44 protein-coding genes are annotated in these 45961 nt (G+C 53.9%); 32 read left to right on the forward strand and 12 right to left on the reverse strand.

Annotated features, from left to right (window positions below; translation table 11 throughout):
• The 3 genes from ACI9KD_RS07040 to adk all read left to right on the forward strand — a co-directional run.
• Positions 1-1467, forward strand: a 1467-nt coding sequence (locus ACI9KD_RS07040; protein WP_414980450.1) for a RelA/SpoT family protein, incomplete at its 5' end; no start/stop codon positions are given.
• Between the two features lie 50 nt (positions 1468-1517).
• On the forward strand, positions 1518-2339 hold the full coding sequence (gene mazG / locus ACI9KD_RS07045; RefSeq protein ID WP_414980451.1) for a nucleoside triphosphate pyrophosphohydrolase: 822 nt from the start codon (positions 1518-1520) through the stop codon (positions 2337-2339).
• 123 nt (positions 2340-2462) lie between these two features.
• Positions 2463-3110 (forward strand): adenylate kinase, encoded by a 648-nt coding sequence (adk, locus tag ACI9KD_RS07050; RefSeq protein WP_414980452.1) that lies wholly within the window; start codon positions 2463-2465, stop codon positions 3108-3110.
• Here the strand turns inward: adk and ACI9KD_RS07055 are convergent.
• A complete protein-coding gene (locus ACI9KD_RS07055) occupies positions 3107-3811 on the reverse strand; it encodes a molybdenum cofactor guanylyltransferase (protein ID WP_414980453.1) in 705 nt (234 codons plus the stop codon). The genes adk and ACI9KD_RS07055 overlap by 4 nt on opposite strands.
• 17 nt (positions 3812-3828) lie before the next feature.
• Between ACI9KD_RS07055 and tsaB the strand changes: the two genes are divergently transcribed.
• From tsaB to trpS, 5 genes are read left to right on the forward strand one after another with little or no spacing between them, the layout of a single operon-like run.
• On the forward strand, positions 3829-4551 hold the full coding sequence (tsaB, locus tag ACI9KD_RS07060) for a tRNA (adenosine(37)-N6)-threonylcarbamoyltransferase complex dimerization subunit type 1 TsaB (protein ID WP_414980454.1): 723 nt from the start codon (positions 3829-3831) through the stop codon (positions 4549-4551).
• A complete protein-coding gene (locus tag ACI9KD_RS07065; protein ID WP_414980455.1) occupies positions 4548-5348 on the forward strand; it encodes an undecaprenyl-diphosphate phosphatase in 801 nt (266 codons plus the stop codon). Before tsaB ends, ACI9KD_RS07065 begins: the two co-directional genes overlap by 4 nt.
• Positions 5349-5368: 20 nt before the next feature.
• Positions 5369-6271 carry an NAD(P)-dependent oxidoreductase gene (locus ACI9KD_RS07070; RefSeq protein WP_414980456.1) on the forward strand — a complete coding sequence of 301 codons (903 nt, stop codon included), beginning with the start codon at positions 5369-5371 and terminating at the stop codon, positions 6269-6271.
• On the forward strand, positions 6264-7559 hold the full coding sequence (locus ACI9KD_RS07075; protein WP_414980457.1) for a M18 family aminopeptidase: 1296 nt from the start codon (positions 6264-6266) through the stop codon (positions 7557-7559). Before ACI9KD_RS07070 ends, ACI9KD_RS07075 begins: the two co-directional genes overlap by 8 nt.
• 52 nt (positions 7560-7611) lie before the next feature.
• Entirely contained in the window at positions 7612-8619 is a 1008-nt protein-coding gene (trpS, locus tag ACI9KD_RS07080) for a tryptophan--tRNA ligase (RefSeq protein ID WP_414980458.1), read from the forward strand.
• 23 nt (positions 8620-8642) lie between these two features.
• On the opposite strand, the gene ACI9KD_RS07085 is transcribed toward trpS, so the two are convergent.
• A complete protein-coding gene (locus ACI9KD_RS07085; RefSeq protein WP_414980459.1) occupies positions 8643-10727 on the reverse strand; it encodes a TonB-dependent receptor in 2085 nt (694 codons plus the stop codon).
• A 174-nt stretch (positions 10728-10901) separates the two neighbouring features.
• Between ACI9KD_RS07085 and udk the strand changes: the two genes are divergently transcribed.
• From udk to ACI9KD_RS07125, 8 genes are all read left to right on the forward strand, one after another.
• Positions 10902-11543: a uridine kinase gene (udk, locus tag ACI9KD_RS07090; protein ID WP_414980460.1), complete on the forward strand. Its 642-nt coding sequence runs from the start codon at positions 10902-10904 to the stop codon at positions 11541-11543.
• Positions 11540-12772, forward strand: coding sequence for a NupC/NupG family nucleoside CNT transporter (locus tag ACI9KD_RS07095; protein WP_414980461.1), 1233 nt, complete (start codon positions 11540-11542; stop codon positions 12770-12772). Before udk ends, ACI9KD_RS07095 begins: the two co-directional genes overlap by 4 nt.
• Positions 12773-12843: 71 nt before the next feature.
• A complete protein-coding gene (purC, locus tag ACI9KD_RS07100) occupies positions 12844-13941 on the forward strand; it encodes a phosphoribosylaminoimidazolesuccinocarboxamide synthase (RefSeq protein WP_414980462.1) in 1098 nt (365 codons plus the stop codon).
• Between the two features lie 3 nt (positions 13942-13944).
• Positions 13945-14700 (forward strand): sulfite exporter TauE/SafE family protein, encoded by a 756-nt coding sequence (locus tag ACI9KD_RS07105; RefSeq protein ID WP_414980463.1) that lies wholly within the window; start codon positions 13945-13947, stop codon positions 14698-14700.
• A 96-nt stretch (positions 14701-14796) separates the two neighbouring features.
• Entirely contained in the window at positions 14797-15216 is a 420-nt protein-coding gene (locus ACI9KD_RS07110) for a TIGR01244 family sulfur transferase (RefSeq protein ID WP_414980464.1), read from the forward strand.
• A 64-nt stretch (positions 15217-15280) separates the two neighbouring features.
• On the forward strand, positions 15281-16600 hold the full coding sequence (locus ACI9KD_RS07115) for an amidohydrolase (protein ID WP_414980465.1): 1320 nt from the start codon (positions 15281-15283) through the stop codon (positions 16598-16600).
• On the forward strand, positions 16597-17304 hold the full coding sequence (locus tag ACI9KD_RS07120) for an NUDIX hydrolase (protein ID WP_414980466.1): 708 nt from the start codon (positions 16597-16599) through the stop codon (positions 17302-17304). The genes ACI9KD_RS07115 and ACI9KD_RS07120 overlap by 4 nt, the downstream gene beginning before the upstream one ends.
• A 4-nt stretch (positions 17305-17308) precedes the next feature.
• Positions 17309-17989, forward strand: a complete 681-nt coding sequence (locus ACI9KD_RS07125; protein WP_414980467.1) for a cytochrome b/b6 domain-containing protein — start codon at positions 17309-17311, stop codon at positions 17987-17989.
• Between the two features lie 119 nt (positions 17990-18108).
• On the opposite strand, the gene ACI9KD_RS07130 is transcribed toward ACI9KD_RS07125, so the two are convergent.
• Together ACI9KD_RS07130 and ACI9KD_RS07135 are read right to left on the reverse strand one after the other, a co-directional pair.
• Positions 18109-18579 carry a c-type cytochrome gene (locus ACI9KD_RS07130; RefSeq protein WP_414980468.1) on the reverse strand — a complete coding sequence of 157 codons (471 nt, stop codon included), beginning with the start codon at positions 18577-18579 and terminating at the stop codon, positions 18109-18111.
• Between the two features lie 131 nt (positions 18580-18710).
• Complete coding sequence (locus tag ACI9KD_RS07135) at positions 18711-19859, reverse strand: acyl-CoA dehydrogenase family protein (protein WP_414980469.1); 1149 nt, start codon at positions 19857-19859, stop codon at positions 18711-18713.
• Positions 19860-20073: 214 nt separating this feature from the next.
• Here ACI9KD_RS07135 and ACI9KD_RS07140 point away from each other — a divergent pair, with 214 nt between their 5' ends.
• Genes ACI9KD_RS07140 through speB form a run of 3 tightly spaced genes read left to right on the forward strand, consistent with a single transcriptional unit; the run spans position 20074 to position 23985 of the window.
• Positions 20074-21501: an aldehyde dehydrogenase family protein gene (locus ACI9KD_RS07140; RefSeq protein ID WP_414980470.1), complete on the forward strand. Its 1428-nt coding sequence runs from the start codon at positions 20074-20076 to the stop codon at positions 21499-21501.
• Complete coding sequence (glpK, locus tag ACI9KD_RS07145) at positions 21501-22997, forward strand: glycerol kinase GlpK (RefSeq protein ID WP_414980471.1); 1497 nt, start codon at positions 21501-21503, stop codon at positions 22995-22997. The genes ACI9KD_RS07140 and glpK overlap by 1 nt, the downstream gene beginning before the upstream one ends.
• Positions 22998-23031: 34 nt before the next feature.
• Entirely contained in the window at positions 23032-23985 is a 954-nt protein-coding gene (speB, locus tag ACI9KD_RS07150; protein ID WP_414980472.1) for an agmatinase, read from the forward strand.
• Positions 23986-24024: 39 nt separating this feature from the next.
• Here the strand turns inward: speB and ACI9KD_RS07155 are convergent, their stop codons facing one another.
• Both ACI9KD_RS07155 and ACI9KD_RS07160 read right to left on the reverse strand, forming a co-directional pair.
• Positions 24025-25482, reverse strand: a complete 1458-nt coding sequence (locus ACI9KD_RS07155) for an NAD-dependent succinate-semialdehyde dehydrogenase (RefSeq protein ID WP_414980473.1) — start codon at positions 25480-25482, stop codon at positions 24025-24027.
• Positions 25483-26403: 921 nt separating this feature from the next.
• A complete protein-coding gene (locus ACI9KD_RS07160) occupies positions 26404-27339 on the reverse strand; it encodes a sulfotransferase domain-containing protein (protein WP_414980474.1) in 936 nt (311 codons plus the stop codon).
• Positions 27340-27779: 440 nt separating this feature from the next.
• On the opposite strand from ACI9KD_RS07160, the gene ACI9KD_RS07165 reads away from it, so the two are divergent.
• Positions 27780-28169: a hypothetical protein gene (locus tag ACI9KD_RS07165; RefSeq protein WP_414980475.1), complete on the forward strand. Its 390-nt coding sequence runs from the start codon at positions 27780-27782 to the stop codon at positions 28167-28169.
• A 226-nt stretch (positions 28170-28395) separates the two neighbouring features.
• Here the strand turns inward: ACI9KD_RS07165 and ACI9KD_RS07170 are convergent, their stop codons facing one another.
• Positions 28396-28776 (reverse strand): hypothetical protein, encoded by a 381-nt coding sequence (locus ACI9KD_RS07170; protein ID WP_414980476.1) that lies wholly within the window; start codon positions 28774-28776, stop codon positions 28396-28398.
• Positions 28777-29083: 307 nt separating this feature from the next.
• Here ACI9KD_RS07170 and ACI9KD_RS07175 point away from each other — a divergent pair, with 307 nt between their 5' ends.
• Positions 29084-30304: a pectin acetylesterase-family hydrolase gene (locus ACI9KD_RS07175; RefSeq protein ID WP_414980477.1), complete on the forward strand. Its 1221-nt coding sequence runs from the start codon at positions 29084-29086 to the stop codon at positions 30302-30304.
• Positions 30305-30437: 133 nt separating this feature from the next.
• Here the strand turns inward: ACI9KD_RS07175 and ACI9KD_RS07180 are convergent, their stop codons facing one another.
• Positions 30438-30947, reverse strand: a complete 510-nt coding sequence (locus ACI9KD_RS07180) for a hypothetical protein (protein ID WP_414980478.1) — start codon at positions 30945-30947, stop codon at positions 30438-30440.
• A gap of 181 nt (positions 30948-31128) precedes the next feature.
• Between ACI9KD_RS07180 and ACI9KD_RS07185 the strand changes: the two genes are divergently transcribed.
• Complete coding sequence (locus ACI9KD_RS07185) at positions 31129-31323, forward strand: hypothetical protein (RefSeq protein ID WP_414980479.1); 195 nt, start codon at positions 31129-31131, stop codon at positions 31321-31323.
• 56 nt (positions 31324-31379) lie between these two features.
• Here ACI9KD_RS07185 and pspF read toward each other — a convergent pair whose 3' ends face one another.
• Positions 31380-32453 carry a phage shock protein operon transcriptional activator gene (gene pspF / locus ACI9KD_RS07190; RefSeq protein ID WP_414980480.1) on the reverse strand — a complete coding sequence of 358 codons (1074 nt, stop codon included), beginning with the start codon at positions 32451-32453 and terminating at the stop codon, positions 31380-31382.
• A 199-nt stretch (positions 32454-32652) separates the two neighbouring features.
• On the opposite strand from pspF, the gene ACI9KD_RS07195 reads away from it, so the two are divergent.
• The 6 genes from ACI9KD_RS07195 to ACI9KD_RS07220 all read left to right on the forward strand — a co-directional run bounded on the left by ACI9KD_RS07195 (position 32653) and on the right by ACI9KD_RS07220 (position 36794).
• Complete coding sequence (locus ACI9KD_RS07195) at positions 32653-32850, forward strand: hypothetical protein (RefSeq protein ID WP_414980481.1); 198 nt, start codon at positions 32653-32655, stop codon at positions 32848-32850.
• A 2-nt stretch (positions 32851-32852) separates the two neighbouring features.
• Positions 32853-33539, forward strand: coding sequence for a phage shock protein PspA (gene pspA, locus ACI9KD_RS07200; protein WP_414980482.1), 687 nt, complete (start codon positions 32853-32855; stop codon positions 33537-33539).
• A gap of 67 nt (positions 33540-33606) precedes the next feature.
• Entirely contained in the window at positions 33607-33870 is a 264-nt protein-coding gene (gene pspB, locus ACI9KD_RS07205) for an envelope stress response membrane protein PspB (protein ID WP_414980483.1), read from the forward strand.
• On the forward strand, positions 33867-34442 hold the full coding sequence (locus ACI9KD_RS07210) for a PspC domain-containing protein (RefSeq protein WP_414980484.1): 576 nt from the start codon (positions 33867-33869) through the stop codon (positions 34440-34442). Before pspB ends, ACI9KD_RS07210 begins: the two co-directional genes overlap by 4 nt.
• A gap of 108 nt (positions 34443-34550) precedes the next feature.
• Positions 34551-35375 carry a lipase family alpha/beta hydrolase gene (locus ACI9KD_RS07215; RefSeq protein WP_414980485.1) on the forward strand — a complete coding sequence of 275 codons (825 nt, stop codon included), beginning with the start codon at positions 34551-34553 and terminating at the stop codon, positions 35373-35375.
• Between the two features lie 81 nt (positions 35376-35456).
• Positions 35457-36794 carry an alginate export family protein gene (locus tag ACI9KD_RS07220; protein ID WP_414980486.1) on the forward strand — a complete coding sequence of 446 codons (1338 nt, stop codon included), beginning with the start codon at positions 35457-35459 and terminating at the stop codon, positions 36792-36794.
• 50 nt (positions 36795-36844) lie between these two features.
• Here ACI9KD_RS07220 and ACI9KD_RS07225 read toward each other — a convergent pair whose 3' ends face one another.
• A complete protein-coding gene (locus ACI9KD_RS07225; RefSeq protein WP_414980487.1) occupies positions 36845-37585 on the reverse strand; it encodes a hypothetical protein in 741 nt (246 codons plus the stop codon).
• Positions 37586-37672: 87 nt separating this feature from the next.
• Here ACI9KD_RS07225 and ACI9KD_RS07230 point away from each other — a divergent pair, with 87 nt between their 5' ends.
• The 4 genes from ACI9KD_RS07230 (at position 37673) to ACI9KD_RS07245 (ending at position 42591) form a co-directional block, all read left to right on the forward strand.
• Entirely contained in the window at positions 37673-38491 is an 819-nt protein-coding gene (locus ACI9KD_RS07230) for an alpha/beta fold hydrolase (protein ID WP_414980488.1), read from the forward strand.
• A gap of 69 nt (positions 38492-38560) precedes the next feature.
• On the forward strand, positions 38561-39436 hold the full coding sequence (locus ACI9KD_RS07235) for a universal stress protein (RefSeq protein WP_414980489.1): 876 nt from the start codon (positions 38561-38563) through the stop codon (positions 39434-39436).
• 61 nt (positions 39437-39497) lie between these two features.
• A complete protein-coding gene (ppk1, locus tag ACI9KD_RS07240) occupies positions 39498-41642 on the forward strand; it encodes a polyphosphate kinase 1 (protein WP_414980490.1) in 2145 nt (714 codons plus the stop codon).
• 4 nt (positions 41643-41646) lie between these two features.
• Positions 41647-42591: a DUF808 domain-containing protein gene (locus ACI9KD_RS07245; RefSeq protein WP_414980491.1), complete on the forward strand. Its 945-nt coding sequence runs from the start codon at positions 41647-41649 to the stop codon at positions 42589-42591.
• 27 nt (positions 42592-42618) lie between these two features.
• Here ACI9KD_RS07245 and ACI9KD_RS07250 read toward each other — a convergent pair whose 3' ends face one another.
• A complete protein-coding gene (locus ACI9KD_RS07250) occupies positions 42619-44100 on the reverse strand; it encodes a helicase HerA-like domain-containing protein (RefSeq protein WP_414980492.1) in 1482 nt (493 codons plus the stop codon).
• A gap of 10 nt (positions 44101-44110) precedes the next feature.
• Entirely contained in the window at positions 44111-45676 is a 1566-nt protein-coding gene (locus ACI9KD_RS07255; protein WP_414980493.1) for a WS/DGAT/MGAT family O-acyltransferase, read from the reverse strand.
• Between the last annotated feature and the right edge of the window lie 285 nt (positions 45677-45961).

The raw sequence follows: 45961 nt of genomic DNA on the forward strand, positions 1-45961 counted from the left end.
GGCATTGATGTTGAGGTCAGCGGTCGTTCAAAGCATATCTACAGTATCTGGCGAAAAATGCAGCGTAAGGGCATCGGCTTTTCACAAGTCTATGATATCCGCGCGGTGCGAATTGAGGTGTCCGAACTAAAAGACTGCTACGCAACACTTGGGTTGGTGCATGGCTTGTGGCGCAACATACCCAATGAGTTCGATGACTATATCGCGAATCCCAAAGAGAATGGTTACCGCTCTTTGCATACCGCAGTGATCGGTCCCGAAGGCAAAATTCTTGAAGTTCAGATCCGCACGCATGAAATGCACGAGGAGGCAGAGCTCGGTGTCTGTGCTCATTGGCGCTACAAGGGCACGGATACCCGACAGGGTTCTGGCTCTAGCTACGATGAAAAGATTAACTGGCTGCGCCAAGTTCTTGATTGGCATGAAGAGAGCGGCGACGCGGTAAGTGTCGAAGACCAACTGCAGTTCAATGTTGCACAGGATCGTGTGTATGTATTCACCCCCCGGGGCGATGTTGTGAATCTCGCCAGTGGTGGTACACCGCTTGATTTCGCGTACCACGTTCATACCGAAGTCGGTCATCGTTGTCGGGGCGCGAAAGTGAACGGCCACATCGTGCCTCTCACACACAGTCTTCAAACTGGCGATCGCGTTGAAATTCTTACCGGGCGCGAAAACCGGCCCCGCAGAGATTGGTTGCAGTCCAGCCTCGGTTTTATTCAAACGCATCGAGCACGAGCCAAGGTCCAAGCGTGGTTTAAGGGGCAGGCCCGGGAAGAGAATGTCGATGCCGGTCGCCAGCTCCTGGAGCGAGAATTTCGTCGTTTGGCACTCACAAGCGTCGATTACAAGCGCATTGCAGTCCGGCTTAGCGTTCCTACAGTAGATGATATGTATGCAGCGGTAGGTTCAGGTGACCTTTCTGCCTCGCAGGTGGTAAATGCGGCGGAAACACTCATAGGAAGTAAGCCCCAGCCGGAGCTGCGTGTTAGCCGGCCCAGTAGTGCGCGTAAACGCAATACGGCACAAGTTCAAGGGGTTGGCAACCTTATGACCAATCTCGCTGGGTGTTGTAAGCCCGTGCCCGGTGACGAAATCACAGGTTTTATCACCCAGGGCAGGGGAGTCAGTATTCATCGTGAAGACTGTGCACGTGTGCTTAAAATATCCGAACAGAATCCTGAGCGTGTCATCGATGTGGAGTGGGGCAGTACGCCCGATGAACGCTTTGAGGTTGATATTGCTATTGAAGCCTATGACCGCCAGGGCCTACTGAGAGACGTTACCTCCATGTTTGCCAATGCGCGGATTAACGTACTGTCCATTGAGACCCAGACTAATCGTAAAGCCCACGCTGCGGCCATGCGTTTAACGGTTGAGGTGGGTGATTTAGGCTCTTTGGCAAAGCTGCTTGAGCGCCTCAATCGGCTCAAGAATGTCATCTCCGCGCGCCGTGTGAGCAGCTAGAACTACCCCAAAGCTCAGTCTTGAGCTGAGTCGTACTGTGAGGAAACCCCGTGCAGGATACACATTACAGCATCGCCGATTTGTTACGCATCATGCAGCGCTTACGCGACCCGGAACATGGATGTCCCTGGGATGTGCAGCAAGACTTCGCAAGTATTGTGCCCTCCACCCTGGAGGAGTGCTATGAGTTAGCTGCCGCTATTGAGGCAGGAGATTATCCCCATCTTGCCGATGAGTTGGGGGATGTGCTGTTTCAGGTGGTGTTTTATGCACAATTGGGGGCGGAGAGGGATCTGTTCAGTTTTCAATCCGTCGTTCATGGTTTGGCAGATAAGCTTCTTCGCCGGCATCCCCATGTCTTTGCAGGCGGCCAGATAGAAGCTGTGGTTGATGTATCCGCTGACGATTCGAGAAGTACTGCGGCGATAAAGAAACAATGGGAGCAGATCAAAGCCCAAGAACGTGCACAGCGCGCTCAGCACGGTGCGCTGGACGACGTACCGGTCGCGTTGCCCGCTCTACCTCGCGCGCAGAAACTGCAGAAGCGCGCTGCGCGGGTTGGCTTCGACTGGCCCAATGTGGAAGCGGTGCTCCCCAAAATCGATGAAGAGCTAAAGGAGTTGCGAGAAGCGATCGTCGAGCAAAATTCAAGTGATATCGAAGACGAACTGGGTGACCTTCTTTTTACCGTGGTGAATCTATCTCGACACTTGAAAATAGATGCGGAAACAGCACTGCGCCGCGCCAGTAGTAAGTTCGAGCGAAGGTTCCGCAGCATGGAGGCGCAATGCACGAGGCAGGGTACAGTGCTTGAAGCACTGGACGCTGCCGCAATGGAGCTGTTATGGGATCAGGCAAAAGCGTCTGAGTAGCGCACAAACCTACGACCAACGGCTGCTTGTTTCCCCTCGATGCTGCCGGTATGGTGTTCGGCCCGGGTGCAGCGGTAGCCTGTAGACGGTGTGAAAAACAAACCACAGATAACGAGGAAGTCCATGCGATTGATTCTGCTCGGAGCCCCCGGCGCCGGAAAGGGAACTCAGGCTCAGTACATTACCGAAGCCTTTGGCATTCCTCAGATATCCACTGGCGATATGCTCAGAGCTGCGGTGAAAGCAGGCACTGAGATGGGTCAGAAGGCCAAAGCGGTCATGGATTCTGGTGGCTTGGTTTCGGACGATATTATTATCGGTCTGGTTAAAGAACGTATCAGTGAGCCAGATTGTGCGGGCGGCAGCCTCTTCGACGGTTTTCCACGCACTATTCCTCAAGCGCAGGCTATGGTTGATGCGGGGGTGTCCATTGATCACGTTTTAGAGATAGCCGTAGACGATGAAGAAATCGTCAAACGCCTAAGCGGACGACGAGTGCACCCAGGTTCTGGGCGGATTTACCATATCGAACACAATCCGCCGAAAGTGTCGGGCATTGATGACGAGACCGGAGACGCGCTGGTGCAGCGTGACGATGATCTCGAGGAAACTGTGCGCAAGAGACTTGCCGTGTATCAGGAACAAACTCGGCCTTTGGTGAAGTTTTATAGCGGTATGACCGGTGAAAGTGCGCCCGCGTATCACTTCATTGCCGGTGTCGGCAATGTGCAAGAGATTCGTGCCAAGGTGGTAGACGCACTCGCCAGCTAACGTTCGGAGCTGTTCTGTCTGAGGCCCGCTACTAGAGGCCTCAGGTTCCGATCTTCATTTGTATTGATGTTCATAAACCCATCTGCCAGCACGCCGTTAAAAAGCAGCACGGCGCTGGCATGCAGCGCGTACCAGCGGTGTACCGCTCGTTCGCCTTCATCCAGTTGCTTACGAACGCTCTTTAGGATCTCTGCGCGAAGAGCTGCGCAGAGATAGTGAGACTGTCCTTCAGTGCCTGCGTAAACGATATCTAAGTCAGGCCTGGCATCCAGCTCGGCCAATAGCAGTTTTGGAACCTCTCCAGACAGTTGCGGCAAATCGCAGGGTAGTAGTAGTAGGCGCCTGCATTCTGTAGCGGGTGTCAGCGCAGGAATAATCGCTTCTATACCGGCCAAAGGGCCCTGAAGGTCCGCGCGTAAATCACCGACTACGCTACCCATATTGAGGCTGGCGTAGCGATCTTCATTGCGGTTTGCGCTGATAAAGCAGTTGTCGCAGAGGGGTTTGAGTAGTTCGAGGGCCCTTGCTACGGCAGGGCGGCCATCGACATCTATGAGTCCCTTATCCCGGCCGCCCATGCGTCGGCCTGCACCCCCACAAAGCACAAGCCCTACGGTGCCAGAACGGGCTGGAACATCGCGTTCTGAGGTCGCGACCTTCTCTCCAGACAATGATTGTGTGGGATAATCAGCGTCCATCATTACTAGATCTCACTCACTTGAATCGCCTTCTTGCCATTGATAGTGCCACTGATGCTCTGAGCCTCGCGCTCTTGGATGAACGCGGGTGCAAGTCACTACACCGGATTATGCCAAGGCAGCACCAGCAGCTATTGTTCAGCTTACTGGATGAACTGCTAGACGGCCGCAAAGTATCTGAGTTGGAATTACAGGCAATTGTATACGGTCGGGGTCCTGGTTCGTTTACCGGACTGCGTATTGCCGTAAGTGCCGCGCAGGGATTGGCGTTTAGTCTTGGCATACCTGTGATTAGTGTTTCCAGCCTCGAAACTCAGGTGCGAACGCTTCTGCGCACCGAATCAATCATTCAGCCGGTGCGCATATTCAGTTGCATCGATGCGCGTATTGGCCAGGTTTACGGGCAGTGGTTTGATTGCGACGGGAGTAAGCTCACCGCCAGAGGAGACGCCTTTGTTGCCGTGCCAGAGGCCATTGAGCAGCCCGCGAGTCGCTCAGGAGATGATGAGTGCAGATTTTTGGGCGTAGGCAGTGGCCTTGTCTTCCTCAATGCGATGCCTGAGGCGATTCGTGAGCAGGCAACGTGCTGGCCGGATGTGTTGCCCGAGGCTCGGGACATGTTCGCACCCGCTCTACAGGCTCTTGAGTCGGGTCAGGCACAAGATCCCATGTTGGCGGCGCCAGATTATGTGCAAACACGTATTGGTTGGAAAACACTGGCCGAGCAAGGTCGCATCGCATGATTGAGTGGTGGCAGGGACTATTGCTAGCGCTGATTCAAGGCCTTACGGAGTTTCTTCCTATTTCCAGTTCGGCGCATCTGTTGTTGCCGTCCATGCTTTTGGGTTGGCCAGATCAAGGGCTAGCCTTTGATGTGGCAGTGCACTTTGGCACGCTGACTGCGGTGGTTGTGTATTTCCGACAGGACTTATGGGCCTTGACTGAGGGCGGTTGGGCCGCTTTGGTCGAGCGAGAAATGAACGACAGCAGCTGGGAGATCACGTACCTGGCCTTGGCCACCATCCCTGCGGTGATCGTGGGCTTCATTCTGAGTGACGTTATGGATTCGCTGCGTAGTGTGCCGGTGATCGCGACGACGACAATCGTTTTCGCGTTATTGCTGGGCTACGCCGATCGTCGTGTAGAGTCCGTCGCCAAGACGACAGTGGCGAGTTGGCGAGTCGCGCTGATCATCGGCTGCGCCCAAGCGATTGCACCTATTCCGGGTACCTCGAGGTCTGGCATAACGATTACTGCGGGCTTGCTTCTGGGGCTTTCTCGACATGCGGCTGCTCGGTTTTCTTTCTTATTGTCTATTCCAATCATACTGGGCGCAGCACTGTTCAAGGTGTCTGAAATGATGGGTGCAGATACTCTCGTACATTTGCCGGTTGTGCTTATGGGTACCGCCGTCGCAGCGCTCAGTGCCTACGCATGTATCGCGGTGTTTCTGCGCTTGATAGAAGCTGTGGGCATGATGCCGTTTGTTATCTACCGCCTACTGTTGGGTGCTGTTTTATGCGCTTTGTGGTGGGCATGAGTTTCGAGGAAATACGATAGATGAAGGTAGCTTTTCTGGGTTTGGGCGTGATGGGCTTTCCTATGGCGGGACATCTGTCTCGTGCCGGTCATGATGTATGTGTTTACAACCGCAGTCCTGCCAAGGCAGATCTTTGGCTAGAAGAACACGCTGGAGTTGCTGCAAAAACTCCCGCAGAGGCTTCAGCCGGCGCTGATATCGTGGCGCTTTGCGTAGGCAATGACGACGACGTGCGTGAGGTGATCTGTGGCAGCCAAGGAGTACTTGAAGGTATTACCGCTGGCGCTGTGATTGTTGATCACACAACAGCTTCGGCGGAATTGGCAAGAGAACTTGCGGTGATGTGTAAGGCGCGAGATATAGGCTTTGTGGATGCTCCCGTTAGTGGTGGACAAGCGGGCGCCGAGGGAGGGATTCTCACGGTGATGGCAGGCGGAGAGCCTGCGGCATTTGAGAAAGCGCTACCGGTTATGGAGTGCTATGCGCGCTGCGTGCGACTGCTCGGACCCAGCGGTGCAGGTCAGTTGGCCAAAATGGTTAATCAGATATGTATAGCAGGTGTTGTAGAAGGCTTGTCCGAAGCGCTGCTCTTTTCGCAGCGAGCAGGTCTGGATACTGCGGCGGTGGTCGAAGTTATTAGCCAGGGCGCGGCGCAGTCGTGGCAAATGCAGAACCGCTATAAGACCATGCTGGCCGGCGAGTATGAGCACGGTTTTGCGGTGGACTGGATGCGTAAGGATCTGGCGATTGTCCTGGCCGAATCGCGGCGATTGGGTCTCGATTTACCGGTGACTCAAATCGTCGATGGCTTTTACGGGGATGTACAGTCTATGGGAGGAGGACGTTGGGATACCAGTAGCCTGCTCGCGCGTTTGTCGCAGAAGCATTCGGAGTCCACTAATGAGGACGGGGCTGATGGATAAACAGCAGTTTAATGAAGGTTTGCTTGAGTTCTTGTCAGAGTCGACAACGTCTTTTCATGCCGTGCAGGCTATGTCGCACCGGCTGGTTGAGGCCGGCTTTCAGGCTTTTGACGCCGATACTGATCTGAGTCCCGGTAGTGCGGGAGTGTTCTATGCGCAGGCGGGAAGCCTCATCGCGCTGCTTCCCGGAAGCGGACCTTTACTTGATAGCGGTTTGCGCATGGTGGGAGCTCACACCGATAGTCCCTGTCTAATGGTGAAACCGCAGCCGGAACAATTCGACCTCGGCTATCTGCAACTCGGCATCGAGGTGTACGGCGGCGCTTTGTTGAACCCTTGGTTTGATCGTGATCTTTCGCTAGCGGGTCGGGTGAGTTACCAGGATGTTGACGGGGCCGTCGCTACGACGCTGGTCGATTTTCGCGATCCCATTGCAGTGATACCCAGTTTGGCCATCCATCTCGATCGCGAAGCTAATAACAATCGAAGTATTAACGCGCAAACCCAGATGGCACCGCTTTTGTCCATGAACACGGGGGACTTTAGTCTTCGAGATTTTCTGCGTGAACATCTGCGAGGCAAAAATATTCAGATCATTGAGGTGCTGGATTACGAACTGTGTTTTTACGATACGCAGCCACCTGCACAAATTGGTATCCAGGGAGAGTTTATTGCTTCGGCACGCCTCGACAATTTGTTGTCCTGTTATACGGGTCTTCAGGCCCTGCTTGAAGCCGATGGATCGCAATGGGCTCTACTGGTTTGTAACGATCATGAAGAGGTTGGTTCACGGTCCGCAACAGGCGCACAGGGGCCTATGCTTCAGTACTTTTTGCAGGCTGTACTGAACAATCACGGCGCTTTGCCCTTGCTAATGCAGCGATCAATGATGATCTCGGCGGACAATGCCCATGCAGTGCATCCCAGTTATCCAGACAAACACGACGAACGCCATGGTCCAGTGATCAATGGTGGGCCGGTGATTAAGATGAATGTCAGCCAGCGTTATGCAACTACCAGTGACGGAGCCGCTTTGTTTCGATTGCTTGCCAGACAAGAAGATGTGGGCGTGCAGAGCTTTGCTATGCGCGCAGACATGGCTTGTGGCAGTACCATCGGTCCTATTACCGCTGTGGAACTGGGGGTTACTACCTTGGATATAGGCGTCCCGACCTTTGGAATGCATTCTATTCGTGAGCTGGCTGGAAGCGACGATGCCTGGTCGCTTCAGTGTGTGCTGGGCGCGTATTTCCGACATCCCGCGCCGTTATTCGCCAAGGGCCACTAGCTATTAACGTTAGATGATCACCAGTTACAGCAAGTTTTTCAGGGAGAGAACGATGAGCGTGCGTCGCGTGCTGACGGGAATTACAACCACGGGTGCTCCACACCTGGGTAATTATGTGGGGGCGATTCGACCTGCTATCGAGTCTGCGAAGCAGGCGGATAACGATTCCTTTTTCTTTTTGGCGGACTACCACGCCCTGATCAAATGCAGTGACCCGGAGCTCGTACAACGTTCTGCGCTGGAGATTGCGGCAACTTGGCTGGCTTTGGGTCTCGATACGACTCGTGCAGTGTTTTATCGGCAGTCAGACATTCCGGAAATCGCTGAACTCACCTGGATTCTTAATTGTAGTGCGGCCAAAGGACTGATGAATCGAGCGCACGCTTATAAGGCGGCGGTTCAGGCTAACGAGGAAAACGGCGATGATCCTGACTTGGCGGTGACCATGGGCCTGTTCAGTTACCCGGTACTCATGGCTGCAGACATTCTGATGTTCCGAGCGCATGACATACCCGTAGGACGCGATCAGATTCAGCACGTGGAGATGGCGCGAGATATTGCGCAGCGCTTTAACCACAATTATGCCGAGCTGTTTGTTCTGCCCGAGGCGCAGGTTGACGCCAACGTGGCTGTTCTACAGGGATTGGACGGTCGCAAGATGAGCAAGAGCTACAACAATACGATTCCACTGTTTGACACTGAAAAGCGCTTGAAGAAGGCGATCAATAAGGTGAAAACGAATCTTCTGGAACCCGGGGAGGCAAAGAACACAGGCGACTCCACGGTGTTTCAACTGTGGTGCGCCTTTGCGGATCAGGCAGGCATTGCTTCTATGGAACAAGCGTTTGCAGAGGGTATCGCCTGGGGTGAAGCTAAAAAGCAGTTATTCGAGTTGATTAACGAAGAGCTGAAAGAGCCTCGCGAAGAGTACGACCGATTGATCGCAGACCCCGGTCATATAGAGACCGTGCTTCGCCAGGGGGCTGAGCGCGCTCGCGAGCACAGTGTGCCACTGATGGCGAAGGTACGGTCCGCTGTCGGCATCAGGCCCATGGCCTGACTGTTATTGCAGTACCAGGATGGCTATCGCCATTCGGGAGAGTATGCGAATTCCACAAAGACCCCTCGGGATTCTCCTACGAAGTAACGGTAGGCGCCAAATCCGAAGTCTGCGCGCTCCGCATACTCTTCGTTAAGCAAATTTGTAACACGCAAGCTGGTACTGAAGCCCTTTCCCAAAGCCAGGGCCATACGTAGGTTAAGTAACTCGTGACCCTCATACTCATGCAGATTATTCGGCTCCAGATAGTAACTACCCATATGTACCCACTCTAGTTCCGTACGCAGGCTGCGGTTGTTCTGGAGTGAGACATCAAGACCGACGCGGGCGCTGCCAAACTGTCGTGGGGCTGTATCGATGTCATTACCTTCGATACCCAGTCGCGATCCCAGGAGGTTTGCATCACTGTCGTACTTATGCCGGGCGATGTTTCCATCTACCCCGGCATACCATCCGGATTCGCCGGCCCAGTAAAGGCTGAACTCGATGCCTTCATGGCTTGTCTGTGCACCGCTGACGTTCTGTCGGTCGGCATTTTGAAAAATAACGTCACGCTTTTGCATGCTGTACATAGACGTGTCATAGCTAAAGCCACCGATTTCGCCTCTTAGGCCGAGGTCAACACTGCTAATCGTTTCGCTATCGAGATCGGCAATTTCTTGACCTGATTGCAGTCGGTATAGTTCGGCAGCCTGTGGGGGGCGAAAGCCGTGCGCACCGCGGAGGTAAACACGATGAGTGTCGCTAAGAGCATAGGTGATACCAAGGTTGACGCTGCCGTTGCTGAAATCGTCTTCGCGATCTGCAGGACGAAAAAATCGACAGGCACTGGCTTCTGGCGCACAGGCAGATCCGTCGTCTGTTTGATTATCATAGTCATAGCTGTTTTGTTCGAGTCGCAGGCCTGTAGCGAGTCCCAGACGAGACGTCAGTTGCCAGTTTGCCTGAGCATAGAGCGCAGCTGAAAGTGCGTCGACTTCATAGTCGTAGTGCACCCCGGCGGGCTGATTGGGGCTAAAGGCATTCGCTTGAACCTCACTAAGCCATCCGCGAGTGGCGTCAATGTCAATGCCGGCACTCCAGCTGATGTTTTCGGTACTGTCACTCAGGGATACACGCAAACCCAGGCTCTCTTGCCCATTTTTTTCTGTGGGCTGCCAGGGCAAAAAGTGCTGTAGGAACTCCATGGTGGTACGGCGGAAGTAGGGCGTGATACTTAACTGTCCTGCGCTGGTCTCGCGTTCCCACCGGCTGTAAGCGCGCAGTGCAAAGCTGTCCCGGTACGCTTCTGGGTTTGGGTTCAATCGTTTTTTAGAGGGGTCTTTATAGGCTTCGAATCCCGCGACGAACCCGGATGTCTCCTGATTGAGATTAGTCGCTTCCAGTGCGTTTTGGACCTGCCATACATCGCCGCTGTAGTCATGTCGAAGCGTAAGTTTTTGCTGATCGAAGCCGGCGTTGTCTTTGTAGCCACCGTCGCTGGCGCCATTAAAGTACGCGCCGAATGCGTGTTCGCCATGCTCTGCGCGAAACTCACCGCGTACTCTGTAGTAGTCATTAGGACCGGCCTCTACAGCGTATGCGTTTTGCGGGCCGCGGCGTGGATCGGCGGTCAGTGTGTTGATGACGCCGTGCACGGCGTTGGCGCCATATACAGAGGTGCCTGGGCCGCGGATGATTTCGATGGCGCCCGCTTGCTCACTGTTTACGTCAAACAACTGATTGACGTTGCAAAACCCGGGTGCACGCAAGCTGATGCCGTCCCATGCGGTGTAAAAAGCGCCGCAGCCACCACTGCCGGTAAGCACTGGCGAACGCAGGGCGATGAGACTTTCCTGGCCGTTGCCCCGCGATATCCAGGCGCCCGGCGCGCGCTGCATGATTTGATTGATATGTACGGCGCTGGTCAGCTTCAAGGCTTCATCGTCGATGCGCGACCAGGGGAGTGCGAGGTTCAAGCCTGTTTCGGGTTCACGAGTGGCACTCACAATCACCTGTTCAAGGCGAGATACAGCTTCATCGTCACCCTGAGCAAGCACTGACGTCGCGAATACCAAGCCTGAAAGGCTAAGGAGAGTTCGTAAGGTCTTTGAAGAGTGAAAACCCATAGTTTAAGTCCTGTTAGATTGCGCGGCAGTGTAACGGAGCCGGGCTCCGGCCCCAAGCTTTGATCACCAAGTGACCATTCCTATTGCCGGTTCGGCGAGTGCCGCGAAGCTTGGGGTGGGGGCGTTCAACCGCTAGACTGGCGGATTCTATTCCTGCCTGTAGGTACATGTCCTTTGCAGCCCTTCGTTATTGCCATAGCCGGTCCCTCGGGTTCAGGAAAAAGTCTTTTCGCCGAGACGCTTTGTGAAGAGGTGAGGCGTGACGCCCCGCAACTGGGGGTGGTGCTTATCAAAGAGGACGCCTATTACCGTGATCAGGGTCAGATAGCCTTTAAGGATCGCGAGAAAGTTAATTATGATCATCCAAATGCCATCGAGCAGGATCTTTTGGCGAGCCACCTGCACGAACTCAGCGCAGGGAACGCTGTGGATTCGCCACTGTACGACTACACAATACATAGCCGCCGGAGTGAAACTGTGCGCATCGAGCCAGCGGCGGTGATCATCGTTGAGGGGATTCTGCTGTTGACTGATGCAGCACTTCGAAAAGCATTCGATATTAAGTTTTACATGGATACGCCTTTAGATATTTGTCTACTGCGACGCATGGCGCGAGATCTTAAAGAACGCGGCCGAAGCCTCGACTCGGTGACCACCCAGTATCAGGAGACAGTGCGGCCGATGTATCAGGAGTTCATTCGTCCCAGTGTTCGGCATGCCGATATGGTGATTACCCGAGGTGGGCGTAATCGCGTCGCCTTGGACGTAGTGCGGAATATGTTGCTGTCTTTGTCTCGTGAAGTGGCCAAGTCGTGAATAGCCTGCCTACCGCGGTGCTTGCTTTAATAGCGATAGTGGTACTGATTGCCATTGCTTGGGCCTTTTCTCTCGATCGACGTTCCGTGTCGCTGAGAACTGTTGGCGGTGCCTTTCTGTTGCAGGTGGGCATTGGCGGTATAGCGCTTTATCTTCCCGCAGGTCGCGCGATTCTCGAATCCTTGTCTACCGGGGTCGGTCGTGTGATTAGCTACGGTCAGTCAGGCATCGACTTTGTGTTCGGTGACATCGGTCGTTACGAGGTGGGTTTTGTGTTTGCCTTTCACGTGTTACCCATCATTATTTTCTTTTCGTCTCTCGTGGCGGTGCTGTACCACATTGGCGTGATGGGTTGGGTGATTCGCATACTTGGCGGCGCTTTGCAGCGACTCCTTGGTACCAGTCCGGCAGAGTCGATGTCGGCGACGGCTAATGTATTTGTTAGTCAGACCGAAGCGCCCTTGGTCATTAAGCCTTACATAGCGTCCATGACGCGCTCAGAACTATTTGCCGTTATGGTGGGTGGTATGGCAACGGTGGCAGGCTCAGTACTTGCCGGTTATGTGGCTCTTGGTGTTGAGATGCGCTACTTGTTAGCCGCGAGTTTTATGGCAGCGCCCGGGGGCTTACTCATGGCCAAGCTCTTGGTTCCGGAGCAGCAGGCAGTGTCCAGGGCTGAGGACTCACTGGATCTGAGCATTGAGAAAAGCGTTAATATTTTCGACGCTGCAGCCACCGGTGCGGCGAGCGGTTTGTCTCTAGCGGTCAATATTGGCGCGATGCTTCTGGCCTTTGTGGGCTTGATTGCCTTGCTCAACGGCGTATTGGCAGGTCTCGGCGGCTTAGTGGGTTGGGAGGCGCTGTCCCTTGAACTCATATTGGGTAATCTATTTAGACCTATGGCCTACTTACTGGGTGTTCCTTGGGACGAAGCTGCGGTTGCGGGAAACCTCATCGGGCAGAAAGTGGTGCTCAATGAGTTTGTCGCCTTCGGATCGTTTTACGAAGATAAAGCGCAGCTAAGTGCTCACTCGCAAGCCGTTGTTTCTTTCGCGCTCTGTGGGTTTGCCAATCTGTCCTCCATCGCGATTCTGATTGGTGGTCTGGGGACTCTTGCGCCACAACGTCGCCCACTGATTGCGCAGCTGGGACTTCGTGCTGTACTGGGTGGTTTTTTGGCTAATCTGCTCAGTGCCGCTATTGCCAGCTTTTTTCTCTCTTTGGCCTGATAACGAGCGATGACTGTGCTTTTACGCGATCCTTTTTGTTTTCTCCCCGGTGACGGGCGGCTTTTTCAGTTATGAGCGTGCAATCGGTGTTAACCGTCAGCGATGATCTGCCTCTTGCGGTAGCCCGGCCGGTGCACAGTGGGAAGGTGCGTTCGGTGTACTTTCTCCGCCCAGAAGATTCTCGGCGCCTGATTCAAGAGCGGGGCTATCCCGTTGCAGCGCACAGCGACCTGGCGGTGATGGTAATTTCTGATCGACTATCAGCCTTCGACTGTTTGTGGCACAGCGATAGTTTTAGCGGGGTTCAAGGTAAGGGGGCAGCGCTAAATGCTATCGCTGCCCACTGGTTTGAATCCTTCGGTCATGCGCAACTGGCTCCGCATCATTTGTTGGAAATGCCACACCCCATGGTGTGGATCGTGCGTCAGGCCAGACCTCTAATGATTGAGGCCATTGCCCGTCGCTACCTCACAGGGTCTTTATGGCGTGCTTACGAGCAGGGGCAGCGCATCATCGGCGGGGTAGAGCTTCCCGATGGTTTGACACAGTTCCAGAGGTTTTCTGAGCTGCTGTTTACGCCCTCCACCAAAGGTATTGTGCGCGGCTTAGCGGACGTTTCCGAGACCGACGACGCGCCACTGTCGCCTGCCGCGCTTCGGAGGCACTACGACGCATTTGGCTTACAGTCTGAAGCACAATTGGATGCCTGCGTGGCGGCACTAAGCTCAGGCTTTGAGTGCATCGAGCAATCCCTTGCCCAGCAGGGTGAACTGTTAGTGGACACCAAGTTTGAATTTGGGATCGCGCCGGCACTTCACGGTGGTGACGAGCTCATTTATATGGATGAAGTGGGCACGCCTGACTCATCGCGTATCTGGCGACGGGATGACTGGGAGCAGGGAGAGCCTCGAGAACATAGCAAAGAACAATTTCGTGAAGCCTTGATGTCCTGGGTCGATGATCGAGACATGCTTCTTGATCCGACGCGTATGAGCGAACGCAACACTTATGCAAGGCGCAACGCTGTTCCGGATGCATTTTTTGAAAACCTTTCACGTACCTATGCCGTGCAAGCTGAGCGTATTCTTAGGTCGCCCTTGCCTGAGATCGACCGGCCCCGGGAGCTGATCCTGGATCTTCTCAACGAGCGCTTCGGTCTGGTTGTTTAGCCTATGTTGCAAGACCCGATGTTTTACCTGGTGAGCGTCCCAGCGGTGATGCTTTATGGGGTGGCCAAAGGCGGCTTTGGTGGTGCAGTGGCCATTCTCGCTGTTCCCCTCATGGCGCTAATGATGTCGCCGGCTCAGGCCGCCGCGATCCTTCTGCCTATTCTTGTGGTGATGGACGTGGTGGTCGTTTATAGCTACCGAGGACAGTTTGATGCGCGCGCGTTGCACTTATTGTTGCCTGGCGCGTTACTGGGCTTACTGTCGGGATATCTACTGGCAAGTTTCGTGAATGACGCAATCATGCGACTGTTGGTAGGCGTCGTGGCGCTGACCTTTGGTTTACAAACGCTCCTGGGTTGGCTTTCGTCATTGGGAAGAGAGCACAATCGCTGGGCCGCTACGATTATCGGCGCACTGTCGGGTTTTACCAGCTTTAGCATTCATGCAGGAGGACCTCCCTTTGCCATGTATTTGTTGCCAAAGCAGTTATCGCCACTTATTTATGCCGGTACCGCGGGACTTTTTTTTGCGGTCGTGAACCTGGTGAAACTTCCTGCGTACTACGCGCTGGGACAGTTTACGGGGGAGAACTTGTGGTACTCGCTGGCATTAGTACCGATCGCACCCCTGGGAGTATTGCTGGGTCGTAGGCTGGTTCAGTTATCTAATCCGATTGTGTACTACAAAATCATTTCGCTGTTCCTGGTGTTTGTAGGGATTAAACTGATATTTGACGGGTATCAGGGGTTTGCGGTTTGAATTCGATCGTCGCAGCGCCGTGCTTTGCTGTTGCGACTGCTAGCAGCGGGATATACTTTGGATCAAGGCTTTATCAAAAATGAGTTCAATACAATCATGCAAGACATTCCACACTACGTAAAACTCACCGAAACCGTGGCCGCTGCGTCACAAATACAGGTGGCAGATCTAGCGGCTATCGCGGCCGCCGGATATCAAGTAGTGATTAATAATCGTCCGGATGGTGAGGCTATGGGGCAGCCCAGCTCAGAGGAAATGCGAGCGGCTGCTGCTTCTGAAGGTCTCGAGTATCACTACTATCCATTGAATGCCTTTAATTATCCGGGTCCTGATCTGAGCGCTATGGCGGAACTGTTTGATGGTTCGCGTCCTGTTTTCGCATTTTGCAGAAGTGGTACCCGCTCTAGTAATCTCTGGATAAGCAGCCGCTCTGTGGATGAGCAAGACAAAGCGCGACAGCATGCACAGCAGCTGGGCTTTGATGTATCTATATCTATATCTATGTCTCGGCGTTAGTGCGGAGCATTTTTACTGGTTCTTTTTCCCTGAATGACAATAAAACATCTAGCGAGTAATTTTTATGAAGCGACACCTTCTGGCTTTGCCCCTGGCATTCAGCGGTTTATGTTCTCCGGCGCTGTTTGCTGATTCGCTCAGCGATGCGATTGCTGACGATTACCAAAGCCATCTTAGCGAGCTGTTTGTTTACTTTCATCAAAACCCTGAACTATCGTTCATGGAAAACAAGACTGCGGCACGACTTGCTGCAGAGCTGCGAGATACGGGTTTTGAGGTGACCGAAGGTGTCGGGGGAACGGGGCTTGTAGCCATTCTCGAAAACGGTCCAGGGCCTGTGGTTATGATGCGAGCAGACATGGACGGCTTGCCGGTAGAAGAGAAGAGCGGGTTGGACTACGCGTCTACTGCCAAGCAAATCGATCCTGATGGTAATGAAGTATTTGTCATGCATGCCTGTGGACACGATGTACACATCACGAGTCTTGTGGGTACAGCCCGTCAGATGATGGCGCGGCGTGATGACTGGTCGGGCACCTTAATGCTCATTGGGCAGCCGGCAGAGGAGCGTATATCCGGCGCCGAGGCCATGATGGAAGATGGTCTTTGGGAGCGTTTTGGTCAGCCCGATATGGCGATGGCATTTCACGTAACGTCTGCGATTCCAACGGGCAAACTCTCGGCGGTCATGGGCGCGGCGTATTCGGGTGGCGACACCGTCGAGATTATTGTTCATGGCATTGGAGCTCATGGTGCCGCGCCGCATGCGGGTGTCGACCCGGTAGTTCTAGGCTCGCAAATTGTACTGGCCTTGCAAACTGTTGTGAGTCGCACCCTTCCACCGCGAGATGCCGGAGTTATCACTGTAGGGGCGTTTCATGCCGGCACTAAGAATAATATTATTTCTGATCGGGCTCACTTGAAACTCACAGTTCGTAATGACGATCCCGAGACGCGGGAGTTGCTACTCGATGGTATTCGTCGTGTCGCGGTGAATATGGGTCGAGTGGCGGGATTGCCCGAGGACAAGCTGCCTGAGGTGATTGTGTCCGATGAGTCTGTGCCGGTCACCGCGAATGATCTTGAGGTGACGCAACGGCTGCGCGGCGTTTGGCAAGACCGCTTCGGCAGTGATGTTATGTGGGATAAAAAGCGCAAGAGTATGGGCTCGGAAGATTTCCCATTCTTTACCACCGAGCCGTATATCCCAAGCACCTACTTCGCGGTAGGTGGTACACCGCCCGAAGCCTTCGCCGTGCAAGCGGCAGGCGGTGAGCGGGTGCCGTCGCATCACTCACCTCTGTTTAAGATTGCGCCAGAGCCGGCAGTAACTCTCGGTGTTGAGGCAACAGTTGTAGGCTTGATGGAACTCATGGGTAAATGACAGTGCCTGTGCGAGCCGCCAGCACGGTAGTGTTACTTCGCGACGGCGAGGTAGACCTGGAGGTCCTTATGGTGCGACGTAATCGCGCATTGGCATTTGCCGGAGGCTTTTGGGTGTTTCCCGGTGGTGCGGTCGATGATGCCGATCGTGCTCAAGCGGGCGATGACCCCGACGAGGCCGCTCGCTATGCAGCGGCGAGAGAAGCTGAGGAGGAGGCTGGAGTTTCGCCCGATCCAGCAGATATGGTGTTGATCAGTCATTGGACGACTCCGGTGGGGGAGCGTAAGCGCTTCTCGACATGGATTTTCGCTGGAGAAGTTGCGCCGGAATCCAAAGTGGTCATTGATGGCAGTGAAATACATGATTTCCAATGGGTGGGTGTTGCCCGGGCGCTGGACCTGCATAGAGCCGGTGAGCTTCCCATGATGCCCCCGACCTATATCACCTTGTGTGCCGTCGCTCGGTATGACACAGCTGCTGCGGCCTTGGCGGGAGAGAAAGAAACCCCTTGTCCGCGTGTTTTGCCGCTCATGCTTCCGACCGAGGATGAGGGCGGATTTGTCACCCTTTATCCTGGCGATGCGGCGTGTGAGAGTGGTGATATTCAAGCACCGGGCCCCCGGCATCGAGCATTCTTGTCTGGCGGTTGCTGGTGCTACCAGTATGAAGGGGTCAGTGAGCCGGCCCTGTACCCACAGGACTAATAGCGTGTCGAGTATCCCTACCAACGAACAGAAGCATCTGCTTTGGGACTGGCCGGTACGTGTGATCCACTGGCTTATCCTCTTACTGCTGCCGGCGAGTTGGTGGACGGCAGAAGAGGGCTATCAAGATATTCATCAATATTTGGGTCTGACCTTGCTGGTGGCCGTGCTGACGCGACTGTGTTGGGGGCTGATTGGCTCACCTCAATCTCGTTTCCGAGATTTTCTCCGGGGCCCTAAAACTGTACTGGCCTATTTTCGGGGCACGCCCAGTACGACGCCGGGGCACAGTCCTCCGGGAGGCTGGTCAGCTCTGCTTCTGTGGATGCTGCTCTTGGCGCAGGCGCTTACAGGTACAGTGAACTCCGACGATGTTTTGTTCACTGGTCCGTTTTACTACGTATTTGACAGTGATGTCAGCGACTTTTTTGCAGCGCTCCACGAACCTATTTTCAATGTGATTTTGGGCTTTGTGGCATTGCATGTGCTTTCGGTGATCTTTTATGAGCGTCGTCGAGATCAGCGCTTATTGCGGCCTATGGTCTACGGCAAAGCCGAGGGGCGCTACGGCACGGGTCCGGCTCAGCCTGCGTACAAAGCGTTGCTAGTCGCGGTTTTGCTCGCAGGCATGTTGTTTGCCTTGCTTGAGGTGGCGCCTGCTCCGCCGACTGACTATTACTGGTAGGGTCTCGGTCGGCGTCGTTAGCGTCGAGCTAGAACATTCGGTGCTTGGCTGATTGAGTGATGCAATATTGACAGAAGCCTAGCCTCGCAAACCGAGGCCAAGCAGAATCACGCTGCAGACTAGTACAGATAATCCTTGGCCTTGTACTCATCGTGACAGGCTTTGCATGCACCGCCGGTATCCTTTATGGCCCCACCGATGGTTCCTCGGTCACCGCTTTGTGCCGCAGCTAGAAGTCCTTCGGCCGCCGATTGCAGAGCTGCATACTTCTCCAAAAAGTCGTCGGTGTTTTCCCAAATCTCCGGCTTGGCGCGGGTTGTGCCTTTATCAGAGCCCGGCCCAAACGCGCGCGCCACATCTACGCTCGCGATAGCTGCAAAGTCCTCAGCCAGTGCCAGCATTTTTGCGTCATCCCAGGGCATGTCGCCCTTAACCATGGCGGTCATGGGGCCAAAGTTCATGGCGATGAGTGTGAAGTAGGATTGACGATAGGATTGCATCGCCTCGTCTTTGACTAAATGAGACAGGGCCATGGGGGCGCCGCCAAAAGTGAGTACGGCTAAACCTGTGGCCAGTAGCTTCTTCGACATACGACTTCTCCTATGTGATGTCAGTACGAAATGTGAGGCGTAGCAATAAAACCTGAATCTGGTGGCTTCTGCAAGGGAGACCCGCAGACGATCCGAGAGCTGATGAGGCCGGTCGCACCTTACTTCAGACTTCACTTTCCGAGCATGGTGCGAGCTACCAGTTCGCGCATGATCTCCGATGACCCTCCGTAGATACGCTGAATACGTGCGTCGGTGTAAAAGCGTGAGATAGGGTATTCCACGGTGTAACCGTAACCGCCGAACAGCTGTAGGCAATCATCGATGGTGCTGCATTGCATTTCACAGGAAGCAAGTTTGAGCATAGCGGCTTTATCGGCCGTCAATGCGCCATGGGCGTACTCGTCAGCGCATTGCTCATAAAGCGCGCGGCTCAGTCCGATCTGGGTTTTGACGTCCGCGAGTTTAAATCGCGTATTTTGAAACTCTCCAATAGTCTGTCCGAAGGCTTTGCGCTCCTTGACGTAGTCTACGGTGATGTCCAGCGCGCCCTCGGCAGCACCTACAGCCTGAGCGGCAATACCTAGGCGTTCTCGGGGCAGTTCTTCCATCATGATCACGAAGCCGCGATTTTCTTCGCCAAGGAGGGCATTAGCCGGAAGTCTCACATCCTGGAAAAAAAGCTGCGCTGTGTCAGAGGTGTGCTGTCCAATTTTTTCGATCTTACGACTCTTTTCAAATCCCGGTAGGGTCGTGTCGACCAAAAACAAGGATGTACCCTTAGCGCCTTTTCCTGGATCAGTAATGGCGGCGACTACAACGATGTTTGCATGAATACCATTAGTGATGAAGATTTTTGATCCATTGAGTATCCACTCGTCACCATCGCGAACTGCACTGGTGCGAATGCCTTGTACGTCGGAGCCTGCACCCGGCTCAGTCATGGCTAGCGCACCAAAAGCCTCGCCACTGACCATTTTCGGCAGCCATTGTTGTTTCTGCTCGTCGGTGCCATGGCGGCTGATGTAGGGAGCAACGATATTGGAGTGAATGCCATAACCGGTGGCGATGCCGCCAAAGCCCATGCGCGATAGCTCTTCTATGAGCATGAGCGTTACATGGGGCGCAGTTCCGGCGCCGCCGTAAGCTTCATCAACGTCCGCACACAGAAGGCCGGCCATACCCATGGTGTTCCAGAACTCACGGGGGACTAAATGGTTCTTTTCCCAGGATTCAAAATAAGGGCTGATTTCTTGCTCAAATGCTCTTCGCGCCATATCGCGGAAGAGGGTCATTTCATCGTCGCCGATGTCCATGTTCATGGTGTAATTCCCCAGCTTTTGTGGATATTTAGAGGGGGAATATTGTGGTGGATACCCTGGCTGTGTGCAAGGAAGGCTCTCAAGGGGACGCTTTGAACGGGTGACGTTCAGTAAATCTAAAAGACTACCCTGAAGAGGTGCTTTTCTTGAGGTGCTGCGGTGCTAAACTCCTCGCTCGGATTTTCGACGCAACTACAATAACGGAGCATATTTTATGCGAGAGCACCTACAGTTTTATATCAATGGCGAGTGGGTTGACCCAGCGGTCGCCAAACCCTTCGATGTCATAGATCCAGCGCACGAGACTGTTTGCGCTCGAATCTCTCTGGGTTCAGAGGCCGATATTGATCGTGCCGTGGCTGCGGCAAAAGCGGCATTCGCAACCTATGGTTACAGCAGCCGGGAAGAGCGCATTGCTTTGCTTGAGCGCTGTATTGAGGTGTACCAGTCTCGCTATCAGGATATAGCTGAAGCCATTCGTACTGAGATGGGAGCGCCTAAGGGCCTGGCAGAAACGGCGCAAGCCCACACAGGCCTCGGGCACTTGCAGCAAGCTCTGGATGTGCTTCGTGACTATGAATTTGAAGAAGATCTTGGGAAGCACCGGGTCATCAAAGAGCCGATTGGCGTTTGTGGCATGATCACACCCTGGAACTGGCCCGTGAATCAGATCGCCTGCAAGGTGGCTCCTGCTTTGGCGGTTGGCTGCACTATTGTGCTCAAGCCGAGTGAGATAGCGCCTTTGTCCGCACAAGTTTGGGCGGAAATCATGCACGAGGCGGGCGTGCCTGCTGGTGTCTTCAACATGGTACACGGTGATGGTCCAACGGTTGGCGCCGCGCTGTCCAAGCACCCGGATGTCGACATGATGTCGTTTACCGGCTCAACTCGAGCGGGTACTCAGGTCGCTATGAATGCCGCGCCTACGGTGAAGAGAGTGACTCAAGAGCTGGGTGGTAAGTCACCCAATATTGTTCTCGATGATGCGGACTTCCAAGAAGCCGTTTCTCGCGGTGTCATGAGCATGTTCGTCAATAGCGGTCAGTCATGTAATGCGCCATCTCGTATGTTCGTTCCGGCTGCGCGACTGGCAGAAGTCGAAGAGATCGCTCGCAATGTCGCTGCCGCGGTTGTTGTCGGTGATCCAGCAGACTCGGCGACGCAAGTCGGCCCGGTGGTTTCTGAGGTCCAATTCAACAAGATTCAGGGCCTGATTCAGGCAGGTATCGATGAGGGAGCGACCCTGGTTGCTGGCGGTACCGGTCGTCCTGATGGTTTAGACGCGGGCTACTACGTGAAGCCAACGGTATTTTCTGGCGTCAACAATATGATGACCATTGCGAGAGAAGAGATCTTTGGCCCCGTGTTGACCATTCTTCCTTACGAGACTGAGGATGAAGCGATTGCAATGGCCAACGACACGCCTTACGGCTTGGCGGGCTACGTTCAGAGTGGCGATATTGAGCATGCGCGAAGCGTTGGACGACGCATCCGTGCCGGCAACATTCATATCAACGGCGCTGCCGGTGGCTATGAAGTTCCCTTTGGCGGTTACAAGCAGTCAGGGAACGGTCGAGAGTGGGGCGAGCATGGCTTCACTGACTATCTCGAAATTAAGGCCATGGAGGGTTTTGCGGCCTAATGGCTGATTTTATTCTTGCGATTGATCAGGGCACGACGGGTAGTACCGTTGCCCTGGTTGATTCGCAGGGGCAGCTCTGTGCCAGAGTTAACGTTGAATTCCCTCAAATTTTTCCTAAGCCGGGCTGGGTAGAACATCAGCCAGACGCTATTTGGACATCCGTAGAAAAAGCGCTTTCGCGCTTGCTGCGCAAAAAACTCTGCAAGCCTTCAGATATTGCCGCTTTAGGCATCACTAACCAGCGCGAGACCTCGGTGGTTTGGGATCGCCGTACTGGCGAGGCGCTAAACAACGCCATCGTGTGGCAATGTCGGCGCACCGCTGATTTTTGCGAGGCGCTGCGAGCGGCGGGGCATGAAAAATTAGTCCGCAAGCGTAGCGGTCTGGTTTTGGATCCCTATTTCAGTGCCAGCAAATTCCGTTGGTTGCTGCGTGAGGTGCCCGCTGCGAAACGCGCCTTGAAAGCGGGTGCGCTGGCCGCGGGGACTATGGACAGTTTCTTACTCTGGCATTTGACCGGCGGCGAGCAGCACGCGACAGATGTCAGTAATGCCGCGCGGACTTCCCTGATGAATTTGAAGAGTCTGAGTTGGGATCCAGAGCTGTTGCGCCTGTTTGAAGTGCCAGAAAATATCCTTCCCGAAATACGTCCAAGCAGCGGTGTGTTTGGACATACCCGAGGTATTCGTGGACTTCCTGACGGTATTCCCATTGCGGGAATTGCCGGAGATCAACAGGCTGCACTCTTCGGTCAGGCTTGTTTCTCTGCCGGAGACACCAAGTGCACCTACGGCACGGGTTCTTTTATCGTTATGAATACCGGGAGTGAACGGATTGTTTCTAAGTCTGGTTTGCTAACAACCGTGGCCTGGCAATTGGATCAGCAGGCGCCGGTGTATGCACTTGAGGGCGGCGCTTTTGTCTGCGGTGCAGCAGTGCAGTGGTTGCGAGATGGTTTGAAGCTGATCAAGCGAGCGCCGGATATCGAAGCGCTGGCCGCGAGTGTGCCGGATCATGACGGTGTGGAGTTTGTTCCTGCGCTGACGGGACTTGGCGCACCGCACTGGGCACCTGACGCCCGAGGTTTGATTACCGGACTTACGCGAGGAAGCGATGCTGGGCATATTGCCCGGGCAACCCTCGATGCGATGGCCTTGCAGAACGTGGATATCCTGCGTTGTATGGAAGCGGATCTCGGAAAGCGTATGCGGCCACTGCGTGTTGATGGAGGAGCCGCTGCGAACGACCTGCTTATGCAGACGCAAGCTGACTACCTTGGCAGGAAACTGGTACGTCCTCGCGTAACCGAAACCACAGTCGCAGGAGCGAGCTACCTTGCTGGAATCGGTGTGGGTTTGTGGAGAAATACCGCTGAAATCAAGCGTATTTGGCAGCCTGAACGTGAGTTTAGCGTAGCTATTACGGCAGCAAAGCGTCGTCAAAGAATGCAGAGTTGGCAGGCGGCAGTCGATCAGACGCTTGCCAAATCAGTCTAATCCGAAAATTAACCATGAAAGAAGCGAGTGTCGAGTGAGCGAGTTTAATCAGCCCCTATCCGGGAATGAGATGCCACGTTTTGCCGGCATCGCGAGTATGTTTCGTCTGCCTGTGCAGTTGTCTGCTGAGAATCTGGATATCGCGTTGGTAGGCGTGCCACTCGATTGTGGTACGAGTAATCGGGCTGGCTCACGCTACGGGCCTCGACAAATACGAGCAGAGTCGGTGCTGGTACGACCCTATGGCATGGCCACTAAAGCGGCGCCCTTTGATTCTTTCCAGGTAGCGGATACCGGCGATGTTGCTCTGAACACCTACAACCTCGAAAAGTCTATTGAAATTATTGAAAAGCACTTTGATGGCCTGTTAGCGACCGGGGCCAAGACTTTGGCCATGGGCGGGGATCATACGATTACCTTGCCGATACTGCGCGCGCAGGCAAAGATTCACGGACCGTTGGCGGTAGTACATGTGGACGCGCATGCCGACATGAACGACCATATGTTTGGTGAGTCAATTACTCACGGCACCATCTTTCGACGGGCCCTTGAGGAAGGGCTCATCGACCCGGCGAAAATGGTGCAGATCGGCCTGAGAGCGACGGGGTATGCGGCTGATGATTTCGACTGGGCGCGTCAACGGGGGGTTCGGATCGTGCCGGCAGAAGAGTGCTGGTATAAATCCTTGGATCCACTGATGGCCGAAGTGCGGGAGCAGATTGGCCCCGATCACCCGGTGTATTTGAGCTTTGATATTGATGGGCTGGATCCATCCGTTGCACCGGGCACTGGGACACCGGAGCCGGCCGGTCTGATGAGCTCTCAGGGTCTGGAGGTTATTCGCGGAGTCTTCGGTACAAACCTCGTGGGTGCCGATCTTGTAGAGGTTTCTCCACCCTACGACACAACAGGAAACACGGCCTTGCTGGCCGCGAACCTGATGTTCGAAATGCTATGCAGCTTTCCCGGTTGTCAGCGGCGGGACTGAGTTCCGCCCTGGTATTCGAGGGCTCGCCTCAAGCCTCGTTTATAGGCCACCCATGAGCATGTATTTAATTTCGACGTAGTCGTCCATTCCGTAACGAGATCCTTCACGACCCGATCCGGACTCCTTGACGCCGCCGAAGGGTGCCATTTCGTTAGAAATGATGCCCTCATTGATCCCCACAATGCCGTATTCAAGGGCTTCACCCACGCGCCATACGCGTCCGATATCTCGGGTGTAGAAGTAGGACGCGAGTCCAAACTCAGTGTCATTCGCCATGGCAACCACTTCTTCTTCGGTGTCGAAACGAATGATCGGCGCAACAGGGCCGAAAATTTCATTCCGAAAAACGGCCATCGTGCTGTCGACTTCTGTAAGTACAGTAGGTTGATAAAAGCAGCCGCCTAATTCGTGAGGACCACCGCCCAAAGCCACTTTTGCGCCGCTGGCAACAGATGCCTGAACCAGTTTATGAACATCGGCGGCGGCCTTAGCGTTAATCAGCGGGCCCAGGGCAACGCCGTCCTGCATGCCATCACCCACTGTGAGCTCGCGCGCTTTGGCCACCAGCTTATCGACGAAGGCGTCGTAGACGCTATTTTGAACAAATATTCGATTTGAGCACACACAGGTTTGACCTGCATTACGATACTTCGAAATCATTGCTCCGGCCACGGCAGCGTCTAGATCAGCATCGTCAAACACGATAAAGGGTGCGTTACCCCCAAGCTCCATGGAGGTCTTCTTCATGGTGTCTGCGCACTGGGCTTCTAGTACTTTGCCGATGGGGGTAGAGCCGGTGAAGGTCAGCTTTCGCACTATGGGATTAGCGGTAAGTTCGCCGCCAATCTCTCGTGCTGATCCTGCGACGACGTTCAATACACCGGCAGGAATCCCGGCTCGCTCCGCGAGTTCAGCCAGGGCAAGCGCGCAGAGCGGCGTTTCACTCGCAGGTTTGATCACGATGGTGCATCCCGCGGCGAGCGCCGGCGCGGCCTTGCGCGTGATCATGGCGATAGGAAAGTTCCAGGGCGTGATCGCTGCAACGACGCCTACGGGTTGTTTAATGCACACGATACGCTTGTCTTCTCCCGGGCCTGGTATCACATCTCCGTAGAGTCGCTTGGCTTCTTCTCCAAACCACTCTACGTAAGCGGCGCCGTAAGCAACTTCGCCTCGAGACTCTGCGAGAGGTTTGCCCTGCTCCGCGGTCATAAGGATTGCCAGATCCTCCTGATGGCTCATGATCAGGTCGAACCAGCGGCGCAGCGTCTGCGCGCGAGTTTTTGCGGGTAGGCGCTTCCAGCTGTTCATAGCGATTTCTGCGGCCTCGATAGCGCGCCGGGTTTCTGCTGCGCCAACGCTAGCGATGCTGACGATTTCTTCGCCGCTTGAAGGGTTGAGTATGGGGAGAGTCTTGCCATCGTCTGCAGCGACCCACTGTCCATTGATATAGGCACCGATGCGCAGCAGGGACATGTCCGAGAGCGGAAGTGTCATGAGTAACTCCTTAATTAAATCGAAAACTCAGGGCACGTACGTTACAAGGACAGGCGTCATTAGGAAATGTTTGAGGGCACTTATTTTTCGCCTGGGGAGGGGTATCCAAAGGGCCGGTTTTTAGCCTTGTTGGGGTCTTTACGGCGGAGCTTGGTCTGGACCCAACGGTGTTTGGGGTACTGCCCTAGATCAGTGGCAACTACTCCCGGCTGAACACAGCAGCTAAGGGCAGGGGGTCTGGACTACGTACCCTGCAATGCTCGATGGCCTCCTACCGTCAGCCCCGCGGTGCGCAAACGGGATATCAACTAAAGAGCCAATACGCCAACGATCCTAGGACGATTAGCCCAGCTAGAACGCCCGTAGCCCCAAACATCTCGTAGAAAACTTCCGTTGCTATGATCAGTTTTTGCTTGTTACCTAAACCCCTTTCTGGCTTTCGGTGGGCGGCAGAGCCTGTGTTCAAATTTCCGCAGATAGCGCATTCCCATGTCTCCTGCCGCGTGTTCCAGTTGTGTGCTCGCTGCTTACTACACTCCTGACACATCAGCGCGTGCTGGCGATCTTCATCGACCGTCTGACTCATTGATTCTCTCCGTGCTTGAGCACTTGATACGTTAGCGCCGAGTACCTTCTGCCGCCTAGCCCCTCGGTGCGTAAACGGTTAACTTCCGCTTACACCTCATAGCGGCCGGTCGGTGAAGGTCAAACCACGTAGTTTTTAGGACCGCTTTCGGCCAACTGCGGCCGCTCCCCCGACACCGAGCTCAAGTAAATTCCGGGATGAAAATGCTCTTATTTAGGCGAAAACAGGCGCGAATTGAGCCGCGGCCTGATTTCGATCTTTAGTCCGAAAAGGTCCTCTATAAAGAGGTGACTTAATGCTTTTTGCAGCCGTACGCGGGGCGGCGAGGATGACTCTTAGCGCGGGAGGTCTACCCCGCCGCTGCGGCGACCCTCGTGAATCCAGTCAACGAAATCCTGGTCGCCCGCTGCATACTCTTCCAACCTCTCGCCATAGCGCTTCGCTAGTACGTCGGTGAACCGATCCGCCCACTCACCGCGACCACCGCTGCGAAAGAATCGCTTCGTGTCGAGCCAATGACTTCTCCCCATATCCGGCCCCAGTTCTTCGGCCCGCTCCCGCATGCTCGAAAGCCCGGCGGCGTCGGCGAACACAGCGGCGCGCTTCTCGTCGAGGTCTATACCCAGCACACTCGCCAGTCGCCGCAACTCCTCCGGCAGGTCGTGCTGGTAATCGCGATAGTGAAACAGAGCCACGTTCGGCTGATCACGGGCATCCCATCCATCGCGAAGGTGCCCAACCACCGAATCGAAGGTGGTGATTGCCGCCTCGCTCTCGACGAACTGACGCATCCGTTCGACGGGGTCCTCCGAAGGGGGCGGAGGCGGCGGAAAATCACCGAGATCATCGTTGCCCACAGCGGCGCCCCGGGTAGCGATAAGCGAATCGAAGTCCATGTTGGCAAAGTGATGCTCCATCGAAATGGCTACGTCGCGCGGGTCGCGGCCCACAATGACATAGGTGACCTCCGGTGCCCGCGGGAGACCGTCGAGAGGCGTGTGGGTCTTGATGAAGCGGCGATGCTTCTGGGCAGCGAGCAGGTCAAAAATCTCATCGCGGCTGCGGGTGTTCATGTCGAGCCAGGGCGACAGATTGTCCATGATGTCGGGGAAATGGATGGCGTCAAAGATCAGCATGGCGCAAAGCATCTGCGTCCATGTGGTACCGCTTTTCGGCGGCGTGCTGATGATGATGTCGCCAGGGCGGAACTCGAAACCCTCCCAGCGATTGCTGTCCCAGACCAGATTGCGGTAACGCTTGCCTTCCTTCATGTCCATCTCTCTACCCCTCATCGCCGCCACATTGTGTCACAAAAGCGGTGGGTCTCTAGTGTCACAGGCCCCGCTCGGCATCACCGAGCCTTGCCTCAACCCCATCATAGATTTCTCGACAGGCGGGAGTGGGTCGAAAGCGGACATCGCTGCATTTTTGCCCCAATGTCGCAAAGTAGGCGGAAGCGGTCTTTAGCAATGGCTCAAAACACCTCAAGGCGGTCATCGGATAGCAAACCATGGCGTAAGCAACCAAATCGGTTTGACGCTCAATCGCACGCGCCTTCGTTACGCTGGTATATTCGAGGTCCACTCTTGAGTAGAGATTTTTTCAGGTGTCACAAAACTCAACGCTCCGCAGGCTAGCTGAGTTAGCTGGTGCAATTAGTATCGTGCTTTCGTTGGTCTTTGTGGGCTTAGAGTTACGTCAGGCGAACAATTTGGCTGAAGCCGAGGGAGTGCGATCCATAAACGAAATGCTTGCAGACCTCAATATCGCCCGGATGACCGACGCAGGGTTGAATGAGCTAATTGTGAGAGCTTCCCAAAGCGATAAGCTAGATGAAACGCACGGTTTCACTGCTGCACAAAGGACACAGTTAATCAGTTATTTTTCAGTATGGTTGACTTACGGTGAAGCATCTTGGAAGTACTACGAACGAGGAATCATTGATTTCGATCAGCATGAAGACGGCCTATCGATCCTTTGTTTTACTTTTTCGCGTTCGCCAGCGGTGATCGAAGTATGGCAATCCTTTGATGGGTATATTGCCGAGCAGCTTGTTTCGGACGTTGAGGCACGATGCCCGCCACTGACTAGCATCGAGTGATGCGCGAACTGAACTCTAATGGCGCTTGTCGGCGCGAAATGGGCACACTGATTTTTACAGATGCATCACCGAAGCTGAGAGGCCACTGCAGGCGAGAGTGGTCTCTGGCTATGTCCCAGAACACCTCAAGGCGGTCTTTAGCGCGGAGCAGCATCCTATTGTTCTAACTGCTACTTCCGGCCACTTCCGGCCAGAAACAGCCGTCACCAGCAATCGATCAAACTTCTCACTTGCTGAGAATCTTTTCAGAGTTGAAACAGAAGTACGCGGTCGCCAGCGTGCCTAGGCAGGCGATCAGCATTAACGGTGCACCTATGAAAATTGCGCTAGCCTCTGCCCCTACCGTGAGGTATTCGCTATTCATCGTTTCCAGGTCCGCCCTGATGCGTGTGGCCATTCGACCAGCCGCCTGGACCCGGAATAAGAACATTAAGGTCGAAGAAAGATAGAGCAACAACACAGTCCACTTTATTAACCCTCTGATCTTTCCTGCGGCGAAATAAAAAGCCATCAGAACAGCAAAGCTGGCCGACATCCAGAATTGAAAATTTGAGTCGACTCTGTCGTTCGCGATGCTGAGTAGTTCGAAGAGCTCAAACTCCGTCATGATGATTCCGAATCCTCTAGTTGAATCACTGTCTACGCTGACCGATACCACCCTCGAAATCAACTCCTTCAGCAGGCGCTGGGTTACCGCTTCGGGTCGTCAGCAGCCGCTTCACCCCAGCCAGCCCAAACTTCCGCTCCTAGGCGAAAGCGGTCTCTAGTCATGTCTCAAAACACCTCAAGGCGGTCATTGGGCAAGCACCGAAATAAATGGTTAGAGCGTCAGCTATCTGCAAGATACCGACTCACGACGGCACTTCGATTCTATCGCCTAATGTGTGTAGACTATTATTGGGAATTGTTGTCCTGTGTCTAGGGCGCAGCTCCAAGTTGACAATAAATTCCGATATCGAGGAAAAGCAATAATGATGCATAAAGTACTACTCACCTCACTATTGGCTGCCACGGCAGCTATCACCACGCTTTCCGTTGACGCCAAGCCTCCTGGTTTAGAGCCGGCGGCAAAAAAGGAGCTGCGAAAGGCTGGAGTCAACAAATACGTCGGAAAGTTCACGCCCGCTGGAAAGCCTGAATCAATGGGTGGCTGGAATAAGTACACGTACGACAGTGAGGGTGGTAACGGCCCGATTTGTATTGATGGCTCCGACTTCACCGTTTTTCACGAGCAAAAAGCAGCCAAAGACGTGTTAATCGTACTCGATGGTGGCGGTGCGTGTGTGCAGAATAGTTATCAATGTAGCCTGACGGCTAACAGTACCGCGCCTACGGGAGGAATATTTGATGATGGGTTTGACGCAGTTGGTATCGATAACCCATTTGAAAATTATTCGAAGGTATTCATCAGCTACTGTGATGGGTCTGTGTTTACTGGCGATAACGAAGTAGTTGACCCAAACTTTGCATTGGCAACAGGTGCGGAGACTGATCGTCGTTATCACAGAGGACTCCGCAACTTAACCGCGGGACTTGACCTGGCTCGAGACCTCCACCCAAATGCTAAGCGAGTTGTCCTCTCGGGAATAAGCGCCGGGGGATATGGCGTCTCGGCGTTTGCACCGTCAGTTTATCGGTTCGTTTTCCCACCGGCTGCGGACCTGTTCGTGCTGAATGATTCTGGCCCTAGCCTCAGCAGCCCGACGTTTGGTGCGGTGCAACAGGATTTTGATTGGCAATTTGCCCAGTTTTATCCAAAAAGCTGCGGTGATTGTGATGTTGTTCCTGGCAGTGACCAAGGCGCGTTCATTAAATGGACTCTTGAAAACGACAATGGTTATAAGGGAGCCCTGTATAGCACTGATGGTGACATAGTCATCCGCGGCTTTACTTTCCTAAGTGACCCTGCAGATTACAGAGACCTTCTTCTAGGTGTTCACGAACCCATCAACGCTATGTATCCAGATAGATATAAGCTTTTCATTCGCGGTGATGCTCAGGAGCATACGGTTTTGGGCAACCCAGGGTTCTACTTTTTCCAGGCAGATGGTGTGCCTTTTTATCAGTGGGCTAGTGAATTTGTGGAAGGCGGCGATGGCTGGGTAAACATTGTCGAAGCGGGCGCTAATCCGTAAGACATCCAACATAGGCAAGCACTCAACAAGCCCACTTCGGTGGGCTTTTTATTGCCTGACATTTAAGAATGCTAACGTCTCAAAGTAGGCGAAAGTGGTCGGCTAGGTGACTTCGCTTTCAACCCAGTTAACGTCATTCCCAGCTTTCTGCCCTGCCGAGAGAAAGCGCTTCGATAATGGTGTGATCCAGCGGCGCCATTTTTCTAATAGAATCATAAAAGTCCGCGTTGGCAGGGTCTGCATTGGACATAATCCAAAGCTGCCCACCAGGACTACTAAACAGCGCACCACCCGTAGCTGCGTGGCTCAACCAATCCTGTTCAGAAATCGCGCGCTTTTGTTTCAATCGGTAAATCTTCAGATAAACATTCACATAGAGACGAAACACCCATTGAAACTGCGCCGCCTCCTTATCGTTGAGGTTATCAGGCGTATGTAGTCCGCGAATAAAAAGGGCGGCGAGATGCCCATCACTGGCGAGCAGAGTATTTGCCGCATTGAAGCCGTCTAGAATGGTTTCCTGAATCACCAAGTCATTGTGTATGTTGTGTTGGTGGATTTGTCTTGCCAGATAAAACAGCGTTACGACAACCGCTATTACTCCGACCCATTCCCCAACTGCGCTAAAAGCATCCCAGTTCATTGTGATTCGCCAGCCAATTTAAGTCTTCGATAAGGATACATGTAGGTCGGCTTCTAGGTGCGAATTCAACAGATCAATGCAACACTCGTATCTTTTCTTAACGTTGGGAGTGTCGCGATATGATCTGCGGAGCCCAACGAAACTGTGACCTTGTGCTACTTTGCGGGAAAGGAGATGCACTATGCGACTCATTGGAATGATTCTGGCGCTTGCGGCGATCGGATGGGTACTGTTCGAGGCTTCTGGTGGCGGGAAGGGTGACGGCGCTGTTCCTGCGGAATATCGGCAGTCCCTTGAGAAAGCCGAAGCGCTGGAACAAACTTTACAAGACGCGGCTCAGACGCGTTTGCAAGCTTTGGATAACAAAGAAGAGTAGGTCACCTGATTCTGTGTCGCTCGCCATGTACCGATAATATGGGCAGAGCGAGGCCCCTAGCGGGCCTGTTTTTGTCGGGTCCGAAGCTTGTGTTTGCGAACGAGGCCGCGCAGCTGATCATAGCTAAGGCCTAGAGCCTCGGCAGTGCGCCGTTGATTAAAGTCGTGATGCTCCAACGACGTCAGAAGCAATTTTTTCTCAAAATCATCGACGCTGTCGCGCAGACCTTTTGTATGGGGCAGTGCGGTGGATGAGCCCCGGGGGGCCGCTTCGGGCAATGTTGCTAAGTTCCCTGGTGCAGACTGGTGGGGCTTCTGCGGTTCGAACACCACCGCTGAGTACGAGTCAGTGTCGGTCCAGGGGCTTTCGAAGGGGTCGATTACCAGCGTCTCCACAGTCCTGTCCTGATCCGCCCAGCGGTGCAAGGAGCGTTCCACAACATTTTTCAGCTCTCGAACATTCCCCGGCCAGTGATGCTCCCGAAGCTGCAGCAGCGCGGCGGGTCCAAAGCCCGGGAACTGGTCCCAAGTTAACTCCGCGCTCATTTGTACCGCAAAGTGGCGAGCCAGTAGCATCACGTCGTTATCACGATGGCGTAGAGCCGGCATATGGACGACATCGAAACTCAAACGATCTAGGAGGTCGGCACGAAAGGTTTGCGCGTCGGTCATGGATCGCAGGTCGGCGTTAGTCGAGCCGATAACGCGAACGTCCACCCGCAGAGTACGTTGCCCACCCACACGCTCGAATTCGCCGTACTCAATAAGTCTTAAGAGTTTTTCCTGCAGGCGGGGAGACATGGTGCCCACCTCGTCCAGAAGTAGGGTGCCGCCGTCCGCGCGCTCAAAGCGTCCTACATGTAATCGGGATGCCCCGGTAAAGGCACCGGCTTCGTGTCCAAACAACTCGCTTTCGAGCAGGGTTTCTGCCATCGCTGCGCAGTTCACTTTTACAAAGGGTGCTTCCCAGCGGCTAGAAAGAAAGTGCAGTCGTTCGGCCGCTAGCTCTTTTCCGGTGCCTCGTTCGCCCAATACAAGTACGGGACGTTGGATAGTCGCAAGTAGTGAGAGGTGGTCCAGCGCCTCGGTTAAGGCGTTGGACTCTCCGAGCATATTGTCAGGCTGGCTCATAATAGGTCTATTCTACCAATAAAGGTGGTCAAATAAACCAATAAAGGTGGTTTTTACTACCACATAACTTACACTAGTTTGAATATTTAACTTTATGTTTATAACTTAAGCTATTGTTTTATAACAATTAGAGGTGTTTATGGCCCGTAAATTGGATTATCTGGGCTGAGCGAAACAAAAACACAACAAGGATCTCTGTATGCAACCTGACCGCTTAACGATTTATCTCGCGTTAGCGGTCGTTGCTTGCGGTATTGCCACAGTCACGGGACCTTCTTTGGCACTCGTTTCGCTTTTTGAAATAGTACTTGTTGTAGAAGCTGTGAATCTGATTTCTGCGCCAGGTGATGCATCACATCGCCGGGTCGACACCCCACGCAACTCGCAAGGAGAGTAACTATGGGTATTTTTTCGCGAATGAGCGACATCATTAATTCAAACATCAGTGCGCTGCTTGACCAGGCAGAGGATCCTGAAAAGCTGATTCGACTTATCATTCAGGAAATGGAGGATACGCTCGTCGAGGTTCGTAGCTCATCGGCGAGGGTGCTTGCAGATCGTAAGGCGGCGACCCGGCGTGTAGAGCAGTTACAGGCAGAGGCCCAGTCCTGGGAGCACAAAGCTAAGCTGGCAATTAGTAAGGGCCGTGAGGATCTTGCTAGGGCAGCCCTGCAGGAAAAGCGCGAAATTGAAGACGAGTTGGAGGCAGTGAGCACCGAGCTGGCTGCAACGGACGAGCATATTGACCAGCTCAACGACGAGATTGGCAAGCTGCAAGCCAAACTCAACGATGCTAAGGCCAAGAAAAAAGCACTAGTGATGCGTACCCAGACCGTGGAGTCGAGAATTAAGGTCAAGCGGCAGGTTAACCGTGATGCCTTGGATCAGGCTTTTGGCCGCTTCGATCACTTTGAGCGGCGTATGGATAACCTGGAGGGTCAGCTCGAAGTGATGGACATGGGTAAGGATGTAGCTCCGTCGCTAGCGGCGGAAATCAATGCCCTGGAGCAAGATGAGAAAATCACGGCAGAGTTGGATCGGTTAAAGGCCGAACTGGGTGCGGGCGAGTCGTCTAAGCACGTCTGAGCCCATTCCGCTCCCGGCAGCAATAGTGCAGGATGGGAGTATCACCTTGTGACGCGGAGAGCCATAGATGGAACTTTACGAATTACTTTTCGTACCCACTATCCTATTTATAGTGATTGTTGCTCCCATGTGGATAGTGCTGCATTACCGCAGTCTCAATCGTTCTAGTCGCAGTTTGAACGAGGACGATCGCGAAAACGTAGAGCAAATTTTGGTCACGGTGGATCGTCTGACCGAGCGCATTCAGGCGCTGGAGTCGATCCTGGATTCAGATCATGGGGATTGGCGTGACCAGGAACATCAAGATAGCAGCACAAGGAGAAGCTCATGAACGAGTATTCGGACGAAAGTCGTCGCCGTGGTCGAAGTCGTCGTGGGCGTCGTCACGGTGGTGCGCAGTTCCGTTACTACCAGGAGCGCAAGCGTCATGGATGGGGAATGGGGCTTTATCGAAATCGCCGGGACGGCAAGATCTGCGGAGTAGCGGCGGGAATCGCTGACCACTGGGATGTTGCTGACTGGGTTGTGCGTTTGGTGTTTATTGGTGCGTTTCTTTTTACCGGAACGCTCGCGATCTGGACTTATGTCGCGGCTTGTCTGCTGCTGAGCCCACGACCCGATGATCGTAGCAGTCGTCGGCGCAAGCGGGAGTCCGAGCAAGCCTCAGCTGCGGCTCCGGCTCCGGCATCTGCTAATGAAGAGTCCTTTGGTCCCGAGATGGAGTATGACGAGCGCTATCAGGACTATCGTCCCAAGAGAATGTTTCGCTACAGCGATAGCGCAAGTGTCCGCTTGGCTCGTGCAAGAGAGCGTCTTGATTCGGCGCTTCGGCGGGTTGAGGGTATGGAAACCTACGTGACCTCTCGTCGCTATAAGCTTAATAAGGAGTTTTCTAGACTCTGATCTATCTAATACCCCGGGGTTTGCCCCCGGAGCTCCTCGGAGTATCCTCTCCGGCAGACGTAATTATGCAGCGATGAGCTAGTTCGGCTTATCGGCACAGAGGAGGTAATGGGTGTGAGTCGTATGGCCTTGTTTGGTGATGTGGTTATGCCAGGAGCCGACAGCGTCGATCCGCACTACCTACCGCCACCAGCAGCCTGGCTAGCCCTGACTGAGCCACAGCGCGTCGCGCTCGAGGTGGTCTCACTGGCGTCGGTCAGACGCCTTTTGAATAACCTAGCACCGGGTGATGGCCATCCTGTGATGGTGCTTCCCGGTTTTTTGGGTTCTGACGCTTACAACGCCTCCTTACGACGCTTTCTTAGCGGGCTGGGTTATAAGGTTCATGGCTGGGGACAGGGACGTAATCTCGGTCCTCGCGGCAACGCTCTGGAAAGTCTTATGGAACGCGTTGCTATGCTGAGTGAGCGGTACGGCGAGCCACTTTCCTTGGTAGGGCACAGTCTAGGTGGCATATTTGCTCGAGAGCTCGCTCGCGAGGAGCCGGCGCGCGTTCGACAGGTCATAACCCTGGGCAGCCCTTTTGGTCGAGGTCGCCACAGCGCCTCTTATCCCGCCAGACTGTTTGAGGCACTCAATCCTACAGACGATTTGCCGGTAGCGTTAGACGATTTGCATCGTGCACCTCCCGTTCCCACAACTGCGGTCTACTCCAAAGGCGATGGCATTGTTAACTGGCGCACGGCTTTTCAGAACCTCGATTTTGCCCACGGATCAACTCAGAATATCCAGGTTCGTGGCAGCCACTGTGGAATGACCTTCAATCCGACTGTGCGGTACGTGATCGCCGATCGGCTCCGGCAAGCCATGGACGATTGGCAGCCTTTTAGTGTCAGCGGCTGGGCCAAAGTACTGGTACCCAAGTACGGTTGATCAGCCTGCGGGCAATAGCCGTGGTCCCATAGCTTGAATCTATCGATGCAACAAAGCCGTTGTCTGTTTTTAGGCGTCATTTTGACTTGGAGTTTACTCAGTCTAGGGTCGCCAGCCACGCCCGAGTCTCGCCCTCAAGGCTCAGAGGGCTGGTTCTTTAGCGCTAATGTGCGTGTCCGGACGGAGTATCTGGCTGATTCGTTTCGTCTTCTGGCGCCTGCCCACGATCATCTGCAATTGTCCCGCAGCGAGCTCGAAGTTCGTTATCAAGGATCGAGTTGGGGTCTTGAATTTGAGATTCAGGATAGTCGTGCCTGGGGCGAGAAGACGTTCTCACCGTTAGGCACCGATGACGCTAATGCCCTGGAACCCATCAATGCCAAATTCCTGAAGAATTGGCGTTTGGACGGCGCTTCTGAGTTATCGCTTACGGCTGGACGAATGACGCTCGATTACGGCAGCCGACGCCTGCTTGCACGCAATAACTTTCGCAATACCAGTAATGCTTTTCAGGGTGTGCATCTCAGTCACAGTTCAAGGCACACTACGACCGACATGTTTTATACATTGCCATTGCAGCGGCGACCTGATGCATTGGATCGAGCGTCTCTTCGAGATAATCAGTTCGGCTTGGACAAAGCAGGACGAGGAGAGCGTTTCTGGGGAGCCAGCTATGATTATCGATACTCAACATCTGACGCTACGCTGGCAGCCTATGTTTTTGGCAGTGAGCTGCGTGATCAGGGGAGTAAGCCCGTTGCCGATAGAAAGCTGACGACTGCCGGTTCACGTCTTACCTGGCAGCGCGGTGCGTTGGATGTAGAGGCAGAAGCCGCCTACCAGTGGGGGGAATCGCTGGCGGGTGTACTCTCTTCGCAAGCCGATGTGCTGGATCATCGTGCATGGTTCACTCATCTTCATATTGGTATTGACCTCAAGGCAGGTCTCAATTTCAGCTTGGCTTATGATCACGCCACCGGCGACCGGAATCCACTAGATGGGCGAAACGAGCGTTTTGATCGCTTATACGGTGCCCGGGCGTTTGAGCTGGGCCCCAGCGGTATTTTCGGCGCTGCACTCCGCAGTAACATTCGGTCGCCGGCCCTGCGCGTTCTCTGGCAATCCACGGCGCAGCAAACCTGGTTGTTGTCGCATCGCTGGCTCAGTTTGGATAGCAGCAGAGACTTTTATGTGCCGGGAGCGCGGCGCGATGCTAGTGGCGTTTCTGGGCGTGATATCGGGCGACAATGGGAGTTGCGTTGGCATTGGAAGCCCAGCGATTCTGGGTTTAGTTTTGAGTTGGGGGGGGCGTATCTGGATAAGGGCGCTTACTTTGCTGGGGCCGGAGACTCTCTTTTGAACCCTCAAAGCTCCAATGATAGTCAGTATCTGTATGCGCAGTTAGGTTGGAGTTACTAGTTGTCGAAAACATCAAACTTCAGCGGTCTATCTACAGATACAGGCCCGTGTCAGGGGATGGTGTTACGTATGCCTGAAATTGGATCCATCTCTTCGTCGCCGGCTACGTGTCGGATGATGCGGTAGTAGAGCCCTGCCGCTGAGCCTTCTAGCAAGGCTTCGCGCAACATGTTATCGGTGTCTACCGATTCAGCGGCGTCCAGAAGGCGCCCGAAAGTACGCTTAAAGTTGTCACTGTGACGCGTGCGTATTTCTGTGCCAAAGAGCATCTCTGTTACAGCTTCAGCATCGTCACGGTTACTCGCGGCAGCAGAGACCATTCGTCGAATAAACAGCGAGTGGTCCCCCGTGCTTGCTTCAGAGCGCAAGGTGGAAAATTCCTCAAGCGTTACTTCGTCGCTCCCGGTGGGGCCGAAGACAGATACATAATGAAAGCCCGCGATACTGCCTAATTGTTCTTGCACGAGTCCTAGCAGCTTAAAGTAAGAATCCCGCCTTGAGTGGAGTTCCAGGCGACGTGTACTTTGCTCCTGCATAGTCGTGGCGCGCGTATTCGCGGTGATCTCTTTTTGCTGCATGAAGTGCCCGATAACCAGCCACAAAAAAGCCAGAGGCGCGAAAGCCCCTTCAAAAAAACTGCCAATATCGGCGGTGGGTAAAGATTGAAACTGCGTCCAGCCGACGACGCGAGTGACGTAATAGATTCCCGTAGTCATCCACAGCGTGGTAACGGTCACCCCGAACAGAATACGCCAGTCCAGACGGGTTTTTTCTGTATGCTCATTGTCCATCTAACAAGCATAACAGAGTCCTTTCAGGGCTGTTGTATACCCCACGGTTCGCCTACGCTAGGCTCCGGTCAGAATTTGGAGGTACTAGTGGGTCCGGTCGTTGAAAAAATAGGTGGAAAGGGTGCGCCCTTATTGTTTGCACACGCCAATGGGTACCCCCCGGGAAGTTATCGCGAGCTATTTATGCATCTGGAAGATCATTTCCAGATTAACGCCCTGGAGCATCGGCCTTTATGGGGCGGTCGAGAGCCGCCGCGACGATTGAAGTGGCAGTTGTTTGCCAACGACATGCTCCACGCTATCGAAAGTCATTATTCGGAGCCTGTTTGGGTGATGGGACACAGTATGGGGGGTGTCATAGCGGCGCTCGCCGCTCGGCAGCGAGCCGAAAAAATTGCCGGGCTTATTTTGTTGGATCCTGTATTTCTCCCCGATAGATTTGTTTTTGCGACGCGTTTTATGTCAGAAAAAAAACGCCAGCAAATGCCTATGATTCGACGAGCACTGTCTCGGCCGGAGCATTTTGAAAGCCATGCAGCAGCATTCGAGTTTTATCGTGGCAAGCGTGCCTTCAAGGGGCTAAGCGATGAGGCTCTATCGCACTATGTGAGTGCCAGTAAAGCTGCGATCCCGGGTGGAGGGGTGCAGCTACGATACTCAGGTGCCTGGGAAGCCGCTGTGTATGGAAGTGCTCCCAGGGCGCGATCTTTAATGAAACGGATGCCTGTGCCTACCCTTGCGTTGCGGGGAGTCGATAGCGACACCCTGAGATCTGAGATATGGACGCGCTGGCAGCACTGGCAACCGCAGGCGAGTTTTCTTGAGGTGCCTGGAGGGCACTTATTCCCGTTGGAGTCTCCTGAGGCGACGGCCCGCGCCACGATAAGCTACGTTTTTGCAGATTAATTTCCGGGCGGACCTTTCGTAGCAACAATCAGCCTCTATAATCGAAGAAATGACAGGCGGAGAGATGTTATGGGCAAAATTCTGATCGTTGCAGATAAAGACAAAACCTGCGTGGCGACCTCCCGGGGCCTCGAGTTGGCTGCAAAGCTGGGGTATGACGTGGAAGTGGTCGCGTTCACATATGCGCCGCTCAATCGCATTGAGGGTGGCAGAGCCGCTCAAGTGGCCTTGAAGCAGCAGTTACTCGAAAAGCGCCGGGAACAGATACTCAAGCGTATTGATACTTTCTCTACCGACTCTCAGAAAGTGGCATTGAAAGTTGTGTGGATGAAAACGGTGCATCCCTGGATCGTAAAACGCGCGGCCACTGGCAAATTCGCCGCCGTGGTCAAGACCAGCCACAGTACAGGGAATCTAGGTTACACCTCTACGGATTGGTATCTTTTGCGTGAATGTCCTGTACCTGTGCTGATGGTCGCAGAGAAAAAGTGGAGCCGTACGCGCCCGGTTATGGCAGCGCTAGATCTGGGGACACGCAAGCGTAGTAAGCAGCAGTTGAACTCGCAGGTGTTAGGCGCAGCAAAAGCGCTCGCCGACGCTTTGGGAGTAGAGCTAAAGCTCATGTCTGCCATCGAGGTTCCGTCGGTTCTGGTGGACCTTGATTTAGTCGACCCCATCAGTTATTCCAAAAAGCACCGCGAAGAGATGCTGCCGCATCTTAAGGCACTAGCCAAAGAGCATGATATTCCAGAAAAGGCCTTTATTACCAAGCGTGGTCCGGTGGCTAAAGTGATCACATCGCAGGCCGCAAAGGCGCGGGCACAAATCGTGGTGATGGGAACGGTGGCCCGTAAGGGGATTAGCGCAAAGCTGATCGGCAACACCGCGGAATCTGTGCTTTCGGATCTTCATACGGATGTCTTAGCCATCAAGCCCGACTCCTGACACGGCGGTATAGATAGATCAATGAATTCGGACGAAAACCACTAATGGATACAGAGACTTCATGAGCAGCCCGATCAAAACGCGACTCGCGGACCTGGACGACAGCCTGTTCGTTCCCCGAGAGCTTAGTTGGCTGTCATTTAACTCGCGGGTCTTACAGGAGGCGGCTGATGAGAAGGCCCCCGAAGTTCAGCGTCTGCGATACCTCGGCATTTTCTCCAACAATCTGGATGAATTTTTTCGAGTTCGAGTAGCGGAAGTCCTGCGCCTCATCTCCATGTCCAGCGGCGGCACTCGTCAGAGCGCTAAAGAACTTCTGGCAGCGATTCAGGCGGAGGTGGTGTCTCAGCAGCACGACTTCGAGGGTGTTTATGCATCGGTGATGAAAGCCCTGCAGGCACGTCGAATTCACATGATCAATGAGCGACAGCTTGAACCCAATCAGGCTGAGTTCGTTCAGGACTATTTCAATAAAACGGTATTACCCGAACTCGACCCTATTTTGTTTGCGGAGGGTTCACCAATACCGGTTCTTAACGACGAAAGTTTGTATCTCGCGGTAGAGATCAATACCAAGAAAAAACAGCGCGTTGCGGTGGTGGAGGTCCCCACGGATCGTATGAATCGTTTCGTTGAGATACCTCGGCGTAAAGGGAACAGTGGTCGGGTCTTTATTGCACTGGATAACGTGATTCGCGCTTGCCTTCCGCAGATGTTCCGCGGCGTTCTGAACATAGGCTCGACAAGCGCTTACTGTTTCAAATTTTCGCGTGATGCAGAGCTGGAACTCGACGTAGGTATCATGGAGAGCCTCATCGAGAAAATGGCCAGTAGTCTCAAACAGCGCCAAAAGGCTGATGCCGTGCGTTTTGTATACGACGCACAGATGCCGTCATCGCTACGGGATTTTTTGGCATCGAAGTTTTCCCTGGGCAGGTACGATAGTCTCATTCCCGGTGGTCGTTATCACAACTCCAAGGACTTTATAGCTTTCCCACGCTTGGGTCCGCGCTATCTTGAGTTACGACCTCTGCCTAATGTCCCCGTTTCGCGTATCGATGAGTCAGACAATATTTTGTCGGCGATACGTGCGAAAGATGTGTTGCTGTATTACCCCTATCATTCTTTCGACTATCTCATCGATTTATTGAAGACCGCCGCAGTTGATCCCGATGTGGACAGCATAAAAATCTGTCTTTACCGCGTAGCCTCAGAATCAAGAGTCGTTGATGCTCTCCTGAATGCGGTACACAACGGTAAGCGCGTGTTGGCCGTGGTTGAACTCGCGGCACGCTTTGATGAGCAAGCAAATATTCATTGGGCTCAGCGACTCACTGAAGGCGGTATCGAGGTGAAGTTCGGTGTGCCTGGTCTAAAGGTGCACAGCAAGTTGCTACTGATTCAGCGACGTGAAAATGGGCAGCAGCGTTTCTACACGCATGTGGGCTCAGGCAACTTCAACGAAAAAACTGCACGCTTGTACACGGATTTTTCGCTCATGACCTACGACCAGGATCTGGGTCGGGAGGTCTACGATGTTTTTGATTTTCTTCGGTACAACTATCGCAGGCCGCAGTACAAGCATTTACTGGTATCGCCTCACAGCTCGCGCTCGGGGCTTGAGAAAATGATTGACACCGAGATTGCTAATGCGCGTAAGGGCTTGCGCGCGGCCATGACGCTCAAATGCAACAATCTGGTAGACCGTGAATTGGCCATGAAGCTGTACGAAGCGAGCAATGCAGGGGTCGAGATTCGTCTCATCATTCGCGGCATGTGTTCTCTTCAGCCTGGGGTCAAAGGCATATCGGAGAATATTGAGGCGATCAGTATTGTAGATCGTTATCTTGAGCATCCCCGGGTCTACGTCTTTTATAATGCAGGGGAACCGCGTTACTACATTGGGTCGGCAGATTTAATGACGCGAAACCTTGATTATCGTGTAGAGGTTTTGTGTCCCATTTACGACCCGGACGCGCGCATGATGATCCAGGACATACTGGACATGCAGTGGCATGACAATGTGAAAGCGAGGGTCCTCGATCGAGCGCAGTCCAACGAATCCGTGCCGCGACGTGTAAAGTCAGCGGCTATACGTTCACAGGAATCGATTCATAGCTATCTAAGCACGGGTAAAAAGCCGCGAATACCTCGCTCGAATATGCTGTTGCCGCCTAAGCAGCGAAAGAAAGGTAAAAAGGACTAAGCCTATGGCTGGCGCTAGCCTGCTCGCATTGCTCGATGACATTGCTGCACTACTGGATGACGTATCGGTGATGACGAAAGTTGCTGCGCGAAAGACTGCGGGTGTACTCGGTGACGATTTGGCGGTCAATGCTGAAAAAGTGACAGGTGTAGCGGCTGATCGTGAACTGCCTGTGGTTTATGCGGTATTCAAAGGCTCGCTCCTCAACAAGGCAATGCTAGTGCCTGCGGCTATTGTGATTGCAGCGGTTGCTGACTGGCTGATTACGCCCTTGCTCATCGCGGGTGGTTTGTTCCTGTGCTACGAGGGGTTTGAGAAGCTCTGGCATTATCTTACTCATAGCGCTGACGCGCGTCGTGATGAACACGATGCACTTCGTCAGAAACTCGAAGACCCGACTACCGATCCATTGAAGCTTGAAAAAAAACGCATAAAAGGCGCAATTCGCACTGACTTCATCCTTTCTGCAGAAATTATAGTCATCACACTGGGTATCGTTGGAGACGCTAGTCTTCTGGTACGTGCGAGCGTACTGGGCACAATTGCGCTAGTGATGACCTTGGGTGTTTACGGCCTCGTGGCCGTCATCGTGAAAATTGACGACCTAGGCTTGCATTGGATTCAAAGTGAGAGAGAGGGCTCGCTAGGTGGGATACTTCGAGCAATGGGCCGGGGTCTACTGGTACTGGCGCCGCGCTTAATGCGGGTGCTAACAGTGGTGGGCACCGCCGCCATGTTCTTGGTTGGAGGCGGGATTCTGGTGCACGGCATCCCTCAGCTGCATCACCTTTCTGAGCGGCTGCTGCATACAGTCCAGGAAGGTTTGGGAGCTAACGCTTTAGCCAGCGCTATTGTCCCTCAGCTGTTTTCGGCGGCTGCGGGTTTACTTGCGGGAGCAATCGTTTTACTGGTGCTAAGCACCGTTCTTCGACCGTTCGAAAAAGACTAGGAACACCGTTTCGGACAACATCAGGGGCTATCGCAATAGAGACCCCAGAATGCCTCGGAAAAGCTTTTGCCCAAGGGAGCGTCCCGCGGCTGAGCCTAGACTTCGCGCCATACTTTTCACAAAGGCGTCACTGCTACTTTGGGTTTTGCGACCGCTACGTTTTTGAGCGGTTTTTTCACGCTTTTTGAGATCCTTCTCATCGCGATCAGCCTGCTGCGTCGTAGCGCGTGCTAGGAGTTGTTCGTGAGCACTTTCCCTGTCGATGCCCTTGGCATAGCGTCTGCCATTAGGGTCGTTCTTTAAGACTTCAGCTCGCTCTGCCATGGTCGCTTTACCCATTCGGGAGGAGGGTGGTCTGATGAGCGTCCGCTGTACCATGGACGGCACGCCGTTTTCCTGCAGCGTTGAGACCAGTGCTTCCCCGACGCCAAGTTCACTGATTACCGTCTCTGTATCCAACGCGGGATTCTTGCGGAAACTTTGCGCTGCAACCCTCACAGCTTTCTGCTCTTTGGGCGTGTACGCTCGTAGGGCATGTTGTACCCGGTTCCCCAATTGCCCCAGTACACTGTCTGGAATGTCGGCGGGGCTCTGGGTGACGAAATAAATCCCTACACCTTTTGAACGAATGAGGCGCACGACCTGTTCAATGGTTTGCAGTAGAACTTTTGGAGCATCCTGAAATAGCAAGTGGGCTTCATCAAAGAAGAACACGAGTTCTGGTTTGTCGGGGTCGCCAATCTCTGGCATTTGCTCAAACAGCTCGGACAACAGCCATAGTAAAAACGTACTGTAGACTCGAGGACTGCGAATGAGCGTGTCCGCCGCGAGAACGTTGATCACGCCTCGTCCATCTCGGGTTCGCTGCATGAGGTCCCCAAGCTCTAGTGCCGGTTCGCCAAAGAAGTGTTTGCCGCCTTCCCGCTCGAGCATTAACAGGCGGCGCAGAATAGCGTTCACCGAAGCTGCCGAAACGCGATAGCTAGTGCCTAGAGACTGGCGGTTGTCGGCGAGATGTTGGAGGGTCGTGCGAAGATCCGCCAGATCCAGCATCAGCAATCCATTGTCATCCGCAAACTGAAATACCAGGGTGAGTACGCCTTCTTGCGTGTCGTTCAAATCCAATAGGCGAGACATAAGCTGTGGGCCCATTTCACTCAGAGTCGTGCGAATAGGGGTGCCTTTTTTGCCAAACAGATCCCAGAACGCGACGGGATAGGCCTCTTGAACATATCCCGAAATGCCGATTTTTGTTACTCGCTCGTCGACTTTTGGATGCGGATTGCCCGGCTGACTGAGCCCGGATATGTCACCTTTAACGTCAGCCAGAAATACGGGAACGCCCTGCGCAGAAAAGCTCTCAGCAAGGCATTGAAGTGTCACGGTTTTTCCGGTGCCGGTGGCACCGGCAATCAAACCGTGTCGGTTTGCATACTTGGGGTTCAAAAACACTTGCCCCGCGTCGGAGCCGCCGATAAGAATGCCGGGGATATCTTTTTCTGTGCTCATGCGCTACCTGTTACTTTTTCGCAAGCTTGGGTTTCACTGCGGTCTTGCGTGCAGCGGGTTTTGCTTTGGGCTTGGTCTTCGCTTTTGTCTTTGCTTTAGTTTTAGCCTTGGTTAGGGTCTTGGCTTTCGCGGGCGCACGAGTGGTCTTGCGCGAATCACTGCCTCGACGACCTGGTCCGCTGACCCCGGCGACTAATTCGAGTTCTACCAATGCATCTTCAAGATGGTCGATGATTCGTTGAATCTGCGGCATGGAGCGCCTGCAGGCTACGATGCCAAAATCGAGTTGGTCGTGATAACTGACTAGCGTGATGTTCATCGCGAAACCGTCGAATACGATAGACGCTGGATACATGCCATCGAGCCTGGCGCCATTCCAATAAAGCGGCTTGCGTGGTCCGGGTACATTGGACACGACGGTGCTAAACGCAGGGAATTTGGACCCCATGCCCAAGACAGATGTTAGAAGTGCCGGTAACTGCGTGAGCTGCATGAACAATGCGGCCTCGGCGGGAGAAAGCTCCCGGAGCAGGTCCTTCCCCGCGCGCATAGACTGCTGGATGGTCCGCAGACGCTTTTCCGGGTCGTAGATGTTGGTTGCCATATCCGCTGTGATGAAGCCAACGGCGTTACTTGAGTCGACATCCCCTTCTTCGCGCAGCGAAACCGGCGCCATAGCCTTTAGAGAGTGCCGGGGTAGCTCGTCCCGAGACAGCAGGTATCTACGAAGGGCGCCCGCGCACATAGCGAGAACAACGTCATTTACTGTGGCATCCATGGATTTACAGATATTTTTGACGCGTTCAAATGCAAAAGTCTGCGCGACAAAGCGTCGCGCGCCGGATACTCGAGTGTTAATCGACGTCTTTGGGACGTTGTGCCATGGAACGGCTAGATTGCCGCTACGGCCAACAAACGCCAGTCCAAAACGGCGCATGGCGGTCGCTAGGTTCATGCCGGAGTCGTACTGTTGCTTAAGGGCTTCTAATACGTTTCGCATATCGCGTTTGTTGGGGGCAGCAGTGCTTGTGGCGCCGCCAAAGCGTTCTTGCTTGTAAGCCTCGTAGGCTTCTTGGGAGTAGGGTGCGTAGCCCAGCGGTGCGCTGGGCTCTTCGGTACACATGGCCTGGGTTATGTGCATAGCGCCTACGCCGTCGATGGCAGCGTGATGGATCTTGCTGTAGACCGCGAACTGGCGATCTTGCAGGCCCTCGATGATGTGCATCTCCCACAAAGGTCGCGTTCGATCCAGTAAGGTAGTGTGCAGTCGTGACGCCAGGGAAAAGAGTTCGCGGTAACGCCCAGGACTTGGGAGCGCGGAATGCCTGACGTGGTAGTCCATGTCGATGTGTTCGTCTTTCTCCCAGTACAAGCCTGTCTTTCCTGTTACGACGTAGTCGCCGAAGGGCTTACGAAAGTCCCTGCAGTCTCGAAGCTGGGTCCTAAGCGCTGTTAAGAATTCTTGTTCATCAGCACCATCGGGCAGCGTAAACAGGTTGACGCCACCGACGTGCATTGGAGTCTCTCGCTTCTCCAAGAGAAGAAAGCCGGCACTTGTAAGATCGATTCTGCGCATTTTTTTATCCCTTACTGATAGAAGAATCCTATAAGCTTTACAGCAGTGATGTAAGCAGCTTCCATGTCAGCGGAGCTGTGTTAACACTACACTGCTCAACCCAACCACGTAAATCGGGAGAACGTGAATGCGTCGAAGTTTCTGGACGGCTTTATTCCTGTCGTCGCTCAGTGTGACATCGCAGGCTCAGATAAAAAGTGAGCATGCGCAAAAGACACTGGATATCTACAGGACCATTGTGGAGGTTGATACCTCCAAGACCAAGGGCAATACCGTGCGTGTGGC

This window comes from Congregibacter sp. (assembly GCF_047617445.1).
Taxonomy (GTDB): Bacteria; Pseudomonadota; Gammaproteobacteria; order Pseudomonadales; family Halieaceae; genus Congregibacter.

Excerpts from the sequence above, each read along its gene's own strand:
- glpK (WP_414980471.1), top strand. The coding sequence starts at position 21,501 with ATGGCTGATTTTATTCTTGCGATTGATCAGGGCACGACGGGTAGTACC.
- ACI9KD_RS07155 (WP_414980473.1), bottom strand. The coding sequence starts at position 25,482 with ATGACACTTCCGCTCTCGGACATGTCCCTGCTGCGCATCGGTGCCTAT.
- ACI9KD_RS07170 (WP_414980476.1), bottom strand. The coding sequence starts at position 28,776 with ATGACGGAGTTTGAGCTCTTCGAACTACTCAGCATCGCGAACGACAGA.
- ACI9KD_RS07140 (WP_414980470.1), top strand. The coding sequence starts at position 20,074 with ATGCGAGAGCACCTACAGTTTTATATCAATGGCGAGTGGGTTGACCCA.
- pspB (WP_414980483.1), top strand. The coding sequence starts at position 33,607 with ATGGAACTTTACGAATTACTTTTCGTACCCACTATCCTATTTATAGTG.
- ACI9KD_RS07235 (WP_414980489.1), top strand. The coding sequence starts at position 38,561 with ATGGGCAAAATTCTGATCGTTGCAGATAAAGACAAAACCTGCGTGGCG.
- ACI9KD_RS07075 (WP_414980457.1), top strand. The coding sequence starts at position 6,264 with ATGGATAAACAGCAGTTTAATGAAGGTTTGCTTGAGTTCTTGTCAGAG.
- ACI9KD_RS07085 (WP_414980459.1), bottom strand. The coding sequence starts at position 10,727 with ATGGGTTTTCACTCTTCAAAGACCTTACGAACTCTCCTTAGCCTTTCA.
- purC (WP_414980462.1), top strand. The coding sequence starts at position 12,844 with ATGAGCGTGCAATCGGTGTTAACCGTCAGCGATGATCTGCCTCTTGCG.
- ppk1 (WP_414980490.1), top strand. The coding sequence starts at position 39,498 with ATGAGCAGCCCGATCAAAACGCGACTCGCGGACCTGGACGACAGCCTG.
- ACI9KD_RS07055 (WP_414980453.1), bottom strand. The coding sequence starts at position 3,811 with ATGATGGACGCTGATTATCCCACACAATCATTGTCTGGAGAGAAGGTC.
- ACI9KD_RS07120 (WP_414980466.1), top strand. The coding sequence starts at position 16,597 with ATGACAGTGCCTGTGCGAGCCGCCAGCACGGTAGTGTTACTTCGCGAC.
- pspA (WP_414980482.1), top strand. The coding sequence starts at position 32,853 with ATGGGTATTTTTTCGCGAATGAGCGACATCATTAATTCAAACATCAGT.
- adk (WP_414980452.1), top strand. The coding sequence starts at position 2,463 with ATGCGATTGATTCTGCTCGGAGCCCCCGGCGCCGGAAAGGGAACTCAG.
- ACI9KD_RS07255 (WP_414980493.1), bottom strand. The coding sequence starts at position 45,676 with ATGCGCAGAATCGATCTTACAAGTGCCGGCTTTCTTCTCTTGGAGAAG.
- ACI9KD_RS07215 (WP_414980485.1), top strand. The coding sequence starts at position 34,551 with ATGGGTGTGAGTCGTATGGCCTTGTTTGGTGATGTGGTTATGCCAGGA.
- ACI9KD_RS07160 (WP_414980474.1), bottom strand. The coding sequence starts at position 27,339 with ATGAAGGAAGGCAAGCGTTACCGCAATCTGGTCTGGGACAGCAATCGC.
- trpS (WP_414980458.1), top strand. The coding sequence starts at position 7,612 with ATGAGCGTGCGTCGCGTGCTGACGGGAATTACAACCACGGGTGCTCCA.
- ACI9KD_RS07130 (WP_414980468.1), bottom strand. The coding sequence starts at position 18,579 with ATGTCGAAGAAGCTACTGGCCACAGGTTTAGCCGTACTCACTTTTGGC.
- ACI9KD_RS07180 (WP_414980478.1), bottom strand. The coding sequence starts at position 30,947 with ATGAACTGGGATGCTTTTAGCGCAGTTGGGGAATGGGTCGGAGTAATA.
- ACI9KD_RS07250 (WP_414980492.1), bottom strand. The coding sequence starts at position 44,100 with ATGAGCACAGAAAAAGATATCCCCGGCATTCTTATCGGCGGCTCCGAC.
- ACI9KD_RS07195 (WP_414980481.1), top strand. The coding sequence starts at position 32,653 with ATGCAACCTGACCGCTTAACGATTTATCTCGCGTTAGCGGTCGTTGCT.
- ACI9KD_RS07135 (WP_414980469.1), bottom strand. The coding sequence starts at position 19,859 with ATGAACATGGACATCGGCGACGATGAAATGACCCTCTTCCGCGATATG.
- ACI9KD_RS07070 (WP_414980456.1), top strand. The coding sequence starts at position 5,369 with ATGAAGGTAGCTTTTCTGGGTTTGGGCGTGATGGGCTTTCCTATGGCG.
- pspF (WP_414980480.1), bottom strand. The coding sequence starts at position 32,453 with ATGAGCCAGCCTGACAATATGCTCGGAGAGTCCAACGCCTTAACCGAG.
- ACI9KD_RS07110 (WP_414980464.1), top strand. The coding sequence starts at position 14,797 with ATGCAAGACATTCCACACTACGTAAAACTCACCGAAACCGTGGCCGCT.
- ACI9KD_RS07225 (WP_414980487.1), bottom strand. The coding sequence starts at position 37,585 with ATGGACAATGAGCATACAGAAAAAACCCGTCTGGACTGGCGTATTCTG.
- ACI9KD_RS07105 (WP_414980463.1), top strand. The coding sequence starts at position 13,945 with ATGTTGCAAGACCCGATGTTTTACCTGGTGAGCGTCCCAGCGGTGATG.
- ACI9KD_RS07210 (WP_414980484.1), top strand. The coding sequence starts at position 33,867 with ATGAACGAGTATTCGGACGAAAGTCGTCGCCGTGGTCGAAGTCGTCGT.
- ACI9KD_RS07065 (WP_414980455.1), top strand. The coding sequence starts at position 4,548 with ATGATTGAGTGGTGGCAGGGACTATTGCTAGCGCTGATTCAAGGCCTT.
- ACI9KD_RS07245 (WP_414980491.1), top strand. The coding sequence starts at position 41,647 with ATGGCTGGCGCTAGCCTGCTCGCATTGCTCGATGACATTGCTGCACTA.
- ACI9KD_RS07185 (WP_414980479.1), top strand. The coding sequence starts at position 31,129 with ATGCGACTCATTGGAATGATTCTGGCGCTTGCGGCGATCGGATGGGTA.
- ACI9KD_RS07115 (WP_414980465.1), top strand. The coding sequence starts at position 15,281 with ATGAAGCGACACCTTCTGGCTTTGCCCCTGGCATTCAGCGGTTTATGT.